The sequence below is a fragment of the Arthrobacter sp. PvP103 genome, from assembly GCF_017833075.1.
Classification (GTDB): domain Bacteria; phylum Actinomycetota; class Actinomycetes; order Actinomycetales; family Micrococcaceae; genus Arthrobacter.
The window spans coordinates 171721-228808 of sequence record NZ_JAFIBQ010000001.1 but is presented as its reverse complement, the minus strand read 5'-3'; the positions used below and the strand labels follow the sequence as shown (position 1 = coordinate 228808).

Here is a 57088-nt window from a genome sequence, read left to right as displayed (position 1 = left end):
TGGCGATCATCCTCCACGAGGATGCCGTCCGGCCCCTGCGCGCAGTGCTGGAGAAGTGGCGCGACGGCGAGGGCGGGACACCCGGTTCGGGGCCCCGCGAAATTCTCCTCATTGTTGGTCCGGAGGGCGGAATCAGTCCGCGGGAAGTCACCAAACTCTGCAGCGCCGGTGCCGTCACGGCCCTGTTGGGGCACCATGTGCTGAGGTCCTCCACGGCAGGTCCGGCCGCCACAGTGCTCGCCAGCGACATCCTCGGACGCTGGTAGCGGCGGAGCTATTCGACCTTGAAGCCCCGGGTGTCCACGTTCATTTCCCGGTCGGGTTTGCCCGGATCGATCTGTGACACCCGGACTTCATAGTTCCCCGGTGCCAGGTTGACTGTCAGCGAGAAATGCCCCGATTGTGCCGGCTCGGCCGACGCCGTAACCTCCCCGCCCAAGTACGACGCCTTGTCTGTGCTGCCTTCGACCTTCAGGATCTTCCACCGGAGTTTCCCGCCGGGGACGGTGCTTCGTCCGCTGATCTTGACGCTGCCGTCAGCAACGCCCACGCCTTCCTGTGGGTCGATGATCCAGACCGGGGCCACCATTCCTGCACTGCGGGGAGTGGGCGAGCCAAGCCGCACGTGGTTGAAGGCCAGGTAGTCCGTGTGCCCGTCAACGAGGATGACAACCTGGATCTGCTGGCCCGAATCCACCAGCCCGGAGCTGGCACCGGCGGCCGTTGCCGTGTACACCAGCTGCTGGATGGCACGATTGGCCATGTCCTCGTCGAGGTTGCTGTTGAAGGCATCCGCTGAGACGTCCACCGTGATCACATTCTTGCCGGAGATCGAGGTTGCCAGCTTCTTCGGGTTCTGCCATGGAGTGAAGAAGTCGGGATCGAGGGGCTTGTCCGACATCATGGCGCGAAGTGCCCTGGTAACCGGATTTTCCTGTTCGGGGACGTCCCGGAACTCACGGTAGAGGAAGACGTTCTCGTTGCTGCGCCCGATCCAATACACCGGTGCCTTGTTGGAGGCCTGTGTGGTTTCCAGCGGTGCGCTTGTGCTGGGGACACCGGCGGTGGCGGACCCGGTCACTGACTGTGGTGTGCTGTCCGCGCTCGTCGCGGAAGGCTGGGGAGTGGCGACGCAGCCGGAGAGGACCATGGCCGCGGGCAGCACAAGCAGTAGCGCGGCGGACCGTGTCCGCCCGCCTCCTGTTGCCTTCCGGCGTCGTGGATTCCAGATCTCCATAGTGCTCCCGGGTACCCCGCCCTGTCCCTGCAACCGTTGTCGGTGACGTCGTTTTCGGCCGGCGCAATCCCGGCGGATTCCAGCATTACATAGAGCGGGCGGCCGCCAGCGGCGTTTGCGGACGGTCAGCAGAACTGCAACGGGAACGATATGAGGCCGATACGAAGTTGATACCTAATGACGTAAACCCGCAACGAAAAGGCTGCACCCGGCCGGCGGACCTCCACGGTCCGCGGCTCCCGGGCGGCGTGCTGGCGTAAGATAAGAGGACTCGGCCGGGCACGGAGCCCGGTGCTGCAGCAGCAGCGGCGATGTGATCGGCCGGAGAGACACTATTCCTAACTGGAGGGGACCAGAGGCCCGCAGGCCGGCACCATGACTGAAGCAACAAACGGAAGGCCCCGGTTCAGCGCCGGAGAGCGCACCACAGGTGAATTTCCCCATAGTCTTCCCGGCGTCCGGACGGAGGTGGTCATCTTCGACAACTCCGAACAAATGGTTCAGTCGCTCGGCAGCCACGATGAGGCGCTGCGTTTCATCGAGGAACAGTTTCCGGCCGTCGACTTCCACGTCCGCGGCAATGAACTGGCCATCAGCGGCCCCGCCGCCGACGTTCCCAGGATCATGCGGTTGCTCCACGAAGTGCGCGGGCTCGTTGACCGGGGAACTGTCATTACGCCGGCGGTACTCCAGCAGCTCGCAGCCCTGCTCCGGAGCCAGTCACTCCAAAACCCGGTTGAGGTACTGACCTACAACATCCTCTCGAGCCGCGGCAAGACGATCCGGCCCAAGACGCTGAACCAGAAGAACTACGTGGATGCCATTGACGCCAACACGGTGATCTTCGGAATAGGACCTGCCGGTACCGGCAAGACGTTCCTCGCCATGGCGAAGGCAGTCCAGGCACTGCAGCAAAAGGAAGTCAGCCGCATCATCCTTACCAGGCCAGCGGTGGAGGCCGGCGAACGGCTGGGCTTCCTGCCCGGGACGCTGAGCGACAAGATCGATCCCTACCTGCGTCCCCTTTACGATGCACTGCACGACATGATGGACCCGGAGTCCATTCCCCGCTTGATGGCGGCAGGTACCATCGAAGTGGCTCCGCTGGCCTATATGCGTGGCCGGACCCTCAACGATGCCTTCATCATCCTCGACGAGGCCCAGAACACCACACCAGAGCAGATGAAGATGTTCCTGACCCGGCTCGGCTTCGGCTCCAAAATGGTGGTCACCGGGGATGTCACCCAAGTGGACCTGCCCTTCGGCACCCGCTCGGGCCTCCGGATCGTGGAAGAGATCCTGCAGGGAATTGAGGACGTCAATTTCAGCGTGCTGGATGCCTCGGACGTGGTCCGCCACCGGCTGGTGGGTGACATCGTCAATGCGTACGGCGTGTGGGACGAGGCACAGAGGAACCGGGTGAAGCATTCCGTGACCCGGGAGAAGCGGGGAGAGCACGCATGAGTATTGAAGTGAACAACGAATCAGGCGTCACGGTGGATGAAGCCCAGCTAGTTGCCCTGGCCCGGTTTGTGTTTGAACGCCTGTACATCCACCCCCAGGCTGAACTGTCCATCCTCCTGGTGGACGAACCCGCCATGGAAAAACTGCACCTGGAACTTATGGACGAGCCGGGGGCCACCGACGTCCTGTCCGTTCCCATGGACGAATTGACTCCGGGCACACCGGACAAGCCGACGCCGCAGGGCATGCTCGGCGATATTGCCGTGTGTCCGCAGGTGGCGGAGGTCCAGGCACGCAATGCCGGGCATTCCACGCAGGATGAGATGCTGCTGCTCACCACCCACGGAATCCTGCACCTGCTGGGATACGACCACGCCGATCCCGAGGAAAAGGAAGAGATGTTCGGCCTGCAGCGGGAACTGCTCGAGGGCTTCACCGGTAAAGAAGCCCCGTCTGAGACGATGCAGTGACCCCACTGATCCTTGTTGGCATGGCGCTGGTCTTCCTCAGTTTCGCAGCCCTGCTGACAGCGGCCGAGTCCGCGTTTAATTTCCTTCCCCGCCACGACGCCGAAGAGGCCGTGCTTCGAAGTGACGGCCAGGCCCTGAAACGCATCCTGGACCAGCCAGTCGCGCACATGCGGTCCCTGAGGTTTTGGCGGATCTGGTTCGAAATGGCCTCGGCAGTGGCGGTCGCTGTCCTTCTGCACAGCCTGCTGGACAGTGTATGGCTCGCCGGCCTTGCCGCCACCGGAATCATGGCCCTCGTAGGCTTCGTGATCGTGGGGGTGTCACCGCGGCAGCTGGGCCGTGCCCACGCCGCCGGCGTCGCCAGGTTCAGTGCGCCGATCATCCGTTTCCTATGCTGGGTGCTGGGTCCCATTCCGGGCTGGCTGGTTGCGCTGGGCAGCGTCGTGGCACCGGGCGCAGGCGCCGGCGACGAAGCCTCCTTCAGTGAAGAAGAGTTCCGCGAGCTCGTGGACCGTGCCACTGAATCTGACATGATCGAGGACAACGAAGCCGAACTGATCCAGTCCGTGTTCGACTTCGGCGACACCCTGGTCCGGGCCGTGATGGTGCCCCGCACGGACATCCTCAGCATCGACGCGGGCTCGAGCCTGCACCGGGCCATGTCCCTCTTCCTGCGGTCCGGCTACTCCCGGATCCCCGTGATCCGCGACAACACGGACCAGATCCTGGGCATCATCTACCTCAAGGATGTCGCCGCCGCGCTGCACGGCCTCGGCCCGGGCGAGGAACCCCCCATCGTGGATGACCTCGCCCGCGAAGTCCGCTACGTGCCGGAGTCGAAGCAGGTCAGCGACCTGCTTCGTGAACTGCAAAAGGAATCAACGCATGTGGCCATCGTGATCGACGAGTACGGCGGAACTGCCGGACTTGTGACGCTTGAGGATCTGATCGAGGAAATCGTCGGTGAGATTGTGGATGAATACGACACCGAGAGCGCCGAGGCCGTGGCCCTTGGCAACGGCAGCTACCGGGTGAGTGCCCGGATGGGCATCGACGACCTCGGCGAGCTGTTTGATGTGGAACTTGACGACGACGAAGTGGACACCGTCGGCGGCCTGCTCGCCAAGGCCCTCGGCCGGGTTCCCATCGTCGGCAGCACCGTAGAGGTGGACGGGATCTCGCTGCGGGCGGAACGCCTGGAAGGCCGCCGCAACAGGGTCAGCCACATCATCGCGGCGCCCGTTGCAAAGGGCGCCGTTCCAGAACAAACTGACCTTGAAGACCTACTCGACGAGGCCGAAACAATGCAACAGGGAGTTCCACGTGAGCAAGCAGAATAAAGCGGACGACGACGCCTTTGGCGGCTTTCGGGCCGGATTTTCGATCCTTGTGGGCAGGCCGAACGCCGGTAAGTCCACACTGACGAACGCCCTTGTGGGCAAGAAGGTGGCCATCACCTCTGCCAAGCCGCAGACGACGCGCCACACGATCCGTGGCATCGTCCACCGGGACGACGCCCAGCTCATCCTCGTGGATACACCCGGTCTGCACCGGCCGCGGACGTTGCTCGGCAAGCGCCTCAATGACCTGGTGGCGGACACCCTCTCCGAAGTGGACGCCATCGGCTTCTGCCTTCCCGCCAACGAAAAGATCGGTCCCGGCGACCGCTTTATCGCCGCCCAGCTGGCCGCGGTCGGCAAAAAGCCCATCATCGCCATCGTGACCAAGGCAGACCTGGTGGACCGTCAGGCACTGACGGAACAACTGCTCGCCGTTGCCGCCCTGGGCCGCGAAGTCCTTGGCGAGGAGGGCTGGAAGGACATCGTGCCCGTGTCGGCAACGGACGGCTTCCAGGTCGGCACCGTGGCGGACGTCCTCATCAGCCACATGCCGCCCTCGCAACCGCTGTACCCGGACGGGCACCTGACCGATGAGCCCGAAGCAGTCATGGTGGCCGAACTCATCCGCGAGGCCGCGCTGGAGGGTGTCCGCGACGAGCTTCCGCACTCCCTGGCCGTAGTGGTGGAGGAGATCGTTCCCCGGGAGGGCCGGCCCGAGGACAGCCCTTTCCTGGACGTCAGGGTCAACCTCTACGTGGAGCGTCCCTCCCAAAAAGCCATCATCATCGGTAAGGGCGGCGCCCGGCTGCGGGAAGTCGGCACCACCGCCCGCAAGGGCATCGAAGCCCTCCTCGGTACCCGGATCTACCTCGACCTGCATGTCAAGGTGGCCAAGGACTGGCAACGGGATCCCAAGCAGCTGGTGAAGCTCGGTTTCTAGCCCTCGCCGGGCACGGGGCTGCGTCCCGAGATGCTGCCGCCGGACCGGACGGCCCATCCCGGCTGTCCGGCGGGCCCGCCCATCGGGCGTTTTCCCAGCCAGGACCACTAAAATGGACCGAACCCCGTTTTATAGAGGAAGGTAACACCACGTGGTGCGACGCCGAGACACTCCCGGACAAGGCATTGGTTCGCCAGCGTCCGACGCCGCTGCCAGGCATTCGGACACGAAGGACATGGGCCCCGCCCGGCACCTCGGCGCCATGGGCGGAAAGCCCGCGTGGTTCAAGGTGGCCACTGCTGTTGTGGCCCTTGTCCTGGTGGGCGCTCTCGCTTTCGCCGCCTTCTGGGTCATCCGCTTGCAGATGAACATCAGCAAAGCTCCGCTCGGCGCAGGCAGCAGCCGCACCGAAGATCCCGTCAACGACTCCAAGGACCGGATGCAGATCCTGATCCTGGGCTCGGACACCCGCGACGGCAAGAATTCCGACTACGGCACGGCCGAGGACTCCACAGGCTACGGCCAGTCGGACGTCATGATGATGATGGACATCTCGGCGGACAACAAGCGTGTCAGCGTCATCAGCTTCCCGCGCGACCTGCTCGTGGACATTCCCGAATGCACGGACCAGAAGACCAAGCAGGTGTTCCCGGCCCGAAGCGGCGTGATGATCAACGAAGCCATGAAAGAGGCCGGCATCGGCTGCGCCGTGGACACGGTGAACAAAATCACGGGGTTGGAAATCGACCACTTCATGATGGCGGACTTCAACGCGGTCAAGGAACTTTCCAACGCGGTGGGCGGCGTGGAAGTCTGCGTAAGTGACGCCGTCTACGACCCCGACTCCCGCCTGCGCCTCCCCGCAGGAAACTCGCAGGTGCAGGGCGAGCAGGCGCTGGCCTACCTGCGGACCAGGCATGCCTTCGCGGACGGCGGTGACCTGGGCCGCATCAAGGCGCAGCAGGGCTTCCTGTCATCCCTCACCCGCAAGATCAAGGATGACGGCACACTGTCCGACCCCCAGAAGATGCTCAAGATTGCCGACGTCGTCACGCAGAACCTTACGGTGGATGACGGGCTGGCGTCCGTCCCGTCGCTGCTGACCATCGGCAACCGGCTCAAGAACATTGACATCAGCAAGGTGGCGTTCGTTGCCGTGCCAACCACGCCTGCTCCCACTGACCCCAACCGGCTCACCGTTGCCGAGCCGGCCGCATCGCAGCTTTTCGCCGCGCTGCGCAAGGACGTCGACCTGACCGACCCGACAGCCACCCCGAGCCCCACGGCGGAGCCGAGCGAATCGGCTCCCGCCCCGACGCCGACCGAAACGCCGCTGCCGCCCTACGATAAGGCGCTGCAGCCGGTGACCGTCGCGAACGGAACGGGTGTCCCGGCGCGGACCCAGGAGATCACCCAGGCGATCATCGCCGGCGGCTTCACCCAGGTGGCCCCGCTTGTGGCGCAGCCTGTCGCGAAGACGGCGGTCTACTACGGACCCGGCTTCGAGGACGTGGCGGCGGACGTCGCAGCATTGCTGGAAATACCCGCCACGCAGGTTCTCCCGGCGGCCGGCGTCAGCGGAGTTCAGGTCTACCTCGGCACCGACTTCATGTCCGGAACAAAGATGGACTCCGTGCCGCTCCCGTCCGACATTGTCAACCAAACGGCCGGCGACACCGTCTGCCAGCAGGCGAACCCTGAACTGATCGTCCGCTAGCTGCGGTTGTTGCATCGACGCATAAACTGCGGGGCCGGCCACTGTTTGTGGCCGGCCCCGCAGTTTTCATCACGACCTGCCGGTCACCAGATGCTGACGCGTTCCTCCGCGGGCATCCACATGCCGTCCTGCTCCGCCACGCCGAACGCGTCATGGAACGCATCCAGGTTCTTGGCGATGGCATTGGTGCGGAACTCGTTGGGTGAGTGCGGGTCGGTAGCGAGACGGCGGATTGCCTCCTCGTTGCGGATCACCTGGCGCCAGCCGGCAGCCCAGGACGCGAAGAACCGCTGCGGGCCGGTGAGGCCGTCCAAAACAGGCGGCTCCGCACCATCAAGGCTTATCAGGTAGGCCTTGTACGCGATGGTGAGCCCGCCCAGGTCGCCGATGTTTTCGCCGAGGGTGAGCTTGCCGTTGACATGGTGGCCGGGGGCCGCAGTAGGCGACAAGGCATCGAACTGCGCCACCAGCTTGGAGGTCAGGGCTTCGAACGCAGTCCGGTCGTCCTCGGTCCACCAGTTGCGCAGGGCGCCGCCGCCGTCGAACTGCGAGCCCTGGTCATCAAAGCCGTGCCCGATCTCGTGCCCGATGACGGCGCCGATACCGCCGTAGTTGACGGCGTCGTCGGCGTCCGCGGTGAAGAACGGGGCCTGCAGGATTGCTGCCGGGAACACGATCTCGTTCAGCAACGGGTGGTAGTAAGCGTTGACGGTCTGCGGCGTCATGAGCCATTTGTTCTTGTCAACGGGCTTGCCAACTTCGTCCAGGTGCCGGTCCACGTCGGCATTGTGGGCCCGCTCAACGTTTCCGAGCAGATCGGCCGGGTCTATTTCCACCGCGGAGTAGTCGATCCACTCATCCGGGTAGCCGATTTTGGCCCGGAATGCTTCGAGCTTCTTGAGGGCTTCGAGCTTCGTGTCCTCGCCCATCCAGGCCAGAGCGGTGATGCTTTGCCGGTAGGCCTCGATGAGATTGGCGACGAGCGTCTGCATGCGGGCTTTGTGGGTTTCGGGAAAGTGCCGGGAGACATAGATCTGGCCGACCGCCTCGCCCAGTGCGGCCTCGACGACGGCGACGCCGCGCTTCCAGCGGTCCTTGTTGCGCGGGGTGCCGCTAATCGTGGTGCCGTAGAACGCGAAGTTCGCGTCCACGAATTCGGACGACAGGTACGGGGCTGCGGAGCCGACGACACGCATGGCCAGCCAGTCCTGCCAGGCCGCCAGCGGCTCGGATTCGATCAGGCCGGCTGCCCCGGCGAAGAAGTCAGGGGTGCTGACCACCATCTCCTGGCGTTTGTCCGGCCCGATCCCGGCGGCCTCGAACCAGGCATCCATCAGCGGGAAGAGCTCCCGCGCCTCCTCGGCGGATTTCAGGTTGTAGGTCTTTTGCGGATCCCGCAGGGTCACGTTGTCCCAATGATGGGCGGCAAGGGCCGTCTCCAGCCGGACCACGCGTTCAGCGGCGGCATCGAGGTCCGCGGCTCCGGCGAGGCCGAGCATTGTCCGGACATGGTCGCGGTAGGCCGCCACCATGGGAGCGAACTTTTCTTCGCGGTAGTACGACTCGTCCGGCAGCCCGAGGCCTCCCTGGCCGGTGTACAGCAGGATCCGGTCCGGGTTGCCCGCATCGGGTGCCGGGTAGATGTAGAAAAGCCCTGACACGTCGGAACGGAAGAGCTTTCCTGCCAGTTCGATGACGTCCGCCGCGGACTTCGTGGCGTAGACGGAGGCGAGCCGGCCCCGGATGGGGTCCAGGCCTTTGGCTTCGACGGCCGCTTCATCCATGAAGCTGTTGTAAAGATCCCCGACCTTCTGTTCGATCCCGGTGGCTTCCTTGCCGCGTCCGGCGGCTTCTTCGATGATTTCCCTGACCGCCAGCTCGGAGCCGTCCCGCAAAGCGGTGAAAGTGCCTTCAAGGGGGCGGTCGTCCGGGATGGTCGTGCTCTTCAGCCACGCGCCGTTGATGTGCTGGTACAGGTCATCCTGCGGCCGCACGGTGTGGTCGATATTGGACAGGTCGATCCCCGAGTTTGGCACAAGTGCTCCTTCAGGTGAAGGCTGCCTCCGGCGCTGGCACCGGTGGCAGCGTCTGCATAGTGGACGTTGCTGGAGGTGTTGCTCCTTCATCTTACGCACCCGTGTTACTGTGAAATGGTGCGCGCAGAACTGCTTCTTCTTAGCTGCCGCGGCGAGGCCTCAGACGCGATCTAGCGCAAGGCCAATCCTCGTCGCGGAGTTTGTGTTGCCCGGCCACCTTTCACCCAGGAACCACAGAAAAGGCCCCGATAGTAATGCGAAACGCACAAAAGCCCTCCGGAATGCCCGTCCACCGCTACATGCCGTTCCAGGACCAGATCACCGTTGAACTGCCTGACCGGACGTGGCCGGACAAAGTCATTACGAAGGCCCCGCGCTGGTGCGCCGTTGACCTCAGGGACGGCAACCAGGCCCTGATCGACCCCATGAGCCCGGCCCGCAAGATGAAGATGTTCGACCTGCTGGTCCGCATGGGTTACAAGGAAATCGAGGTGGGCTTTCCCTCCGCCTCGCAGACTGACTTCGATTTTGTCCGTCAGCTGATTGAAGGCAACCACATTCCGGACGACGTCACCATCCAGGTGCTGACGCAGGCCCGTGAGCACCTGATCGAGCGGACCTATGAATCCCTGGTTGGCGCCAAGCAGGCCATCGTGCACCTCTACAACTCGACGTCGGTCCTGCAACGCCGCGTGGTGTTCAACCAGGACGAGGACGGCATCCTGGACATTGCACTCCAGGGCGCCCGGCTGTGCAAGAAGTACGAGGAAACGTTGGCGGACACCCACATCACCTACGAGTACTCACCGGAATCCTTTACCGGCACGGAACTCGAATACGCTGTCCGCGTCTGCAACGCAGTGGCCGATGTCTTTGAGGCCTCGGCTGACAGCCAGGTCATCATCAACCTGCCGGCCACTGTGGAAATGGCCACCCCCAATGTCTACGCCGATTCGATCGAGTGGATGAGCCGGCACCTGCACCCCCGCGAGGGCATCATCCTCTCGCTGCACCCGCACAACGACCGCGGCACCGGTGTTGCCGCGGCCGAGCTCGGTTACCTCGCCGGGGCGGACCGGATTGAGGGCTGCCTGTTCGGAAACGGCGAGCGGACCGGAAACGTGGACCTGGTGACGCTGGGCCTGAACATGTTCGTCCAGGGCATCGACCCCATGATTGATTTCTCCGACATTGACGACGTCCGCCGCACCGTGGAGTACTGCAACCAGCTGCCGGTGGCGGAGCGTTCGCCGTATGGCGGCGACCTTGTCTTCACGGCGTTCTCCGGCTCGCACCAGGATGCCATCAAGAAGGGTTTCGAAGCGCTCGAAAAGGATGCGGCTGCCGCCGGCAAGGATGTGGCCGACTACACCTGGCAGGTTCCGTACCTGCCGGTCGACCCCAAGGACCTGGGGCGTAGCTACGAAGCCGTCATCCGGGTCAACTCGCAGTCCGGTAAGGGCGGCGTGGCCTACCTGCTGAAGAACGAGCACAGCCTGGACCTGCCGCGCCGCGCACAGATCGAATTCTCCGGGGTCATCCAGAAGCGGACGGACACCGTGGGCGGCGAGGTCAGCGGCGCCCAGCTCTGGCAGATCTTCCAGGACGAATACCTGCCCTCCAGCAAGGAGGACGGCCAGTGGGGCCGGTATTCGCTGGGGTCGTTCAGCACGGAAACGGACGACGACGGCGCCATGACCTTGCATGCGACGGTCACCGTGGACGGCGTCCAGGTCCGCCGCACCGGCTCCGGCAACGGTCCGATCGCAGCGCTGCTGTCGATCCTCGGCCAGGATGGCGTGGACGTACGCGTCCTGGACTACAGTGAGCACGCGCTCTCTGAAGGCGGCAACGCCCGTGCAGCCGCGTACGTTGAGTGCGCTGTCGGCGAGCGGGTGTTGTGGGGCGTGGGGATCGACTCCAACACCACCACCTCCTCGCTGAAGGCCGTCATTTCGGCCGTCAACCGTGCCATCCGGGACGCGCAGGCTTAGGCCCATTAGTCGAACCACTGACACGCTGCGCCCCCGGACCACTCCGGGGGCGCAGCAGCGTTTTCCTGAAGTTCAGTGCGAAGATTAACTGTGGCCCAACAATCCTCCTTTTCTGCCCGCGCCTACCGTGACGATGCCGTGGTGCTGCGTACCCACAAACTGGGCGAAGCAGACCGGATCATCACGCTGCTGACCAAACACCATGGCCAGGTCCGTGCGGTGGCCAAGGGAGTGCGGCGCACCAGCAGCCGCTTCGGCGCCCGCCTGGAACCGTTTATGGTGGCGGACCTGCAGCTAATTTCCGGACGGACGTTGGACGTCGTGACCCAGGCGGTGGCCAAGGGTGCCTACGGCGGCAACATCGCGGCCGACTACGGCCGCTACACGGTGGCGGCGGCCATGACGGAGACCGCCGAAAAGCTGACGGACGTGGACGGCGAGGCCGGAACCGCGCAATACAACCTCCTGGTGGGAGCCCTTGCCTCGCTGAGCCGGGGCGAGCACACTCCTGAACTCATCCTCGACTCCTACCTCCTGCGTGCACTGGCTACCGGGGGATGGGCGCCGAGCTTCACGGTGTGCGCCCGCTGCGGCGCGCCCGGCCCGCACACGGCCTTTTCAGCGCCGCTGGGCGGCATGGTGTGCAGCAATTGCCGTCCGCCGGGATCACCCGCACCCGCAGCGGAAACAGTCTTCCTGCTGGGGGCACTGCTGACAGGGGACTGGACGACGGCGGATACGTCCCTGGCGCTTCACCGGCGGGAGGCCGCCGGTTTGGTGGCCAGCTATCTGCAATGGCATCTTGAACGGGTGCTGAAATCACTCAAACATGTGGAGCGTAGCTGACAGTGGCCCTTGGAAAGAAGAAGACCCCCGTCCGGAAACGGACCGGGCCCGTGATCGCGCCGTATCCGCACGGCTCCGGGGCCGTGGCGCCGTCGATACCCGCGGAATTCATCCCGCAGCATGTGGCGATCGTCATGGACGGCAACGGCCGCTGGGCCAACCAGCGCGGACTTCCGCGGATCGAGGGCCACAAAGCGGGGGAGCCGGCGCTGCTGGATGTCGTCGCAGGCGCAATTGAGCTAGGCATCAAGTACGTCACGGTATACGCCTTCTCCACGGAGAACTGGCGGCGTTCACCGGAGGAGGTCCGCTTCCTGATGGGATTTAACAAGGACGTGCTAAGACGGCAGCGGAACCAGCTGGACGAGTGGGGTGTACGGATCCGCTGGTCGGGACGCCGGCCCAGGCTGTGGGGATCAGTGATCCGCGAACTGGAAGAAGCAGAGGAGTACACGCGGGGCAACAGCACGTGCACGTTGACCATGTGTGTTAATTACGGCGGCCGTGCCGAAATTGCGGATGCTGTCTCGGCGATAGCCGAAGACGTCGCGGCCGGCAGGCTGAAGCCGGGCTCGATCACCGAACGGACCATCCAGAAGTACTTGGATGAGCCGGACCTTCCCGACGTCGACCTCTTTCTCCGAAGCTCCGGCGAGCAGCGCCTCTCCAACTTCATGCTGTGGCAGTCCGCCTACGCGGAGTTTGTCTTCATGGACACGCTCTGGCCCGACGTCGACCGCCGCACCTTGTGGGACGCCGTCGAAATCTATGCCGGGCGTGACCGCCGGTACGGCGGGGCCGTGGATGCTGCCCGGCCCGGCCCGGACGACGCATCCCGGCCTGTGGAGTCCGTGGAGTCCTGATACCCGTCAGCCCGGATGCGAACTCAGCCAGTCGACCAGGTCCCGGTAAGCTTCCTGCCGTACCTCGCGGCGTGAGAGGAAGACGTCGTGGATCGCCCGGGGGTAGCGGAACACGGACGTCCGTCGGCCCAGGCCCAGCGCGCGGCGCGCTGTCTGTTCCACGTCGATCACGGCGTCCGCGATCATCAACTCTTCAGACCACTCAGCCTGGATTCTGGTGCGGTCCGAGAGCATCACCAGAACAGGTTCCGCAATGTCCAGGCGCCGCTCCACGGCTGCATGGCCTGCAAGGACGGCCCGGGTCCAGCCCGCACGGATAGGGAACGACGCCGTCGGGCGCCACTGCGGATCCAGGAACCACTCGCCGTGGGCCTGGTCGCTGACGCTTTCCCAATAGCCGGGCATTTCCGGAAAACGGAACGCCCGCCGTGGATCCGTGCGTGCGATCGGTTCCACGAGATGCATGGCGATGTTCCGGATCAGGCTGCTGCCCTGGAGCTCCAGCCATGGCGCGTTGAGGATCAGTGTCTCCAGTGCGGCCGGGTGCCGGTCCGCCCAGAGCGCCCCGATCAAGCCGCCCAGTGAATGCGCCAGCATGTGGACCGCGGGATCCGCGGCCAGGCCGGTCCGCCCGGCCACGTCCGTCCTGATGACCTCGATCGCAGCGGAAATGTCCTCATCGTAGACGCCCAGGTCCGTCGTGTAGCCGGGCGTCTGCCAGTCGCGCAGGCTCCGGCCGTACTTGCGGAGGTCCAGCGCATAAAAGTGGATTCCGTGCGCACCGACATACCTGGCAAGTTCGGACTGCAGGAAGTAGTCCGCCCAGCCGTGAAGGTAGAACACTACTCGCGGGCGCGATGAACCGTTGTGCTCCCGGCCGCCTGATGACGGCCACTCCAAGGGCCGGAGGACCGTATTACGCAGCGCAGAAAGGAAGGCAGGCGGACCCGCCGGAACCGCCGGCACGTAACGGATCAGGGTGGCAGTCACCGTACCTTCTTCGTCGTCGGCCAAGGGCAGCTCCAGGCACTCGAATCCTTCCCCGAGCAGATCGGGCTGCCAGGAAAGTGCCTCCGGCTCCGCCTCTTTCACTCCCCGCCGCCGTCGTCCAGGACGTAGCCCCGGATCCAGCGGGTCAGCCGCGCGTACGCGTCCGCCCGGACGTGGGGTGGAGACAGGAAGACGTCGTGGAGGGCGCCGTCGATCCTTTCAAGGGTGACCGTCCGGCCGAGGGCCATTGCCCGGATGGCGATCGTATTCACATCCAGCACGGCGTCGGTCCGTCGCATTGCCTCGGTCCAGAACATGCCGTTCGCGCTGGCTCCGGACAGGAGAACCAGGATGGGGATGTCGATCCGCAGTCCGCGGGCCACCCGGGAATGCCCGGCCAGGACGGCGCTGAGCCAGCCGGCCCGCACTGGAAAAGCCAGGGGCGGCCGGTACTTGTTGTCCAGCGTCCACTCACCCTCAGCTTCGCTGCTGATGCTCCGCCAATAAAAACCGCGCTCCGGTAGCCGCAGCACAGCCTCCGGACGGTACCGTGCCAGCGGTCCCACCATGGACCTGGCGGCACGCCGGACCAGTGAACTGCCGTGCATTTCCAGCCACGGGCTGTTGAGGACCAGTTGGGAAGCCACGCCCGGATGCCGGCTCACCCACAGCGCGGCGATGAGGCCGCCGGTGGAGTGGCCCATCAGGGTCAGCGGCGGCTTGCCGGCTTGCTCCGGCCAAAGGGAGCCGATGATCTCAATTGCCTTGCTGATTTCGGCGTCGTAGTCATCGAGGTCGGCCACGTAGCCGCCATGGGTGTCTGCTTGCAGGCTCCGCCCGTGGTTATGCATGTCTAGGGCAAAGAACTCAAATCCTTTCCCTGTCCAGAACTGGGCGAGCTCCACGTTGAAGAAGTAATCGCTCCAGCCGTGCAGGAAGAGGATGGCGCGGCGGGGGAGGGGCCGGGGTCCGGAACCGCCCGGCCCGCCAGCGTCGCCTTGGGGCACATGGCGCACAAGGGTAGCCGTGCGCTCCACGCCGTCGCCGCCGGTGGCCTGGTAGGAACAGGCTTGGAAGTCGTCCCCCAGGATATCTGTGTGCCATTCCATTTCATCAGACTAGACAACGCCTGCTTCAGCGGCGAGTACACCGGCCGTGCCCGCGAAGCGCGTCACACCGCCCGCCGTCGTGCGCGCCGGTTTGGTCTGCGGAGCCTGAACCGGAAAACTGGACTCATGCGCGTATATCCCACCTTCTTTCGCCTGGCCTTTTCATGGATGGACGCCGAACGCGCCCACAGGATCGGCTTCCGTGCCATCAGGCTGGCCCACAGTTCAGGGGCGGGCAGGGTGCTCGCTAAATTCACGGCACCTGCGCCGTCGCTCCAGACCACTGCCTTCGGCATTACCTTCCCTTCACCCTTCGGGCTCGCCGCAGGCTTTGACAAGGAAGGGCACGGCATTGAAGCGCTGACTGAACTCGGGTTCGGCCACGTGGAGGTCGGCACCATCACCGGGCAGGCCCAGCCCGGAAACGAAAAGCCCCGGCTCTTCCGCCTCGTCGAGGACAAGGCAGTTATCAACCGGATGGGATTCAACAACGACGGGGCCACCGCCGTGGCCCCCCGGCTTAAGTCCGCGCGGGCCGCCTTGCAGCGCCGCCACCCGGGCGTCCGCCCGGTGATCGGCGTCAACATCGGCAAAAGCAAGGTAGTGGAGCTGGAGGACGCGGCCAGCGACTACCTCGTCAGCGCCCGGAGCCTTGCACCCGCAGCCGATTACCTCGTGGTCAACGTCAGTTCACCGAACACGCCGGGTCTCCGCCTGCTCCAGAACGTTGAGACCCTCCGCCCCCTGCTCAAAGCGGTGGGAGAGGAAGCGGACAAGGCCGCCGGCCGGCACGTTCCGCTGCTGGTTAAGATCGCCCCGGACCTAACGGACGAGGACATTGACGATGTCGCGAAACTCGCCCTGGACCTCGGGCTGGACGGCATCATCGCTACCAACACCACGATCGGGCGGGAGGGGCTCACGTCCGACCCGGAGAAAATCCGGGACTGCGGGCCCGGTGGCCTCTCCGGGGCTCCGCTGAAGGCGCGGTCCCTGGAAGTGCTGCGCCGCCTCAAGGAAGCAACCGGCGGCTCGCTCACGCTCGTGTCCGTCGGCGGAGTGGAGAATGCCAGGGATGTGCAGGAACGGCTTGACGCCGGTGCCACCCTGGTGCAGGGCTACACGGCGTTCCTGTATGAGGGTCCGTTCTGGGCCGCACGCATCAACCGGCAGCTGGCCAAACACCCCGCCCGCCGCTAGTAACCGGCGATTCTGCGAAAAGCGCCCGACGACAAAGAAGCCCCCGGCAGTTGGTGAACTGCCGGGGGCTTCTTCTTGCCTCAATTAGGCGGGGAATTCTCCGCGCTTGACGAGCGGCTTGGGAAGGCGCAGGCGGCGGAACTGGAGTGAACGCATGGATCCGTACCAGACGGTTCCGCGTTCCACCTCGCCAAACTTCTCGGTGAGGCGCTTCCGCAGCTTGCGGGACAGGATGAAGACGTCAACGAAAACGGCGAGGAACATGACCCAGAAGCCGCCCAGGACATAGATCATTGCCTCGCTGGTGGAGGGGACCAGCAGGGAGATGACAACGAACAAGAGGGCGCCGAACATCAGGTACTCGCCCAGGCTGAAGCGTGCATCCACGTAATCGCGTGCGTAGCGCTTCTGCGGGCCCTTGTCGCGAAGGGGCAGGAACTTTTCGTCGCCAGTGTCCAGGGCCTGGCGCATTTTGATCCGCTGTTCCTGCACGGCCGCCCGCTCGGCTGCCTTGGAGGCCTTTCGGTCCTCCGGCACCAGGGGACGCTTCCGCGCAGCTTCCTGTGCTTTGCGCTTGGGCGTGGGCGCGCCCTTGCCGAGGGCTGCGTCCTGCCGGGCCAAGGCCTCGGCTGCCTGCTGGTCAACTACGTCCTGCGCCGTTGGCGCTTCTTTTTTACGTCCAAACACCCCTAAAGAATACCCTGCACGCGCAGGCGGAATTTCATGTGTCGCGCGGGTCCGGCGGCGGCGAACCGGGGGAGCCGGCGGGCGGTTCCGAAGTGTTTCCTGTGGTCACGGACACAGGTAGGGTTTTGGCCATGACTTCATCACCGGCGGGGACCCCGCAAAAAATCAGCGCAGGAATCGACGGAATCGACGTCGACGCCCTGCGCCAGGCCGTACACGAGTCCTTCGACACCACCGTTGGGCAGCTGAAGGACCTCGTCACGCTCCCGGGCATCGCCTGGCCCAGCTTCGATCCTGCTCCACTGGACCGCAGCGCGGAGGCCGTGGCGGAGCTGGTGCGGGCTGCGGGAGTCGCTGACGTCCGGATCCTGCGCTGCAACAAAGAGGACGGGACGCCGGGCGGCCCGGCTGTCGTGGCACGACGTGCCGCTGCCGATGGAAAGCCGACCATTCTGCTTTACGCCCACCATGACGTCCAGCCGACCGGGGACCTGGCGCTGTGGGAGACCGAACCGTTCACCGCCGTCGAACGCGACGGCCGGCTTTACGGGCGGGGTGCCGCCGATGACAAAGCCGGCATCATGGCCCACATTGCCGCCTACGCCGCCGTCACCGAGGTACTGGCCGACGAACTTGGACTGGGTGTGACGTTCTTTATCGAAGGCGAGGAGGAAGCAGGATCGCCCACGTTCCGCACGTTCCTGGAAACGCACCGCGAACTGCTGCGCGCCGACGTCATTGTGGTAGCGGATTCCAGCAACTGGAAAGTGGGCATTCCCGCGCTGACCACCAGCCTGCGCGGCCTGGTGGACGGGACCATTGAGGTTCAGGTCCTGGAGCACGCCGTCCACTCCGGAATGTTCGGCGGGGCGGTCCTTGATGCGCCAACGCTGCTTTCCCGCCTGATCGCCACCCTCCATGACGACGAAGGGAACGTCGCCGTGAAGGGCCTGGTCAGCAGGGACGACGTCTCCGTCGACCTGACGGAGGCGGAATACCGGGCCGACGCGTCAGTACTGGACGGCGTCCGCCTCGCCGGCAGCGGAACCATCGCCTCCCGGCTATGGACCAAGCCCGCACTGTCCATCATCGGCTTCGATGCTCCCGCTGTGGACGTGGCTTCCAACACCCTGCTGCCGCGGGCGCGGGCAAAGTTCAGCCTGCGGCTGGCTCCGGGCCAGGACCCGGCCGACGCCATGGCCGCCGTGCGGAACCATGTTGAGTCCAATGCACCGTTCGGCGCGAAGGTGGTTTTCACCCCGGGGGAGAGCGGAAGCTCCTTCCTGACCGACACGGGTTCCGCTGCCGCAGGCATGGCGATGTGGGCCCTCGGGGAAGCATGGGGCGTTCCGGCGGTCGAAATGGGCATCGGTGGTTCGATTCCCTTTATCGCGGACCTTACGGAGGTCTATCCGGACGTGCAGATCCTGGTGACCGGTGTCGAGGACCCCGATTCCAGGGCCCACAGCGCCAATGAGTCACTGCACTTGGACGACTTCCGCAACGCCGTGGTGGCTGAAGCCCTCCTGCTGGCCCGGCTCAACCATGAGGGTCTTGCCTGACGCCGGGACCGGCAGTGCAGCTGCACCCGCGTTTCCTGGCGGGTCTGTTCCGGACCCGCCAGGGAACATTCAGGGTATGGCCACGGTTACGTCAGGAGTTAGAGCTACACGCAGGATCGACGTAGCATGTAGCTATAGCCCATACCGTTTCCGTAGGGGCGGGCAACGCGCAAGCCGAGTCGCCACCACCGTCGTAAGAAGGTAGGCCAATGAGCACTACAACCAATGAAAACAGCGCCGCAGCCACCGGCACCGCCAGCGAAGAACTGCCCACGCACGAGGTCAAGCTGACCGACGTCGCCGCGGGCAAGGTCCGCAGCCTGCTGGAGCAGGAAGGCCGCACCGACCTTCGCCTGCGCGTTGCTGTCCAGCCGGGCGGTTGCTCCGGGCTGATCTACCAGCTCTACTTCGATGAGCGCCTGCTCGACGGAGATGCCGTACGTGATTACGACGGCGTCGAGGTCGTTGTCGACAAGATGAGCGTCCCGTACCTCAGCGGCGCGAGCATCGACTTCGAAGACACCATCTCGAAGCAGGGCTTCACCATTGACAACCCCAACGCCGGCGGCTCCTGCGCCTGCGGGGATTCTTTCCACTAGCCTGGCTCTTTTGCCCCATGACAGCTTGCTTTCGGCACCGGTGAAAACCGGTGCCGACGCACGGTGCCGACATGTGAGCGAAAACCCCCGGGGAGCGGTAAGCTCTACATCGAGTAGTAAAACTTTTAGTGTGCCCGGGGAGCCATCTACGGCCCGGGCAACAGCAACAAGTAGGAAGGGCCGTCTGTGAGTTCGCAGAACCGAACCGGCAGCCGACGCAAACAGATCACTACGATCACTGGCTTGGCACTAGCCGGCGCGTTGGCTTTGACTGGATGTTCACCAGAGGTACAGAGAGGCTGGTTGCCCACCGAGCGTGGCACCACCAATCACACTGACCGCATCATGGACCTCTGGGTCAACTCATGGATAGCCGCATTGGTCGTCGGCATCATTACCTGGGGACTCATGGTCTGGTGCGTCGTCGCCTACCGCCGCCGCAAGGGCACCGTCGGGTTCCCGCGGCAGACCAGCTTCAACCTTCCCCTCGAGGTCTTCTACCTGACCATCCCGCTGTTCATGGTGCTGGTGTTCTTCTACTTCACCGACCGGGACCAGCAGGCCATCGACAACCGCTCCGAGCCGGCCGACGTCGTTGTGGACGTCCGCGGCAAGCAGTGGGCCTGGGACTTCAACTACAAGCAGGGCGACGTCATCACTGAAGACGTCCACGAAGCAGGCGTCCAGGCGCACCTCACCGGTGCTGAAGTGGACAAGGAAAAGCTGCCCACCCTGTACCTCCCCGTCAACAAGTCTGTTGACCTGGAGCTGAACTCCCGCGACGTTATCCACTCTTTCTGGGTGCCCGCCTTCCTGCAGAAGCGCGACATGATCCCGGGCAAGACGAACTACATCAGGTTTACCCCCACCAAAGAGGGCACCTACGACGGCAAATGTGCCGAACTCTGCGGCGAATACCACTCCGAAATGCTGTTCCGCGTGAAGGTTGTCTCCGAAACGGAGTTCCAGGCGCACATGGACCAGCTCCGACAGGACGGCAACACCGGTCTGCTCGGCGAAGAGTACGACCGCAACCCGAACCTGAACGAAATTAAGTAAGGGGAGCGACGTGGCTACGTACACTCAATCCGCACCTGCCGGGGCCCTTGGGGCGCCCGTTGTTCCAAAGTCCAAGGGACGCATCGTCGTCAACTGGATCACTTCGACCGACCACAAGACCATCGGGTACATGTACCTGATCTCGTCCTTCGTGTTCTTCTGCTTCGGCGGCGTCATGGCGCTGCTGATCCGCGCCGAACTTTTCGAGCCCGGAATGCAGATCCTGCAGACCAAAGAGCAGTACAACCAGCTGTTCACCATGCACGGAACCGTCATGCTGCTGATGTTTGCGACCCCGCTGTTCGCCGGCTTCGCCAACGTCATCATGCCCCTGCAGATCGGTGCACCCGACGTCGCCTTCCCGCGACTGAACGCACTGGCTTTCTGGTTCTTCCTCTTCGGCTCCACGATCGCCGTCTCCGGCTTCATTACGCCCCAGGGTGCCGCTTCGTTTGGCTGGTTCGCGTACGCGCCGCTGTCCAACACCACGTTCAGCCCCGGCGTCGGCGGTGACCTCTGGGTGTTCGGCCTCGCACTCTCCGGCTTCGGCACCATCCTCGGTGCAGTCAACTTCATCACCACCATCATCTGCATGCGCGCTCCGGGCATGACCATGTGGCGCATGCCGATCTTTACCTGGAACACGCTGGTTACGGCCATCCTGGTCCTCATGGCCTTCCCGCCTCTCGCTGCAGCCCTGTTCGCCCTCGGCGCGGACCGCCGCTTCGGAGCACACATCTTCGATCCCGAGAACGGCGGTGCAGTCCTCTGGCAGCACCTGTTCTGGTTCTTTGGCCACCCCGAGGTGTACATCATCGCGCTGCCGTTCTTCGGCATCGTCTCCGAGATCTTCCCGGTCTTCAGCCGCAAGCCGATCTTCGGCTACAAGGGCCTCGTGTACGCAACCATCGCCATCGCTGCTCTGTCCGTGACCGTGTGGGCTCACCACATGTACGTCACCGGCTCGGTCCTCCTGCCGTTCTTCTCCTTCATGACGATGCTGATCGCCGTACCTACCGGCGTGAAGTTCTTCAACTGGATCGGCACCATGTGGCGGGGTTCCATCACCTTTGAAACGCCCATGCTCTGGAGCATCGGCTTCCTGGCAACCTTCCTGTTCGGTGGTTTGACGGGCATCATCCTCGCTTCACCGCCCCTTGACTTCCACGTATCGGATTCCTACTTCGTGGTGGCCCACTTCCACTACGTGGTGTTTGGCACCGTGGTATTCGCAATGTTCGCCGGCTTCTACTTCTGGTGGCCGAAGTGGACCGGCAAGATGCTCAACGAGCGCCTGGGCAAGATCCACTTCTGGCTCCTGTTCCTTGGTTTCCACGGAACCTTCCTGATTCAGCACTGGCTGGGTGTCGAGGGCATGCCCCGCCGTTACGCGGACTACATGCCGCAGGACAACTTCACGTGGATGAACCAGTTCTCCACAATCTCCTCGTTCGTGCTGGGCGCTTCGCTGATCCCGTTCTTCTGGAACGTGTACATCACCTGGCGCAGCAACGAAAAGGTTGAAGTGGACGATCCCTGGGGCTTCGGTGCTTCTCTCGAGTGGGCAACCTCTTGCCCGCCGCCGCGCCACAACTTCACGTCGCTGCCCCGGATCCGCTCGGAGCGTCCTGCCCTGGACCTCCACCACCCGGAGCTCGCACAGTCGCACACCGTTGAATCACCGGCACCGGCAGCGTCCGTGCTGGGCAACGCAGATCAGAAGGACACCGCCAAGTGAAGATCGAATCATGGATTTTTGGAGCCGGAGTCTTCTTCTTCGTACCGGTCTCCCTGGTTTACGGATTCCTGACCAACTGGTCTGAGTGGGTCGGCATCCTCGGTATCCTTCTCGTTGGCGGCCTTGCCGGCATGATCGGCGCGTACCTTGGCTTTACCGGCAAGCGCGTGGGTATGCGTCCCGAGGACCGCAACGACGCCGAGATCCACGAAGGTTCCGGCGAGCAGGGGCACTTCAGCCCCTGGAGCTGGTGGCCGCTGGTCCTGGGCCTGTCCTGCGCAGGCGGATTCCTCGGCCTGGCCGTAGGGTTCTGGGTCACGTTCATCGCCGGCGGCCTGGCCGTCATCGCCCTTGTGGGCTGGGTGTACGAATACAGCCGGGGTGACCACGCGCACTAGCGCATAAGTACTGATAACAGCGACGGCGGGCCCCACCATTTGGTGGGGCCCGCCGTCGTTATTTGCGCTTAGCCACAGTAGGACGCGTCCGTGCCTCGCGCGGTGTGGCGCACAGGGCCGCCGAAGTCGGTCAGGAAGCCCTCAGGCGGCCGCGCCTGCCTCCAGCAGTAGAGTCAGGCCTTCCAGTGCTGCCTCTGCGGATTCGACGCTGTAGCGGGCGGGAAGCGCCTCGGGGTCGACCGAGAGTTCCACCTCACAGCCGCAATAGAAATCGGCGGTCATGACTTCGAGCAGGGACCGCGCATCGACGGGCACGATTCCCTTCTTCCCGATTCTGACCGGCAGGCCGGAATCCGTAACGGCCCGGACGAAGACAGCGGCCGGCCGCGCGTGCAGGCCTATGGGTGATTGAACGATTGCCTTGCGCACTGGCAACAGGACTCCTTTGTTCCGACGGGTCTCGGCCGTCACGACTGCATTCCTGAACAAGCGTAGTGCCGGTACATCCGGTGGCCGAAACCGCCATCCGGGTGGTCTAGACCTGCCCTGCTATTGCTCTACCCTTAAAACATGAATGTAGATCTGGATTGCGGCCATGGCGGCGTCTGACGCGAGCAGGATGGTAGGGGAGATCGACCGCGACAGCGGGACGCCCATCTATGTCCAGCTGCGGGAACTCCTGCGCGCACACATCACGGCATCCTGCCCGCCAGGCTCGTCGCTGCCTTCGGAGCGCGACCTCGCCGAGAGATTCGGGCTGGCCCGCATGACGGTCCGCCAGGCCATCGATGCGCTGGTAGGCGAGGAGGTCATTGAACGGGTGGTGGGCCTGGGGACCTTCGTCCGGAAACCAAAACTCGATCTGCAGGTGAAGCTGACCTCTTACAGTGAGGAAATGCAGCGCCGTGGCATGGTCCCTGCCGCCAAGGTGTTGAGCTTCGAGCAGATCGGCGCGAGTGCGTTCCTGGCCCGGGAGCTGCAGCTGGACGAGGGAACCCCCCTGGTCCGCTTCAGGCGCCTCCTGCTGGCCGACAACGAGCCCATGAGCGTGGACGAGAACTTCATTCCCGCTCATCGCGTTCCCGGCCTGCTCGAAGGCGAACCACCCACCTCGCTGTACAACGTCCTGAGTGAACGCTTCGGCCTGGTCATGGAGTGGGGGGAGGACATGATTGAGGCCACGGCAGCGTCTCCGTCCACTGCCAGGCTTCTTAATGTAGAGGTGGGGTCCCCGCTGCTGAAGATCCAGAGGCACGCCTTCGTTGCCCGCTCCATGGTGGACTACTCCGTGTCTTACTACCGGGCAGACCGCTACAAGCTGTGGGTGCCGCTGCAACGTCCCGGAGTCCGTCCCACGCGCAACTACGCCTCCGGCTACCGGAATCCATAGGCGACGCAGAAGAGGCCCGGTCCATTCGGACCGGGCCTCTTCTGCGTCGCTTTCAAACCACTAGCTAGTGGCTGAGGGTCTTCTGTCCCTCGGCCGTTTCGACCGCTTCGTGCTGGCCGTGGTGCCCGTGGGCGGCCTCGAGCTCAGCCGGCGAGGCAGGTGCGACCCTGTCCTCGAAGAACCAGCGCGAGAGCGCTGCACGGCGCTTTTCCTTGCGGGTTACGACGCCGTGTTCGTTCGGAACAGCAGGCAGCGGCACCGGTGACTCGAAGCCCACCAGCTTGTAACGCTTGTAGTCATCCAGCGGGGCATGGACCTCAATGAACTCACCGTGCGGCAGGCGCACGATGCGGCCGGTTTCGCGGCCGTGCAGGGCGATTTCGCGGTCCTTGCGCTGAAGCGCCAAGGCGACGCGCTTGGTCACAACGAACGCGATGACCGGGCCGATGAAGAACAGTGCCCGCAACCAGTACGTCACGTCGTTCAGTGCCACATGGAAGTGCGTGGCAATGAGGTCCGAGCTGGCCGCAGCCCACATCACGCAGTAGAACGTGAAGCCGGCCATGCCGATCGCGGTACGAGTGGGAGCGTTGCGCGGGCGGTCCAGGACGTGGTGTTCGCGGTCGTCCTTGGTGATCCAGCGTTCGATCCACGGGTACATGAACAGCACCGTGAAGACGAGGCCGGCAGGTACCAGGGCCGGCAGCAGCACGTTCAGGGTCAGGACGTGCCCGAAGATGACGTACTCGAAATGGAAGTCACCGATGACACCGGGCATGAGCCGCAGCGCACCGTCAACCCAGCCGATGTACCAGTCAGGCTGCGTGCCTGCGGAAACCGGGGAGGGGTCGTAGGGACCGTAGTTCCAGATCGGGTTGATGGTGAAGAACCCCGCCATGAGGGCGATGACACCGAACACGATGAAGAAGAAGCCGCCGGCCTTGGCCGCGTACACCGGACCAAGAGGGTAGCCGACGACGTTGCCGTCGTTGCGGCCGGGGCCGGGGTACTGGGTGTGCTTGTGAACAACAACCATGAAGAGGTGGATCACAATCATCAGCAGGATCAGTGCCGGTACCAGGAGGATGTGTAGCATGTAGAGCCGGCTGATGATGACCGTACCGGGGAACTCGCCGCCGAACAGGAAGAACGAGATGTAGGTACCGATCACCGGGATCGACTTGATGACGCCGTCGATGATCCGCAGGCCGTTGCCGGAGAGCAGATCGTCGGGGAGCGAGTAGCCGGTGAAGCCTGCCGCCATGGAGAGGATGAGCAGGACACCGCCCACCACCCAGTTCAGTTCGCGGGGCTTGCGGAACGCGCCGGTGAAGAACACGCGCAGCATGTGGACGGAAACGGAAGCCACGAACAGCAGGGCGGCCCAGTGGTGAACCTGGCGCATGAACAGGCCGCCGCGGACATCAAAGGAGATATCCAGCGATGAGCTATAGGCGACCGACATTTCGACGTTCTTCAGCGGCGTGTACGAGCCGTCATAGTGCGTCTCCGCCATGGACGGATCGAAGAAGAACGTCAGGAACGTGCCGGAGAGCAGCAGGATGACGAAGGAATACAGGGCCACTTCGCCGAACATGAACGACCAGTGGTCCGGGAAGACCTTTCGGCCGAATTCGCGGAGAATGCCGGATCCGCCGACGCGCTGGTCAACAAAGTCGGTAATGCGGCCGCCCTTGGTTTTGGCGACGAAGGCGGGGGCATTAGCTGTTGATGTTGCGCTCATGCTCATCACGCTCCCAGTAACTCGGTCCTACGGGTTCTTTGAAGTCGCTCGTAGCGACCAGGTAGCCCTCGGCGTCAACTGCGATGGGCAGCTGGGGGAGAGGCCGGCTGGCCGGGCCAAAGATAACCTTGCATTCCTGGGTGAGGTCAAAGGTCGACTGGTGGCACGGGCACAGCAGGTGGTGGGTCTGCTGCTCGTACAGGGCAACAGGGCAACCAACGTGGGTGCAGATCTTCGAGTAGGCAACGATGCCGTTGTAGCTCCAGTCCTCGCGGCCCGCAGAGGGCTTGAGGGACTCGGGGTTCAGGCGCATGAGCAGGACGACGGCCTTGGCCTTTTCGTTCAGCTTGCCTTCATGCAGTTCGTTCAGGCCTTCCGGAATCACGTGGAAGGCCGAGCCGATGGTGACGTCCGAAGCCTTGATGGGCGTACCGTCCGGGTCCCGGGTAAGGCGTTTGAGCTTGCCCTCCTGCGGGGCCCACATGGTGTGTGCAAGCTTGTCGTCCGGACGGGGACCGAGGTCACCGAAGACGGCCAGTGCAGGCAGCGGAGCCAAAGCCACGGCGCCGAGGAGCGTGTTGCGGATCAGCGGCCGGCGCTTGATGCCCGTTTCTTCGACAATGTCATCAACGATGCGGACTGCCGCCTGACGGTCCTCTTCGGTGCGGATGGCATGGCGCTCTTCGGAGACTTCGTGGTCTGGCATGAGCGCCTTGGCCCAGTGGACAATGCCGGTGCCGATGCCGAGCATGGCAAAGGCGGTGCCGATGCCCAGCAGGGCATTCTGCAGCCGGATGGTGGCGATCGTGGAGTCGGGTCCAAGATCGATGGCGAAGTACGCCACCAGGAAGATCACGGTGCCCACGACTGAGCTGCCGAAGAGAACGGCAACCTGCCGTTCTGCACGCTTTGCGGCCTTCGGGTCCGTGTCAGCCAGGCGCAAACGATGCGGGGGAATTCCAGGATCCTGGAACTTCTCCACCTCATTCTGACCAGCCGTAGCTACGGTGCCCGAGTGGTTCGGACTGCCGTCACTATGGTTGCCCATAATTCGCCTCATCCTTCTCTCGTCCCGGCCAGTGCCGGGTTAGTTTTCAATTCCATACTGCTGACTCGTCAGCAGGAGTTCTTACAGTTGCGGACGTCGCTAGGACGTCCGGGACGTCAGCCAGATGGTGAAGGCGATGATGACGCCCAGGCCGGCGATCCAGACAAACAGACCTTCAGAGACGGGGCCCAGGGCGCCGAGATCGGCTCCGCCGGGTGAACCGCTGGCTTCGATCTGCTTCAGGAAGGTGATGATGTCGCGCTTGCCTTCGGGGGAAACGTTGGCGTCGTTGAAGACCGGCATGTTCTGCGGCCCGGTAACCATGGCCTCGTAGATGTGCTTTTCGGAAACATCAGCAAGGGCCGGTGCGAACTTACCGCGGGTGAGCGCTCCGCCGGCGGCTGCAGCGTTGTGGCACATGGCGCAGTTGACCCGGAAGAGCTCGCCGCCCTCTGCGGCGTTGCCCTTTGCGTCCAGGAGGCCCTCTTCAGGGATGGACGGGCCGGGGCCGAGCGAAGCGACGTAAGCGGACAGCTGGTGGGTCTGTTCGTCGTTGAACTGTGCGGGCTTCTTGTAAGCCTGCGGGCCGTTCATCTGCATGGGCATGCGCCCGGTGCCTACCTGGAAGTCAACGGCGGCAGCACCGACGCCTACAAGTGAGGGTCCGTCCTTGGTTCCGCTCGCACCCATGCCGTGGCAGGTTGCGCAGTTGGCGGCGAAAAGCTTCCCGCCCTCTTCAGTGTCGTTCGCACTGAAGCTGGTGGTGGAAGCCTTGGCCTCGTTGACGGTGGTGGCAACGGCGTACAGCCCACCAGTGAGGAGGAGGCCCATCAGCAGCAGCGCAATGGCTGCCAGTGGGTGACGTCGCTTCTGCGAGAGTGCCTTCACGTGGTGGTTCCTTTTTTCGATCGTGCGTCGGCTCCGGGAGCCGCTTCTTGAAATTCTGCCTCTTGTAGAAAAAGAGTCAAGTCGGGGCTACCTGAGGACGTAGATGACCAGGAAGAGGCCGATCCACACGACGTCGACGAAGTGCCAGTAGTACGAGGTGACAATCGCGGACGTTGCCTCGAAGTGACCAAACTTCTTGGCGGCAAACGAACGGCCGATGATGAAGAGGAAGGCGATGAGGCCGCCGATGACGTGCAGGCCGTGGAAGCCGGTGGTCATGTAGAAGGCAGAGCCGTAAGCGTTCGACGAGAGCGACACATGCTCCGAGACGAGCATGGCGTATTCAGTTGCCTGACCGGCAACGAAGAAGGCACCCATGATGAACGTGAGGGTGAACCATTCGTTCATCCCCCAACGCGTGAAGGCAAGGGGGCCGCCGGCGCGGCGCGGCTGGAGCCGCTCAGCGGCGAAGACGCCCATCTGGCAAGTGAATGAACTTGCCACGAGGACGATCGTGTTTACGAGCGCAAAGGGGAAGTTGAGCTTGGCTGTCTCTTCGGCCCACATCTGTCCGGACGTCGAACGGAGTGTGAAGTACATGGCAAAGAGACCGGCGAAGAACATCAACTCACTGGACAACCAGACAACGGTTCCTACGGAAACCATATTCGGGCGGTTCAGCGTCGGGTGCGCCGGGGTACTGGGGGCATGGGTCGCAGATGTCACATAGACATTATGTCTGTAAAAGTTCCTCCTGCCCAACGCAAACCGCCATTTCCGCGGACTTTTTCTACAAAGACGCGAATTCGCGCGGAAAAGTTCCCGGACCGGTTCACATTGGTCATCAGGGCGGGTGCCTCGATAGCATCAGGAGGTGACTTCACAGGCATCTGCACAGGCGGCGGGCAACACCTGGCCGCGGCTCATTTCGGCACTGATCAACGGCGCGGACCTGACGGCCGACAATACGGAATGGGCGATGGACACCATCATGTCCGGGGAGGCCACCCCTTCGCAGATCGCCGGGTTCCTGGTGGCGCTGCGGTCAAAGGGCGAGACGGTGGACGAGATAGCCGGGCTTGTCGAGGCCATGCTGGCGCACGCGAACCCTGTCGACATCGCCGGCGAGAAGCTGGATATTGTGGGCACCGGCGGTGACCAGCTGAACACCGTCAACATTTCCACCATGGCCGCCCTCGTCTGTGCGGGAGCGGGCGCAAAGGTGGTTAAGCATGGCAACCGTGCGTCGTCGTCGTCGTCCGGGTCGGCGGACGTGCTGGAAGCGCTCGGCGTCCGGCTGGACCTGCCCATCGAACGCGTTGCGCGCAACGCAGAAGAAGCGGGGATCACGTTCTGCTTCGCCCAGGTGTTCCACCCCTCCTTCCGGCACACTGCCGTCCCGCGCCGGGAGCTTGCCATACCCACGGCGTTCAACTTCCTCGGCCCGCTGACCAACCCCGCGCGGGTTCAGGCCTCGGCGGTTGGTGTCGCCAACGAAAGGATGGCCCCCTTGGTTGCCGGGGTCCTGGCCAAGCGCGGAAGCCGCGGCCTGGTTTTCCGGGGGAGTGACGGACTGGACGAACTGACAACCACCGGACCGTCCACTGTCTGGGAGATCCGGAACGGCGAAGTGACGGAACAGACGTTTGATCCCCAGGCGCTGGGCATCCGTGCCGCAACAGTGGAGGAGCTCCGCGGCGGCGACGCGACAGCCAATGCCGCCGTCGTCCGTGATGTCCTGAGCGGCGTGGCGGGCCCGGCCCGTGACGCCGTCCTTCTGAATGCCGCCGCGGGCCTGGTGGCATTCGACGTCGATGCCGAGGGCACGCTCACGGACCGGATGGCGGCCGCGTTGAAGCGAGCGGAAGAGTCCATTGACTCCGGTGCCGCGGCGGCCGTGCTGGAAAAGTGGGTCGCCCTTACCCGGGGTTAGCCGTTCAGGGCCTACTGCTCGAAGCCCAGTGCGAAAGCCGCATCGAGGTCGTGCTGGGAGTACGCGCGGAACGCGATGTGCGTCGTCGTGTGAACCACCGCCGGCACCTTGGACAGCTTGTCCGCAATGACGTCCGCGAGGTCATCGTGCTTCGCCACCCGGGCCACGGCGATCAGGTCCCATTCCCCGGTCACGGAGTAGACCTCGCTGATGCCCGGAATCGCCGAAATTTCCTCCGCCGTCTCCGGAATTCGGGAGGCGTCTGTCTTGATCAGGACGAATGCGGTGATCACTCTGGACCTTTCGGATGGATGCGCCCTTGAGGGGGCGGCAGGCGATGCTGTGTGCTGCCAGCCTAGTACATTCAATGTGAATCAGCGGAGCTGCCGGCGTCCTTTGAACCGGCCAACAGCGGCCACAATCAGACGGTAGCCCACAAGGAAAACGCCCAGGCTCAGCGTGGCAACAATCACGAACGGCAGGACCACCGTCTGTCCGGTCGCCGCCCGCAGAACCATGCCCAGGGCCACGGCGCCAAGCCACACAGCGACGCCTTCCGGCCAGACGCGCAACGGCCCCCGCCATACCCGCAAGGCAAGCCATGCGATGGCAGCCCCGGCCAGAAACGGCCAGGCCGTCGAGAGGACCCCGGTGATCACGTCTCCGCGCTGGTGCGCGTCCCGGCCGATGGCTGCAAACGCCAGGATAAGGACGGTATCGGCGAGGGCGGCAAATCCTGCCGCGTTCCTGGCAGCGGCGCGGACGGGTGTCGGGTTAGGGTGGGAAGGCATACCTCCACACTAGTTGCGGTTCCGCGCCCGGACGAGCCGATGTGGGCCTGCGTGACCGCCGTCGGCGGCCCTAGACTGTGACCGGGAACACCGCCAGCAGACTTTCCGGCGTTCCTGTTCACGCCCCACAGCACCAATTCCGCACGCAACGACAAACCGGACGGCACTATGAGACTTGTCCAGATCGCGCAACATGCCAGCGACCTTCCGCGGGCAGGGGAGTTTTACGCCGCCCTGCTCGGCGTCGAGGCCCGTGCATTATTCGATCCGCCCGGGCTTCTCTTTTTTGACCTGGACGGCGTGCGCTTGCTGCTCGAAACCGGGGCGCCGTCCGCCTTGCTCTACCTGGCAGTGCCTGACGTCAGGGAATCCGTGACCGGCCTCCGGGGCAGGGGAGTGGAGATAGTTGAGGAGCCCAAGGTGATCTTCAGCCATGCTGATGACCGCCTGGGTCCGGCCGGAACCGACGAATGGATGGCTTTCATCCGGGACAGCGAAGGGAACACCGTTGGCCTGGTCAGCCAGCTGCCGCATTAACGGCCGGCTTACCGGCTCCATTGTGCCGCGAATCACCCACCGCTAGGCTCACACACGCAACCGAAGGATCGCGTCGGGAGTCCGTTCCGGCGAAGCCAGTGAGATGAAGCCAGTGAGATGAGGGAACCAAGTGACTGAAAAGATCACCACCTGCCTGTGGTTTGATACGCAGGCCGAGGAAGCAGCGGACTTCTATGTCTCGGTCTTTGACGACTCGAAAATCCTTAACGTGGCCCGTTATGGCGACGTTGGACCCGGCACCGCAGGCCAGGCGATGACCGTGGAGTTCGAAATTGAAGGCCGCAAATTCCTGGGTCTTAACGGTGGGCCCGCGTTCACGTTCACTGAAGCTGTTTCCTTTGTAATCAACTGCTCCTCACAGGAAGAAGTGGACCGATACTGGACGGCCCTCACGGCCGGCGGTTCGGAGGGCCAGTGCGGCTGGCTCAAGGACAGGTTCGGCCTTTCGTGGCAAGTAGTGCCTTCCGCAATGGGGCAATTGCTGGGCGGGCCGGATCCTGAGGGGGCGCAGCGTGCCATGCAGGCAATGCTGGGAATGCGCAAGCTGGTGATCAGCGAGCTGCAGGCCGCCTACGACGGGGCCTGAAGGACCTTTAGGCGTCGGGGCCGGCTCCCAGGTTGGGTGCCGGGGGAGCGGGCCACATGCCATGTGGCCCTACCCGGCTCCGGCTGGCGGGACGATAATCGGGAATACCTACCCCGCACGCGATTGGAGGCGTTCGCGATGTCTGTTTACACGCTCGGAATCTGGTTGGTGAAACCCGGCAGGGAGAATGACTTTGTCCAGGCATGGCGCGATCTCGCCCGGAAGACCGAAGAGGATTTTCCCGGTGCGAAAGCTGTGCTGATGCATGATCGCGATGTTCCCAACAGATTTATCAGTACCGGCCCCTGGGAGTCGCTTGAACAGGTCGACGTGTGGCGGGCCTCACCCGCATTTACCCAGGGCTATGAGGCCATGCGCGATATGCTGGAGCACTTTCAACCGCACACCCTGGATGAAGCGGCGGCTATCGGCTGATTCCGGCCGGACACGTCACGCTCACACTGTGCCTGGGGCTTCGCCGGAAAACTTCTACTTTACATAATGTAGATTATCGGCGTTTTAGAGAAGGGGTTCAGAAGACGAGAGGACCCGCCTCCTGAACCCCTGGGCACCCTGTCCGGTCAGGCGCCGACGTAGGCCGCGAGGTGTTCACCGGTGAGCGTGGAACGTCCGGCGACGAGCTCGGCCGGTGCGCCCTCAAAGACGACCAGTCCGCCGTCGTGCCCGGCGCCCGGGCCAAGGTCGATAATCCAGTCGGCGTGAGCCATAACGGCCTGGTGATGTTCGATCACGATTACTGATTTCCCGGAATCCACCAACCTGTCCAACAGGCCCAGCAGGTTCTGGACGTCGGCGAGATGGAGGCCGGTGGTCGGCTCGTCCAGGACGTAGACGTCGCCCTTCTCCGCCATCTGGGTAGCCAGCTTGACGCGCTGCCGCTCGCCGCCGGACAGCGTGGTGAGCGGCTGGCCGAGCGTCAGGTACCCGAGCCCGACGTCCACAAGCCTGTCGAGGATTTTGTGGGCTGCTGGCGTCCGTGCCTCGCCTGCGCCGAAGAACGCCTCGGCTTCGGTCATGGACATTGCCAGCACTTCAGCGATGTTCCGGCCACCCAGCTCGTATTCCAGGACTGACGCCTGGAACCTCCGGCCCTCGCAGTCCTCGCAGACGGACTCCACGGTGGCCATCACACCCAAGTCCGTGAAGATGACCCCGGCACCGTTGCACGTGGGGCAGGCGCCCTCGGAGTTGGAGCTGAACAGCGCCGGCTTCACACCGTTGGCCTTTGCGAATGCTTTGCGGATGGGCTCAAGCAGGCCGGTGTACGTCGCCGGGTTACTCCGGCGCGAGCCTTTGATAGCGCCTTGGTCGATCACCACAACGCCATCGCGGCCGGCCACCGAGCCCTGGATCAGCGAGCTTTTGCCTGAACCCGCGACCCCTGTCACGACGCAGAGCACGCCGAGCGGAACATCCACGCTCACGTCGCGGAGGTTGTGCGTCGAGGCACCACGAACGTCCAGGGTGCCGGACGGCGTGCGCACCGAGTTCTTAACAGCTGCCCGGTCGTCGAGGTGGCGGCCGGTGATGGTGTCGCTCCCCCGCAGCCCCTCCACGTTTCCCTCAAAGCAGACGTTGCCGCCCTCGGTGCCTGCGCCGGGGCCGAGGTCAACAACGTGGTCAGCGATGTCGATGGTTTCCGGTTTGTGCTCTACGACGAGCACGGTGTTGCCCTTGTCACGCAACTGCAGCAGCAGCTTGTTCATCCGTTCGATGTCATGCGGGTGGAGCCCGATTGTCGGCTCGTCAAAGACGTAGGTGATGTCCGTGAGGGACGAACCGAGGTGCCGGATCATCTTGGTACGCTGCGCCTCTCCCCCGGACAGCGTGCCCGCGGGCCGGTCCAGGGAAAGGTAACCCAGCCCGATTTCGGCGAAGGAGTCGAGCAGGTGCTGCAGCCCCTTGAGGAGCGGGGCGACGGACGGCTCCCTGAGGTCACGGACCCAGCCGGCGAGGTCACTGATCTGCATCGCGCACAGGTCGGCGATATTCCGGCCCTGGATCTTCGACGACCTTGCCTCCGGGCTGAGTCGCGTGCCCTCGCACTCAGGGCAGGACTGAAAGGTGATGGCACGCTCAACAAAGGCACGGATGTGCGGCTGCATCGCGTCAACGTCCTTGGAGAGCATCGATTTCTGGATTTTCGGGATCAAGCCCTCGTATGTGAGGTTGATGCCCTCGACCTTGATCTTGGTCGGCTCCTTGTAGAGCAGGTCGTCCAGCTCTTTCTTGGTGAACTTCGCGATCGGCTTGTCCATGTCGAAGCCGGCACCGCTGAAGATACGGCCGTACCACCCGTCCATGCTGTACCCGGGGACCGTCAGGGCACCCCCGCCGAGCGACTTGCTGTCATCGTAGAGCGCCGTGAGATCGAAATCGGAGACCGAGCCCATGCCCTCGCACCGCGGGCACATGCCGCCCAGGTAGACCGCGTTCTGCACCACGCTCTTCTCGACCCGGCCGCCCTTCTCGGTGCTCATCACCCCGCTTGCCTTCCGTGTCGGGACATTGAAGGAGAAGGCCGTGGGTGGACCGATATGCGGTGTCCCCAGCCGGCTGAAGAGGATACGCAGCATCGCGTTGGCGTCGGTAGCGGTGCCCACGGTGGAGCGGGGGTTGGCCCCCATCCGTTCCTGGTCCACGATGATCGCGGTGGTCAGGCCCTCCAGCAGGTCGACGTCGGGCCGCGCCAGAGTCGGCATGAAGCCCTGCACGAACGCGCTGTACGTCTCGTTGATCATCCGCTGCGACTCCGCGGCAATGGTGGCGAACACCAGCGAGCTCTTGCCCGAACCGGAGACGCCCGTAAAGACCGTCAGCCGGCGCTTCGGGATCTCCAGGCTGACGTCCTTGAGGTTGTTCTCACGCGCCCCCTGCACGCGGATCAGGTCGTGGCTGTCGGCCACGTGCGGTGCCGGCGGCTGGGGTTCGGCCTGGGTGGCCATGCTCATCGTGTCTCCCTCGGTTATGCGGGGCAGCCGTCGCGGCTTCCGTCGGCGTCGCCCGGTTCAATCTAACCCGGTTCAATCTAACCAGCTCCGGCCGGTCCGGATGGGTGCCCTACCGTTTGGTAGCCACCATTGTCTTAAGTCCGAAGCTCACTGAGAATGAACCATGACGGTCTACATGAGGTCCCTGGAAACTGCTGTCCCGCCCACCGTACTCATTCAGTCTGAAGCCCGCGACGTGTTCGCGGCCCAGCCGGGGCTGACCAGGCTGGGGTCCCGGCTGGTCAACACCTGCTTTGATTCCGCAGCCATCGACACCCGGTACACGGCTGTCACCGAGCTCACCAAGGACACCCGTGCGGACGATCCGCAGTTCTTCGACCCGGCCACCGGCCTTGTGCTGAGCCCCAGCACCAAGGTCCGGAACGACATCTTCGGCCGCGAAGCCACCAAGCTCTTCGTTCAATCCGCCCAGGCCGCGCTTGATGCCTGCAACGGAATCGGTGCACACGACGTCACCCATCTCGTGACAGTCTCATGCACGGGTTTCTTCAACCCCGGCCCGGACTACAAGATCGTCCGTGCCCTGGGCTTGAGTCCGGCCGTGCAGCGCTACCACCTCGGCTTCATGGGCTGTTACGCGGCGTTTCCGGCGCTGCGTGCCGCCAAGTCGTTCTGCGAGGCAGACCCCGACGCCGTTGTCCTGGTGGTCTGCGCGGAGCTCTGCTCGCTCCATGTCCGCACCTCCAACGACCCCGACACCATCATGGGCTCGGCCTTGTTCGCCGACGGCGCCGCAGCAGCGGTCATCTCGGCACGGGACATTCCGGACGGAACGCCCCTGTTGCAGCTGGACCACTTCGAAACGGTACTCACTCCCGTCGGAGAGGAATCCATGGCGTGGAACATCGGCGACGAGGGCTTCGAGATGGTGCTGGGCAACTATGTCCCGCACATCATTGACGACCACATCATCGGCGCCCTTGAGCCGCTGCTTTCGCGGGACGAATCCCTGCGGGGACTCCCCTACCGTGACATCACCCACTGGGCGATCCACCCCGGCGGGCGGAGCATCCTGGACAAAGTACAGTCCCGGCTTGAGCTCACCGATGAGCAGCTCGTGCCGGCACGGGAAACCCTCCGCAACTTCGGCAACATGAGCAGCGCCACGGTGCTGTTTGTCCTCAAACACATCGCCGGGCTCCCGCCGCAGGAGGGCGACGAACGCATCTGTTCGATGGCCTTCGGGCCGGGCCTGACGGTGGAAACGGCGATGTTCACCAAGGTGCGCGCACCGCAGCCGGAAGGCTCGCACGCGGCTATCCGGCAGTTCGCCGGGACGGATGAAGCCGCAGCACGCACCGAGCCGTCACTCATTTGATGGCCACGCATACGACGGCCGCCGTCGGAATGCTGCGCGAGCGTGACACGCACGCTGTGGAGGAAATGGACCGTCCGGGCTGTGATCCTGCACGGCTGGACCGCACCTACGCACAATTTTCCCTGGTCAACCGGGCCGTGGCCGGATGGCGCGGAATCTACCGGACGCACCTCCGGCCGCTCCTTTCAACGGACAGGGTCACAACGCTGCTGGATATCGGCTGCGGGGGCGGGGACCTGGCGGTTCTGCTGGCGGCGTGGGCGGCCAGGGATCGGCGGCAGCTGGAAGTCACCGCCATCGATCCGGACCGTCGTGCCTTTGAGTTCGCGCTGCGCCGCGGGCGCCTCGACGCAGTGACGTTCCGGCAGGCATCCACTGCCGAACTGGCCGCCGAAGGAAAACGCTACGACGTCGTCATCTCCAACCACGTGCTGCACCACCTGGGCGCAGCGGAACTGCCGCAGTTCCTCGCCGAGTCGGCGCTGCTGTCCCGCGGCACCGTCCTCCACAACGACATCCGCCGGAGCCCCGCCGCATATGCGCTCTTCTACGCGGGATCATGGCCGTTTCGCGGTTCCTTCATCAGGGCGGACGGGCTGACGTCCATCCGCCGCAGTTACACAACTGCGGAACTCCGGGCTGCCGCTCCCCCGGGCTGGGCCGTTGCGCCCCGCGTACCCTTCCGCAACCTCCTCACCCGGATTGACCTTGAACCGGAACGCCCGCGGTGATTGACGTCGTCGTAGTGGGCGGCGGGCCGGTGGGGCTGTACCTGGCGGCCCTCCTGCTGCAGCAGGGCGTATCGGTCCGCGTCCTGGAGCGCCGCACGGAACCCGACACCCACTCCCGCGCCATCGGCATCCATCCGCCGTCGTTGGAAGCGCTTGACCGGATCGGGGTGGCGTCAGGCCTGGTGAACGAGGGCGTGCGGATCCGCCGCGGGGTTGCCATTGGCGGCGGCGTGGAAGTAGCCGGCATGTCCTTCGACTGCGTGTCCGGCCGCTTCCCCTTCGTGCTGTCGGTCCCGCAGGTTCTTACGGAGGCCGCCCTGGAACGGCGCGTGGGTGCACTGGACGGCGGGGCGATCATCCGCGGCGCCACAGTGACAGGAATTCACGACGACGGCTCCTCGGTTGCGGTGGACGTCGTCACCGCCGGCGGGGAATCCAGAATTCACGCCTCGCTGGCGGTGGCCGCGGACGGGGTCCGCTCCACCATCCGTCAGCTGCTGGCCATCACCGCCCCGCTGAGGACGTATCCGGACAGATACCTGATGGGAGACTTCGCGGACGGCACGTCGTTCGGCCCCGACGCGGCCCTTTTCCTGGAGGCTTCCGGGATCGTGGAGTCCTTCCCGCTGCCTGGAGGCGTGCGTCGGTGGGTGGCCAGGCTTCCGGGAACCACGCCGGACGTGCCCACCGCTGGTTCCTTGGCCCTGATCGTGCGCGACCGGACCGGAATCGCCGTCGACGCCGGCACCAATTCGATGTTCAGCAGTTTCGGCGTCCGCTCACGGCGGGTGAAGAGCATGATCCACGGCCGGACGTCTCTGATCGGTGATGCCGCCCATGAAATCAGCCCCATCGGCGGCCAGGGAATGAACCTGGGGTGGCTGGATGCCGCTGAACTGGCGCCGCTCATCCTCAGCCGGTTGGCGCATGCTGACTGCGGGCCTGAACTCAGGTCCTTTGAACGCCACCGGCTGCGGGCGGCGGCCAGGGCCGTCCGGCAATCCGAAGTCAACATGGCGCTGGGCCGGCCGGTGCCGCGCCCGCTGTGGCATGTCCGGAACCGGCTGATCGGATCCGCCGCCAGTGTGCCGGTCATCAATTCACGCGTTGCCGCCCGGTTCACCATGCACTAAAAGTCGCGGCGGCCTACTCCGCAGCCGGCTGTACCTCATCTGCGTCATCCTCGTCGCCGGTGAAGTAGCAGTCGTAACTGTCCTGGCTGGTGATCCGGCCTTCACGGACTTCGAAGACGGAGGTGGTGCGGGCCCTGATGGTATCGCCGGCATCCCAATAGCGGAGATTCATCAAGAGCGTCGCAGACCAGTCCACTTCCAGCACAACCCGGTTTCCTTCGCACGTGGTCCGCCGGACATCGAACCGCTGGTTGGACACCACCTGCCGGCTTTGCTCGGCACCCGCCAGCACCTGGTCGCGGGTCCGCCTGGTTCCTTCCGGGGCAAGCACGTGCGGCGCTTCGACCAGGGTGAAATCCTCGGCAAGGAAGCCGTCCACTTCAGCGGCGCCGCCGCCGGCCTCAATGGCGCGCACAAATCCAAGGACACAGGTGAGCGGCGTCTGTTCAGTCATGGAACGAGGGTAGCCCATTGTCAGGCGTCGCTTTTCAGCGCCGGTCGCGGCCGGGCAATGCCACCGGGCAGTGGCTTTAGACTGCTGGCATGAACGGCTTCCCAAGGGCAGGACGACGGCGGTCCTCAGCAACCTTCGCCGTTCTGGGTGCCCTGGTGGCGGGCCCGGCGATGCAGGGCTGCAGTCCCCAACCGCAGGCGCCCGGTCCCCTGACAGCGGAGCTCAACCAGTTCAGGGACAGCTACGGCACCGGGATCATCGAGATCCAGCTCAGCAATACGGCGAACGAGCCGGTCACTGTCCTCAGCGCCGAAGTGTCGACTTCCCTGTTCCCGGCCGGCACGGCATGGCACGCGCAAGCGGAGGGCACTGAGGTGCCGCCGGGCCAGACCAAGAGCCTGCCTGCCAGGCTGCCGGCACCCGCGTGCGGTCACCCCGGGACTGATGAACCTGAGACCGCTGAAGGGGCGGAAACCGGGCCCGGCAGTGCGCCGGCGGAAGTAACGGTATCCGTCCGGCAGGGCTCCACAACCCGCGAGGAGCGTCTTACGGCTGCCGACCCGTTCGGCGTCCTGGCCCGGAACTATTCCGAGCTGTGCCTCGCGCAGGACGCAGGGGAGATCGCTGACATAGGCCTGGCCCCGGACTTGGAGGTTGCAGCGGACGGCCGGACCGCCGTCGTACGCCTTCGGGTCACCCCGCGCAGCGCCGGTGCCGGAGCATCGCGCACACTGACCATAGAAAGGATCGAGGGGACCACACTGCTGGCCGAAGCGCAGGGGAACCCCTGGCCGCGCAGCATTACCGTGGCGACCGGCGCGGCTCCCCGGGAGCTCAGGCTCCATATCCGGCCTGCACGCTGCGATCCGCATGCCGTCGCCGAGGACAAGGTGGGGACCCTGCTGCCTTTGCGCGCCGATGCCGGCGGCCGGCAGGGTGTGCTCAAAGTTGCTGCCGGAACCGTCCTGAAAGCCCGGATCTACGAATTCGTCACGGCGGCATGCGCAGCGCACTAGGCTTTTCCCATGCTTCACGTAGCCAATCCCACGCCGTTCAGCGCCGCCCGGATCAGGGAAACTGTCCAGGAAATCCTCTCCGCAGGCGTCCTTCCCGCCATTGTCCAGGCCGGCCATCCGGTGCTCCGGCAACAGGCTGCCCCGTACGAGGGCCAGCTGGATGGCACTGAACTTGCAGCGCTGATCGCCCTGATGCGGGAGGTGATGCATGACGCGCCGGGCGTCGGCCTGGCCGCACCGCAGCTCGGCATTCCCCTGCAGCTTGCGGTCCTTGAGGACCAGTACGACGTCGACGCCGAGACTGCCGCCGTCCGCCACCGGTCGCCGCTGGAGTTCTTTGCGGTCATCAATCCGTCATATTCGCCGCTGGGGACCGGCACTGCGGCGTTTTACGAGGGATGCCTGTCGCTCCAGGGCCTGCAGGCCGTGGTCTCTCGACACGAAACGGTCCGCCTCGACTTCACCGATCCCGGCGGAACCAGGCGGCAGCAGGATTTCTCCGGCTGGCAGGCGCGGATTGTGCAGCACGAGGCGGACCACCTCCAGGGGATCCTCTATGTGGACAAGGCTGAGTTGCGCTCCCTCAGCAACAACGCCGAATACGGTGCCCGCTGGGCGAATCCGGACATCCGCCTGGCCCGGCAGGCATTGGGGTTTTTGCCGGGTCAGGGTACCGACCAGGGCAACTAGCTGTTGGCCGCCGTTGGCAGGTAGCGGGACCACCAGCGCAGGACTTCCTCGAAGCGCTGCTTCCGGTGGTGCGGGGTACCGGACCGGGAGAGCTCGTGGTTCTCCCCGGGGAACACGAGGAACGCGGCGTCCACGCCCTGCTGCTTCAGCGCTGTGAAGTATCGTTGGCCCTGTTCCACCGGGCAGCGGAGGTCTTCTTCGCTGTGGATGACCAGCGACGGCGTCCGGACGTTGCCGACCGTGGCCATGGGGCTTTGGGCGGCCATCTGTTCCGGCGAGGTGCCGGTGTACTCGCCGCCGAAGAACCAGCCGATATCCGAGGAGCCGATGAAACTGACCGGATCCAGGAATCCGCGCTCCACGATGGCCGCCTTGAAACGGTGGTCCTGGCTGATGGTCCAGGCCGTGAGATATCCGCCGTAGGAACCTCCCATGATCCCAAGCGCTCCGCCGTCGAGCTCCTGGAACTTTGCCAGGGCACCGTCGAGGAAGGACAGCACGTCCTGCATGTCAACGGTTCCCATCTTTTCCTTGATGGTCCGCCCGTGGGCCTGGCCGTACCCGGCCGAGCCCCGCGGATTACACATAAGCACTGCGTAACCGGCCGCGGCGTACACCTGGGCCTCGTCAAACAGGGCCACGGTGTATTGCGAGAACGGTCCGCCGTGGATGTTGAGCAGAACGGGGTGCGGCCCTTTCCCCGGCGGCAGCACCAGCCAACCGTGGACCGGATAGCCGTCAGCCGCCTCGAAGGTGACCTCCCGGGGCTCGATGATTTCTGCCTGACGCCGCAGCTCCGCCGAGAAATCGGTCAGCAGCCTCAGCTGGCCTTCCTCCAGCGCTGCGACGTCCCCCGCCGTGGCGGGATCAGCAAAACTGACGAACACTGAGCCGGCGGCCGCAGCTGCGCCGGTGACAACACGGTCACCATGAACCAGCAGCGCGTGGTTCCCCGTTGCTCCGAACTCCAGAAGCTCAACCGTGCCCTGGGCGTTGTTAAGCAGCAAGACGGAATCAGGTCCGCGGAGCTCCAGTCCCCCGGCGGACCCGGCCAGGTCCATAGTTTCGACGTCGCTCAATACACTGGCGTCGCCGCCCCCGGCCGGCATCACATACAGGGCCGTGTTGCGTGCGACGAAGTCCTGGCCGGACTCGCCAAGTTCCTGGGCGGTGTAGAACAGCCACTGTCCGTTCCTGGACTGACGTGCCGCGCCCACCGTCTGGCGGCCGCTGTTGGCAGCCCTGACCGGTTCCGGTTCTCCTCCAACGACGGGAACGCGGTACACGCCGGTCTCGAGGTCATGGTCGCTGCCCTCATGAAGGGCTGCAACGAAGTACACAGAGCGTCCGTCCGTGCTGAAGAATTCTCCGCTGTGGTCAGTCGCGGCGAACGTCAGCTGCCGTGCCGGCGGAAGCAGGGCCTCGGCGGTGTCGGCTTCACGCGCCGGACCGGCTTCTCTTCCGGTACCTTCGGCAACGGTCTTTTGCGCCCGCAGGGCGCGCCCTGCGGGCGCAACGGGCGGCTCGTCGTCCAGCTCGGGTACCTCCACGACGTAGAGCTGGAGCGGCTTGTCCGCCGTATATCCCACGCCGTTCATCCTGTATTTGAAGTCTGTGATGAGCCGTGCGTCCTCGGCCCCGGCGGATACGCCGTCCAGCGTGCCGTACCGGCCGTCGTCGGGCGTCCTGGCGCCGAACACAATGCTGTGCGAATCGGGAGACCAGGCGAAGGAGGAAACGCCGAGTTTGGCGTTCGTCAGGACCTGCGGTTCGCCGCCGGCAGCCTCCACGACATAAAGCTGCGGCTTCCCGTCGGCAGTAGCGCGCAGGAACGCCAGCACCAGGCCGTCCGGGGAAAATGCCGGTGCCGTGTCGCGGAAGCCGCGGGTCAGCCGGCGGGGCAGCTTTTCAGGCTCCAGCGGCACAGTCCATAACTGGCCCACGTAAGTATCGGCGTCGAAATCAGGGCGGATGACGGAGACCACGGCCCGGCTGCCGTCCGGATGGACGGCCGGGGCGGAAACGGACTTCAGCAGGGGCAGATGTTCAGGTTTCACGATTGTGAGCCTAACGGCTCGCGCATGGCCTGTGAAATAACTCACGCCGCGCCTGGACGGGACTGCCGGCGCCAGCGGCCGGGAGCCGTGAAGCGGCCGCCGCCGCGGCCCCTAGGATGGTGGCATGCTTCCCGACGCCGCCCGTTCCCTCCAGTGCCCCGTCTGCCGGAACAGCCTGACGCTGAGCGGCAACCGCCTGGCCTGCGTCGAGGGCCACAGCTTCGACGCTGCCCGGCAGGGGTACTTCAACCTGCTTGTGGGCAAGGGAACAGTCTTCGAAGCCGATACCGCCGCCATGGTGGCAGCCCGTTTCGATTTTCTTTCCAAAGGTCATTACCGGCCGCTCGCCGGTGCGGTCGCGGAGCTCGCAGCCCCGGTGCTACAGGGACCGCACGCCGCGGTACTCGACGCCGGCACGGGAACCGGACACTACCTCAAGGAGGTATTGGCCGCCGCACCCGCGGCGGCCATCGGCCTGGACATTTCCAAGTTCGCTCTGCGGCGTGCCGCCCGGATGAATCCCGGCGCCGCCAACCTGGTCTGCGATGTCTGGCAGCCGCTTCCGGTCACGGACACGGCCGTGGACGTCGTTACGGTGGTCTTCGCGCCGCGGAACGCCTCGGAATTCGCCCGGGTGCTGCGTCCCGGCGGCCGGCTGATCGTGGTGACGCCGCGGTCCGGGCACCTCGCGGAAATAGCGGGACAGACGGGCATGCTCGGCATCGAACCGGCCAAGGAGGAACGGCTGGCCGCTTCCCTCGGGGGACATTTCGCTCCGCACTCCGCCCGGGAGCTGGACCTCGAGCTTGGCCTTGAACCGGCCGACGTCGGCAACCTTGCCCTGATGGGCCCCGCCGGCCACCACCTGGATCCTGTAGCGCTGGACACCATCATCGCCGCGCTGCCGCCCCTCACCAAGGTCTCAGCACGGTTCCGAATCAGCGTTTTCGAACTCTTGAAGCGGCCGCCTGCATAACGACTTGACTACGTTCGGAACGTCCCAGGGGGCAGCCTCCTGCGCTCCGTGGCTTCGGTCTAGGATGGAAGGACAGTTACTGAGGGCCTGCTTCCGCAGCTCCGGGGACGAAGGGGGAACACATGTTTGAATGGCTTGGCGAGAACTGGTGGGCACTGTGGCTCACCGTATTCCTGGCGTTCGCCGTGGTGGAAATGCTGACGCTGGACCTCTTCTTCATCATGCTTGGCGGCGGAGCGCTGGCCGGGCTGCTTGCTGACTTCGCCGGTGCCGACTTCTGGCTGCAGATCGTTGTTTTCTGCGTTGTTTCCCTGCTGATGGTGGTGTTTGTCCGGCCCGTAGCGCTGAAGCACCTGAAGAAGGGCCCCGCGGAACAGCGGACTAACATCGACCGCCTGATCGGCGAATCCGCCCTCGTCATGGAGACTGTCAGCACATCCTCCGGCCTGGTCAAGATCGGCGGGGATGTCTGGAGCGCGCGCTCTGAGAACGGAGTCCTGAACGCCGGGCAACGCGTGGTGGTTTCCGCCATCGAAGGAGCCACCGCCGTCGTGGCGCCACAACCGGAAACGGCCGTTCAGTAGCAGCAGCACCATTACTTTTCCGGCAGCCGCCACCGGCGCCGGTCAGGCGGCAGAGCATCGCCGCAATACATAGCAGGGCACATAACTGGGGAATAGGTGATGTATGGATATCGCAGTCGCAATCGTGCTGCTGGTTCTCGTTGCGTTCGTAATAATAGTGCTGGTCCGGTCGGTGCGGATTGTCCCGCAAGCCCGGGCCGGCGTCGTGGAACGGCTCGGTAAGTACCAGCGGACACTGCTCCCCGGCCTCACCATCCTTATTCCCTTCGTGGACAGGCTCCTGCCGCTCCTGGACCTTCGCGAGCAGGTTGTTTCATTCCCCCCGCAGCCGGTCATCACCGAGGACAACCTCGTCGTTTCCATTGACACCGTGGTCTATTTCCAGGTCACTGACGCGAGGGCGGCCACGTACGAGATTGCGAATTACATCCAGGCGGTCGAACAGCTCACCACCACCACGCTCCGAAACGTCGTCGGCGGCCTCAACCTCGAAGAGGCCCTGACCTCCCGCGACCAGATCAACGGCCAGCTTCGCGGCGTCCTGGACGAAGCGACCGGCCGCTGGGGCATCCGCGTTTCCCGTGTGGAGCTGAAGGCCATTGATCCGCCCCACTCCATCCAGGACTCGATGGAGAAGCAGATGCGTGCCGAACGTGACCGCCGCGCCGCCATCCTCACCGCTGAGGGCACCAAACAGTCAGCCATCCTCACGGCGGAAGGCCAGCGCCAGTCCTCCATCCTCAAGGCTGAAGGTGACGCCAAGGCTGCCATTCTCCGCGCAGACGGCGAAGCCCAGGCGATCCAGAAGGTGTTCGACGCAATCCACAAGGGCAACCCCGACAACAAACTCCTGGCTTACCAGTACCTGCAGACCCTGCCCAAGCTGGCCGAAGGTTCCTCGAACAAGCTCTGGATCATCCCCAGCGAAGTTGGCGAGGCCCTGAAGGGCATCGGCAACGCCCTTGGCGGCAGCAACCCGGATCCCCGCGCCGGCGGTCTGTTCGATGCCGCTACTGGCGACGGCACGAACACCGCCGCCGGGGCGCGGCCGGATGCTGCCGAACCCAACACTCCGAGGCAGCCGCTGTAGACAGCCCCGTGAACCGTGGGCCAGGGGAGGTATCCGCAGTGCGGGCGCCTCCCCTGTTTCGTGCCGCGGCCTCCGCTTTACTCGCCAGCACAAAAACCCGTATAATAGTATATTTGTCCGGCTGGTTCAGCCCCGCCGGAACAACATAGCTTGGCAAAGCGTTGTACCTATTGGTGCAATGCTTGCAAACAGTAGTCCGAGGCGTGAGCTGCCCCGGCTAGCGCGGAGCCTGACTCCGCGAATCGACCAAAGGGAGAAATCATGAGCGATCGCAGCCTCCGGGGCATGCGTCTTGGCGCACAGAGCATGGAGACGGAATCCGGTGTTGAGCCGGCTCCGCGCCAGCGGGTTGAGTACCGTTGCGAGGACGGCGAGCAGGTCTTCGTTACCTTCTCCTCCGAAGCCGAGATTCCCCCGGTGTGGGTTTCGAAGACCGGCAAGGAAGCCTTGCTTGTCGACGGCGAACGCCCCATCAACAGCAATGAGAAGGCCGTCCGCACGCACTGGGACATGCTCCTTGAACGCCGCTCGCTGCCTGAGCTCGAGCAGATCCTCGAAGATCGCCTGACCATTTTGCGGGAGCGCCGCGGCGAACGGCGCTCGGCTTAGGTCCGGCGCAGGCTAGGCGCAGCATAAAAGGGCCGGGCCCGTGACCTCTTGTGAGGCTACGGGCCCGGCCCTTTTGCGACTGTGTCTGTCCGGCCGCTGCCGGCACCTGGCCGCTCGTCTAGGCTGCGGCGGAACTCCGGCCCGTGAGCTTCTGCCAGCGGGCAGTCAGTCCCCATTTTGTGACGTTGATCATGGCTTCCACCACAATGTTTCCGCTCATTTTGGAAGCTCCGAGTTCCCGCTCCACGAACGTGATGGGGCGTTCCACGATCTTCAGACCCATCCTGGCCACACGCCAGGCAAGGTCCACCTGGAACCCGTAACCCACGGAGTCCACCTGGTCGAGGTTGAGCTTCTCCAGGGTCGTGCGGCGGAAGGCGCGGTACCCTCCGGTGACATCCTTGATCTTGATGCCCAGCATCAGCCTCGCGTACGTGCTGCCGACGCGTGAGATCGCCTGCCTGTACAGCGGCCAGTTGACCACGCTGCCGCCCGGCACCCAGCGCGAACCCATGGCCAGATCCGCGCCCTCCTCCACTGCGTCGAGGAGCTGCTGCAGCTGCTCGGGCTGGTGCGAACCGTCGGCGTCCATTTCCACGAGGATGTCGTATCCGGCCTCCAGGCCCCACTTGAATCCGGCGATATAGGCGGCTCCCAGTCCGGCCTTGCCTTCACGGTGCAGGACGTGGACCTGGCCGTCCTCAGCAGCGATACCGTCCGCCAGCTGGCCTGTGCCGTCCGGGCTGTTGTCGTCCACCACCAGCACATCGGAAGCCGGGACAGCTGCACGCAGGCGCGCGAGTGTCTTGGGCAACGATTCCAGCTCGTTGTAGGTGGGGATGATGGTGAGGACACGCACAGCGAGGCCCTTTCCTTGATGGGAGCGGTCACGCGCCAGGAAGCTCAACAGGAGAGCCGGCTTTAAGGCGCAAGTCACCATTATAGGGAGTTTGCGCATACCGGGCGCGTCACACGTGATGCCGCGGGCAGGTCCACACGCCTCGGGCCAGTTTCGGACGGATGCGATATGCCTCGGCGGAACTGTTTTCTGCTGCGAAGTGGACCTGCCCCTGGGACTACCACGCTCCGGCCTGCCGTCAGGCGCGGGCTAGGCATCCTGCTGGAAGGCCACGTGGCCAGACGGAGCCCCTCGACTGTGGATTCCGTCCGTTGCGACTCAATGCTACGGACCGCCCCGGGAGTGTCAACCCGCGTTTGACGTGCGGTTTTAGGTGTAACCGCAGGTCAGGGACATACGGCGCGCCGGTAGCTTTACGGTCTATGACTGAAGGGAACCGTTTGTGAACAACTCTTTTCCGTCGCGGACGGTCTGCAGGCACACGGGATCGTTCCCGGTGTCCAACGCCGGGAGCAAGGGTGTGCGCGCCCGCGGATCGGTACTCCACGACTGCACCCGCCCGTCCGCGACCTGCACCATCAGTTCCTCCACCTCCCAGACCGCAAAGCTGGCGGGCGCGCCGGGAACCAGCTGGCCAGCCATTGGATTGTTGTACTTGGCTGCCCGCCACCCTGCCCTCGTGTGGCCGAGGAACGCCGCGCGGGCTGAGATGCGCTGGTCCGGGTTGCTGTGCTCAAGGCAGGCGCGGACGCTGGCCCACGGGTTGAGCGGAGTGACGGGGCTGTCGCTGCCGAAGCAGATAGGGACTCCCGCCGCATAGAAGGAGGCGAAGGGGTTCATGCCGCGCTCCCGGTGCCCCAGCCGTTCCTGGTACAGGCGTCCCGGTCCGCCCCACGCTGCGTCGAATCCCGGCTGCACGCTAACGGTCACCGAGTACTTTGCGAGCCGGCCGATTGCCTCGGGGTCGGCCATTTCCACATGTTCGAACCGGTGGCCTGCCGCCTTGACCCGCTGCTCCCCTACGTCGGCTGCTGCCCGGTCCAGGGCGTCCAGCGCCGCGTCGAGCCCGGCGTCTCCAATGACGTGGAACCCGGCCTGAATGCCGAGCAGCGAGCAGGCGGCAAGGTGGGCTGCAGCTTCGTCAACCGACAGGTAGAGGCTGCCGCGCTCCCCCGGAGCATCGCTGTAGTCGTCCCTTAGGGCGGCTGTACGGGACCCCAGGGATCCGTCGATGTTCAGATCCCCGGCAAGGCCGCGCACACTGGCTCCAAGGCCTTCGAGGATGCCCCGGGCCTCCTCCTCGGAACCCGCCAGCTGGCCCCAGTACGGCAGTACTTCAGGCACAGCCTTCCGCGAGCCATCGGGGCTGTTCCACCCGGCCGCAATCCGCAGGTCCGCTGCGCTGCCGATATGCGGCGCCGCCATTTCGGCCACGGCCACGTAGCCGTTGGCGGCCGCTTCGGCCAGTGCACGTGACTGAAAGCCCTGCAGGCGGTCAGCCGGCAACTGGCGTGCTGCACGCCTGGCGGACGTGTGGGCCTGGCGCTTAACCTGGCTCCCGGAGGAGAAGCCGTCCACGCCGGCCAGGCCGGCTGCCTCGGCCAGTGAGGATGAGACCAGGGCGGAATGGGCGTCAACCCGAGACAAATACACGGGCCGGCCTCCCGCCGCGCGCTCCAGTTCCTCACGGCTGGGCAGCGCCTGATCGGCCCAGCCGCTTTCGTCCCAGCCATGGCCGAGGACCGTGGCGCGGGCGTCGACTGACTTGCCTGCGACGGAGGAAGCTACGGCATCCAGGATTTCGGCAGCTGAGCGCAAACTCCCGAGCTGAAGGGAGTCCAGGGCAATGCCCGTTTCAGTCAGGTGCACATGTGAGTCAACAAAGCCGGGGGCCAGCAGAGCGCCATGGAGGTCGATGATGTCCATCGACGCATCGGCGATCGACGTCGCCGCCTGTTCTGATCCCACCCAGGCAACGGTGTCACCGTCCACCAGCATGGCGGTGGCGAAAGGGTCGGCGGCGGTGTAGACGGAACCGTTACGGTACAGCGTCACTTTGCGTTGTTCGGCCGGCAGGTCCGCCCGTGCGTCAGTCATGTTGTGTGGTGCTCCTAAGCAGCCTTGAAATGGTGGAAGTGGGGGGTGCGATGCCCGTAGCGTCACACCACGGTGGAATAGGCGACCACGCCGCGGCGCACCAGGACGATCGCCTCTGAGCAGAGCCGTGAAAGCCGCGGATCCAGTCCCGGGATCTTCGCCAGCTGGTCCAGCAGGTCGATAACCTGTTTGACCCACCGCACAAAGTCCCCCGCGGCCAGGTCTGTTCCGTTGAGGACTTCCTGGAGATGCTTGCCCTTGGCCCACTTGAAGATCGGCCAGACAAGCCCCAGTTCCGGCTCCCCCGTCAACGGAAGCTTGTTTTCTTCCTCGGCGTCTTCCAGCACGGACCATTCCCGGACGACGATGTCGACGGCGGTCTCCAGCGACACGCTGGGCATCCGGGGACGGAGCCCGCGTTCCTCCCGTTTCGCCTGGTACACCAGCACGCTGGCCAGGGCCGCCACTTCCGTGGCATCGAGGTCGCTGAATGCGCCCTGCCTCAACGACTGGGATATGAGGAGGTCCTTCTCACCGTAAATCCGGCGCAGTTTTTGGCCGTCGGCATTGATGGATACTTTTCCGGATTCGGAGGTTTCGAGGTAACCGTAGCTGGAGAGAAGGTCGCAGACCCGGTCGAATGTCTTGGCGATGGTGTTGGTGCGGCTCTGGATTTCCCGGACCAGTCCATCCGTTTCGCGCCGGAGTTTCCACCAGCGCTCCGACCACCGCGCGTGATCCTCGCGTTCGCTGCAGCCGTGGCAGGGATGGGAACGCAACGCCAGGCGCAGATCGCTAATCCGCTTCTCCACGTCAGGCAGGGCCGCAGCACGCCCGAAATCAGTGTTGCGGGCGTTTCCGGGCGCAGGCGGGCGGTTTTCCCGGATCGCGTTGCGGACCGACGATGCGAGGTCCTTCCTCGACTTGGGCACCTTTGCGTTAAACGACTTTGGTATCCGGACCCGGGTCACCGGCGTGATGGGCCCTTCAAGGTCCTGGAGGCCTATCCTTCGCAGCTGGTTGTCCAACGTCAGCACCGCGGGCCGCGGTTCGCGGGAGTTGTGGTCGGAGCCGAGCACCACTGCGAAGCCGGGAGCCCTGCCTGTAGGTACATCCACGACATCGCCGGGCAGAAGCCTGCTCAGCGAGTCCTCAGCAATGGACTTACGGGCCCGCGAGGTGCTGCGGGAGGCGATATTCTCCGCATCCGAAAGCTCACGCCGCAGCCGGGAGTATTCGGTGAAGTCACCCAGGTGGCAGGTCATGGACTTCTGGAAGCCGGCCAGGGATTCCTCCCTGCTCCGCACCTGCCTGGCCAGGCCCACCACTGAACGGTCCGCCTGGAACTGGGCAAAAGAGGATTCCAGGATTTCCCGGGCGCGTGGCCTGCCGAACTGTGCCAGGAGGTTGATACTCATGTTGTACGTGGGCCGGAAGCTGGAGTTCAGCGGGTAGGTGCGCCGGGACGCCAGGCCCGCAACAGCTGTCGGGTCGGTCCCGGGCTGCCACAGCACCACGGCGTGGCCTTCGACGTCAATTCCGCGGCGCCCGGCCCGTCCGGTCAGCTGGGTGTATTCGCCGGCCGTGATCCCGACGTGGGCTTCACCGTTGAACTTGTCCAGCTTTTCCAACACCACCGACCGTGCCGGCATGTTGACGCCCAGGGCCAGGGTTTCCGTGGCGAACACCGCCTTGACCAGGCCCTCGACGAACAGCTTCTCCACGACTTCCTTGAACGTGGGAAGCATCCCTGCGTGGTGGGCAGCGAGCCCGCGCAGCAGGCCGTCGCGCCAGCTCCAGAACCCGAGCACATCAAGATCATCCGACGGGATGTCCTGCGCCGCTTCATCCACACGGCGGGCGATGACCTGTTGTTCGCGCTCAGTGGTCAGCCACAATCCGGCTGAAACGCACTGGGCCACTGCAGCGTCGCAGCCGGCACGGGAGAAGATGAACGTGATGGAGGGCAGCAGGTCTTGGCGGTCCAGGCTGGCGATAACCTGGGGGCGGCTGGCCTTGCGGACAGGGCTCTGCTGGCCGCCCTGGCCGTGGCGGTTGTCGCCGCGCTGGTGTTGTTGGCGGCGCTGGCTGCGTCCGCCATGCCCGAAACGGGCCCGTGAATTCATCTGGCTCTCGGTGCGCGCCATCGCCAGCAGGTCCGGGTTCACTTCGAAGCCCCGCTCCAGGGCGGCGTTGGCCGTCATCGTCGTCGCGGCGGGATCCGATTCGCCTTCGGGGGCAATCTCATCGAACGTCGTTTCCCCGGCGAAGAGGTCCACGATTTCACGCCCCACCATGACGTGCTGCCAGAGCGGCACCGGCCGGTGCTCGGAAACAATGACGTCGGTGTGTCCGCGCACAGTGTCCAGCCACGCACCGAATTCCTCGGCGTTGGAGACCGTAGCGCTAAGCGAGGCCACCTGGACTTCGCTGGGAAGGTGGATGATGACTTCTTCCCATACGGCGCCCCGGAAACGGTCAGCGAGGTAGTGGACCTCGTCCATGACCACGAAGCCGAGATCGTCCAGGGTGTCCGAATCCGCGTACAGCATGTTCCGCAGGACTTCGGTTGTCATGACGACAACCGGGGCATCGCCATTGATGCTGGTGTCCCCGGTGAGGAGCCCCACGTTCTCCGGGCCGTACTTATCCGCCAGTTCCGAATACTTCTGGTTGCTCAGAGCCTTGATCGGGGTGGTGTAGAAGGCCTTCAGCCCCCGCTGGAGTGCCAGATAGATGGCGAACTCCCCCACGATGGTCTTGCCGGCCCCGGTGGGGGCCGCGACCAGGACTCCCCGTCCCTGCTGCAGGGACAGGCATGCTTGGCGCTGGAAATCGTCGAGTTCGAAATCCAGCGTCCGGACGAAGGCGCCGAGGTACGTTTTAGCTTCTGCGGTCCGTTCGGCACTGGCCCGATAGAGTTCAGACGGCGACTGTGGCCCGGTTGTGGAGGACATACTTCCAGCCTAGTGGGCCCGGGACTACAGTTTCCCCAGTTCGGTGCCGGGCGTTGCAACGTCGGCCGTCGCTTCAGTTTCGGCGGCGGTCTTCGCGGCCTTCCGGTCCCGGCGCCGGTCATTGAAGATACAGAGTCCGATGGCGGCGAAAAACAGTGCCAGCAGGGGGCCGGCAAGCAGGAACATAGACAGGGCATCTGCGCCCGGAGCAGCAACGGCGGCCAGTACAAAGACGAGGAACACCGTGATGCGCCAGGCCTTCAGGATGGTTTCACCCCTGATGATGCCGGCCATGTTAATGCCCACCAGGACCACGGGGACAAGGAACGCGAGACCAAGGAACAAGACCATTCGCGTGACGAAATCAACGTAGTCACGGGCATCGATGAGGTTGGAGAACCCGGCCGGTGTGAACTGCGTGAGTGCGCGGACCACCTGCGGCGTCACCATCCACCCAACCCACACACCGGCCAGGAACAGCGGCACGGCTGCGGCCATGTAGCCGAGCGTGTAGTGCCGCTCCTTTTTGGTGAGGCCGGGGGTGATGAAGGCCCACAGCTGGTAGATCCAGATGGGGCTGGAGATGACAGCGCCAATCAACAGTGAAAGCTGCAGTTTGAAATCAAACGGCGACGCGATGCTGGAGAAATTCACCGAAGAAGTGCCGCCGGTGGTTTCGGCAATCCGATCCACCGGTTCCTTCAGGGCGCTCAAGACCGGGTCGTAGAGGATCCACCCGCCGATGCCGCCGATGATCAGGCCAATGGCCGACTTAATGAGCCGGTTCTTGAGCTCCTTAAGGTGATCCAGCAGGGCCATCCGACCCTCAGGGTTGGATTTTCGGCCCTTCGTCAGTGCCACTTCAGGTCAAACGCGGTTCGACGGCGGAACGTCGGTGCCGTCTGCGCTGCCGGTGCCGCTGCTGGAGTCGCCGTTTTGTGGGCGGGACTGCGGATGGTTGACGATTTTGCCTTCGACGGGATCCGTGCCGTCCTTGGTTTCGGGCTTGCCGTCGTTCTTCATTTCCTTGACCTCGGATTTAATAATCCGCATGGACTGGCCGAGGCTACGTGCCATGGCCGGAAGTTTGGGCGCGGCAAACAGCAATAGAGCCACGATGATAATAATGACGATGGGCCAAGGGCCATCAAAGAGTCGTCCCACTGGAAGTCCTTTCCTCGAAATACATCCTACGTCTAACCGAATTCGATGTCGCGCAGCGCCTGGGGTTGGCCACGGTCCGCTTTGCGCTGAACGCGCCGTTGACGGCGCTCTTCCCTGCGGGAGGATTTGGACGTGAGGTAATCATGTCTCATCTGCATCGGCGAGGCAAAAACCGCCGAACCCGGGCTGGCCCCCGACTCCCGTCCGGGCTCTCCGTCCGGGCCGGACTGTCGGGACGGCTCGCTGAGGTTGGCCAAGGGTGCCCCGAATCGCTCGCCTGCAGCGCCAAGGTCCTTGACCGTGGCCATGAACTGCCTGAAGAGCCTGATTCCCAAGAGCACATAGAAGAGCAGGGAAACGGCTACGAGTGCTATCCAGATCAGGATCCAAGACCACCAAGGCATGCTGTGTAGTCTAGCCGCCGTAGCGGGCCAGGGCCGCGTCGATCCATTCCCCGGCAGCATCGGCCAGGCCCTGCGGTGCCAGAATGCGGACCGCGCCGCCATGCTGGGCTACGAACATGGGTAGCCACCCGGTGCTGCCGAACCTGATTTCGGCAATGAGACCGCCGTTGGGGAGCGGGGCAGTCCGTTCGGCGTAGTAGTCGTCGGCCAGCCCGATGCCTTGGGGTGCCAGTTCGACGATAACCAGAGCGTCGTCGTCGTTCGGGGTGAACAGTTTCACCGGGAAGCCGTCGGCGGGTTTTGCCGCCTCGGTGACCCGTCGGCCGTTTGGTTCCAGGGTCTCTATGCGGTCCAGCCGGAAATTCCGCAGGTCTCGTGCGCTGTGGCAGTACGCCTCGAAGTACCAGGTGTTGTCCAGTGAGTAGAGCCGCAGCGGGTCGACGTCCCGCTCCGACATGGAGTCGCGCTGCGCGGAAAAGTATTTTAGGTGCAGCTGAAGCCCGTCCGTGATGGCCTGCCGGATCGTCGCAAGATGCGCCGAATTGCCAGGACCCACCTCCGGGCCGGCGATGGACGCCGCTTTCAGGCCCTCCTCCCCTGCTGCCGCCATCAGTTTCACCGTGACGGACTCCAGCGCACTCCCTTCCGCGAGCTCAGGCAGGCCGTTGAGGGCCTCCAGGCCGGTCAGCAGGGCGCAGGCTTCATCCACGGTAAAGCGGACCGGACGGTTGAGGTCAAGGTCCTGCGTGATGTAGACGTGGTCATCCTCCCACTGGATGTCCAGGAGATCGTCCGGGTATCCCTCGGGGAGGCCGGAGCAGATCAGGATGCGCAGATCGTCTTCGAGCTCCTTTCGGGTGACTCCAAAACTGGAAGCAACTTCGCTGATATGAAGGCCCTGATTGTGCACCAGGAACGGCACGAGCTGAAGCATCCGCTGAAGTTGGTCCTCTGACGTCCTTTTCCGCGGGCGCTTCGCCGGAGGGTTATCCGGGAAGACGATCGCGGGTGACGGAGAAGCCGCGAAATCTGCAGCGGCCTTCAGCCTCCTCCGGACCGCCGATACCAGCTCGGGGGGCGCAACCACCGTGACGTTCGGCCCGTATGATGCGAGTTCTTCGCCCAGCACCTCAGCGTCCCGGAAAGGGACTGTGAGACGGTCCCAACCGCCGTCGTGCGTCTCGACCGGCATCCCGGCGGTGGGGGCGCCTGTCGCGCGCTTGCGCAGGCCCAGCACCTTGCCGGACGCCACGTCCACGATGGCGGACTGCACCGGCAGTTCGGGGAGTGAATCAAGTTCCTTCCGGACGTTGAAGCCCGGCGGGGGCGAATACCGTTCCTTTTCCCGGACGGTCACAGCAGAGGTGAAGCGGGACAGACGGAAGAAGCGTTTCGCCGCACGGCCCCGGTCCAGGCCGACCAGGTACCACTGGCCAAAGCGGCTGCCCAGGCCCCAGGGCTCCACAGTCCTGAGTTCTTCGCGGCCGGTGCTGCCGGCCAGGTAACGAAACGTCACGGGATGCTGGGCATGCATGGCCGTGACCAGGTCCTCGAAGGCCTGGCCCGCGGGCCTGATCCGAGGCTGGACGCCTGCCGGCAGTTCGGCTTCCGTGAGGCCGCCGGCTGCCTGCAGTTTACGCATGGCGTTCTGTGCGGCCGACCCCAGCGCGGCCTGCTCCCACAGCTGCGCTGCCAGAATGAGCACAGTGCATTCGGCGGAGGTGAGGTTCACGTCAGGAAGCCGGTTGGACTCCTTGCCGATGCGGTAGCGCGTGGTGGCAGGATCATCCGAACCCCAGCCCTGGTCCATGACCGTTTCGACTTCGAAGCCGAACTGGCGGAGGTCGCTCTTGTCCCGCTCGAACATTCGGCCAAAGGCCACCTCGCTGCTGCTGGTGTCCCGGTAGACCTTTTCGCGCAATTCGCTGCGCCGCAGGCCGTAGCGGGTGTTGAGCAGCGCGATGAGCAGGTTCAGGAGGCGTTCTGTACGTAAGGCGGACACCTTGGCTACGTTACTAAAGCCGTCGCGGCTTAACGCCGGAAGCGCGGCAACAAACGGAAATTTCCTTCCGATTGTTACCGCGCTCCCTGCAGAGCTTGCCCGGCCGGCGCAGGGCGCGGATCCGCCTAGCGGACTCCGACGAGGTCCACAACGAAGATGAGTGCTTCGTTGGGGGCGATCGCTCCACCGGCACCGCGGGAACCGTACGCGAGTTCCGAGGGGATCTCCAGGCGGCGGCGGCCGCCGACCTTCATGCCCAACAGGCCCTGGTCCCAGCCCTGGATGACCTGGCCGACGCCAACGCGGAAGTCCAGCGGAGCGCCGCGGCCCCAGGAGGCGTCAAATTCTTCGCCCGTGGACCAGGCGACTCCGACATAGTGGGTGGAGACAGTGTCGCCCGGCTTGGCCTCGGCTCCGTCACCCTCGATGAGGTCAGTGATGACCAGTTCGGTGGGTACATCGCCTTCGGGGAAGTCAATTTCCGGCTTCTGGCGGTCGAAATTGCGTTGTCCAAATGACATGTTTGCTCCTTTTTGGTTGGTTTGGCTTACTTGACGCCGAGGATGTCGACGACGAACACCAGGTCGCCCTTGGCCTCGCCCTGTCCCGCATCACCGTAGGCAAGATCCTTCGGAATGACCAGGAGGACGCGTGAGCCCACGGTCTTGCCGGCAAGGCCCTGCGTCCAGCCCTTGATGACGCCGGTCAGCGGGAAGCTGGCCTTTTCGCCGCGGTCGAAGCTGGAATCGAATTTCGTTCCGCCGTTCAGGGTGACTCCGACGTAGTTCACCGTCAGGGTGTCGGTTTCCTTCACAGCGGGGCCGGTGCCCTTGACCAGGTCCTGGGAGACGAGTGCCGTGGGTGCCTTGACGCCCTCAACAGAGATCTCCGGGATGCCCTTGTCGTTTTCCTTGACGGTGGGAAGCCCGGCGGGAGGCGTGACCGTCTCACCCTCAGGCTTGTCGAGCACCTTCGGGGCGTCCTTCGCGGAGAGGACCTTGACCACGAGCAATTGCGTGGGGCCGGCCTCGGCACCTTCCTTGGCGGCCTGGCCGGGGACGGCGAGAGCCAGCTGCGAGCCAATCTTGGCGCCCACAAACGCGTTGTAGATCACGGCGTTTCCGGTCTTGAGGGCATCGTTCAATTCAAGAGGCTCCGGGTCCTTGGCAAAGGTGTCTTCAAGGGTGGAGCCGTCCTTGCCGCTGACGGCGAGGATGGAGATGTCGGCGATCTGGTTGGCCTTGAGGCGTTCCCCGTCGCCCTCGGTGACCACCTTGACGGTGGGTTCCTTCACGTCCAGGGGCTTGTCGAATGCGACTCCGGGTGCCTTCTTGTCCCCGTTGTCCGTAAGCTTCAGGGAGTCGAGCTTGGCGGTCTCGCCAGCAGACTGGCTGGTGGGTTCCGGGGCTGCGGGCGTTCCGCCGCAGGCGGATATCAGCAGCAGTCCGGGAATGAGAATTGCTAGTAGTCGGCGCACGTAAGAACTTTCGTCGGGGCAAGATGGATGCGTTGCCGCAAGTGGAGCCTGCGGCAACGCAGTCGGGGCCGGTTAAACGGCCCCATCCAGAATAGCCCCTGAAGCTGGGTATCAGCCCATAGAGTCCAGGAGGGCATCCACGCGCTCGTCCACGTTGCGGAACGGATCCTTGCAGAGGATCGTCTGGTGGGCGCGGTCGTTGAGCTTCAGATGCACCCAGTCAACCGTATAGTCGCGGCCCAGTTCCTGGGCGCGGCGGACAAAGTCCCCGCGGAGCTTTGCCCGGGTTGTCTGCGGCGGGGCATCAACAGCGTCCTTGACGGCAGTGTCATCCACCACCCGGCGGACAGCACCGCGGGACTGCAGCAGGTAGTAGAGCCCGCGGGTCCGCGAAATGTCGTGGTAGGTGAGGTCAAGCTGGGCGATCCTCGGTGCATCCAGCCCGAGTCCGTGCCGTTTCCGGTAGCTGTCCATCAGCTTTTTCTTGATGGCCCAGTCGATCTCAGTGTCAATCGTGCTGGTGTCTCCGCTTTCAATGGCCGTGAGCGTCCGTTCCCAGAGGTCCAGGATGAGCGGCACATGCTGGTTGTGGGCGCCGTTCTCGGCAACGAAGGACGTGACTTTGTTCAGGTACTCACGCTGGATTTCCAGGGCTGTCAGCTGACGGCCGTTGGCAAGGCGGATGAGCGCCCTTCCACTGAGGTCGTGGGAGATCTCACGGATGCTGCGGATCGGATTCTCCATCCGCATGTCCCGCATGATCACCCCGGCCTCGATCATCCGGAGGATCAGGTCCACCGTGCCGACCTTCATCAGGGCCGTAGTTTCGGACATGTTGGAGTCGCCCACGATGACGTGGAGGCGGCGGTAGAACTCAGCGTCGGCGTGCGGTTCGTCCCGGGTGTTGATGATGGGACGGGACCGGGTGGTTGCGGAGGAAACGCCTTCCCAGATATGGTCCGCGCGCTGGGAAAAGGCAAAAGTGGCGCCGTGCGGGGTCTTCAGGATCTTGCCGGCACCGGCGATGAGCTGGCGTGTTACCAGGAAGGGGATGAGGATCTCGGCCAGCCTCGAGAATTCACCGCGGCGGGGAATGAGGTAGTTTTCGTGGCTGCCGTATGAATTGCCCGCGGAGTCGGTGTTGTTCTTGAAAAGGTAAACGGTGCCGTTGAATCCCTCGGCGGCGAGCCTTTCCTGGGCCTCGTCCACGAGGTCGTCCAGGATCAGTTCACCCGCGCGGTCGTGCGCGAT

Annotated in this window: 54 protein-coding genes (2 of these 54 running past the window's edge); 29 read left to right on the top strand and 25 right to left on the bottom strand. The window is 64.4% G+C overall.

Annotated features, from left to right (window positions below; genetic code table 11):
* Nucleotides 1-266, top strand: partial view of a 16S rRNA (uracil(1498)-N(3))-methyltransferase gene (locus JOE41_RS01065; RefSeq protein ID WP_209750409.1) — the end only. It extends 511 nt beyond the left edge of the window; only the last 266 of its 777 coding nucleotides appear in the window; its start codon lies off the left edge, out of view; its stop codon occupies nt 264-266.
* Between the two features lie 8 nt (nt 267-274).
* On the opposite strand, the gene JOE41_RS01060 is transcribed toward JOE41_RS01065, so the two are convergent.
* On the bottom strand, nt 275-1237 hold the full coding sequence (locus JOE41_RS01060) for a GerMN domain-containing protein (RefSeq protein ID WP_011692077.1): 963 nt from the start codon (nt 1235-1237) through the stop codon (nt 275-277).
* Between the two features lie 375 nt (nt 1238-1612).
* On the opposite strand from JOE41_RS01060, the gene JOE41_RS01055 reads away from it, so the two are divergent.
* The 5 genes from JOE41_RS01055 (at nt 1613) to JOE41_RS01035 (ending at nt 7168) form a co-directional block, all read left to right on the top strand.
* Nucleotides 1613-2701 carry a PhoH family protein gene (locus tag JOE41_RS01055; RefSeq protein WP_209750407.1) on the top strand — a complete coding sequence of 363 codons (1089 nt, stop codon included), beginning with the start codon at nt 1613-1615 and terminating at the stop codon, nt 2699-2701.
* A complete protein-coding gene (gene ybeY, locus JOE41_RS01050) occupies nt 2698-3171 on the top strand; it encodes an rRNA maturation RNase YbeY (RefSeq protein ID WP_011692075.1) in 474 nt (157 codons plus the stop codon). Before JOE41_RS01055 ends, ybeY begins: the two co-directional genes overlap by 4 nt.
* Nucleotides 3168-4511: a hemolysin family protein gene (locus tag JOE41_RS01045; RefSeq protein ID WP_209750405.1), complete on the top strand. Its 1344-nt coding sequence runs from the start codon at nt 3168-3170 to the stop codon at nt 4509-4511. The genes ybeY and JOE41_RS01045 overlap by 4 nt, the downstream gene beginning before the upstream one ends.
* A complete protein-coding gene (gene era, locus JOE41_RS01040) occupies nt 4495-5451 on the top strand; it encodes a GTPase Era (protein WP_011692073.1) in 957 nt (318 codons plus the stop codon). Before JOE41_RS01045 ends, era begins: the two co-directional genes overlap by 17 nt.
* 151 nt (nt 5452-5602) lie before the next feature.
* Complete coding sequence (locus JOE41_RS01035; RefSeq protein WP_011692072.1) at nt 5603-7168, top strand: LCP family protein; 1566 nt, start codon at nt 5603-5605, stop codon at nt 7166-7168.
* A gap of 83 nt (nt 7169-7251) precedes the next feature.
* Here the strand turns inward: JOE41_RS01035 and JOE41_RS01030 are convergent, their stop codons facing one another.
* Entirely contained in the window at nt 7252-9204 is a 1953-nt protein-coding gene (locus JOE41_RS01030) for a M13-type metalloendopeptidase (protein ID WP_209750403.1), read from the bottom strand.
* A 254-nt stretch (nt 9205-9458) separates the two neighbouring features.
* Here JOE41_RS01030 and leuA point away from each other — a divergent pair, with 254 nt between their 5' ends.
* From leuA to JOE41_RS01015, 3 genes are all read left to right on the top strand, one after another.
* The gene (gene leuA / locus JOE41_RS01025) at nt 9459-11198 is read left to right on the top strand and encodes a 2-isopropylmalate synthase (RefSeq protein WP_011692070.1); all 1740 of its coding nucleotides are present in this window, start codon (nt 9459-9461) and stop codon (nt 11196-11198) included.
* A 90-nt stretch (nt 11199-11288) separates the two neighbouring features.
* Complete coding sequence (recO, locus tag JOE41_RS01020; RefSeq protein WP_043429795.1) at nt 11289-12044, top strand: DNA repair protein RecO; 756 nt, start codon at nt 11289-11291, stop codon at nt 12042-12044.
* A gap of 2 nt (nt 12045-12046) precedes the next feature.
* The gene (locus JOE41_RS01015; RefSeq protein WP_209750401.1) at nt 12047-12907 is read left to right on the top strand and encodes an isoprenyl transferase; all 861 of its coding nucleotides are present in this window, start codon (nt 12047-12049) and stop codon (nt 12905-12907) included.
* A gap of 6 nt (nt 12908-12913) precedes the next feature.
* Here JOE41_RS01015 and JOE41_RS01010 read toward each other — a convergent pair whose 3' ends face one another.
* Nucleotides 12914-13999: an alpha/beta hydrolase gene (locus JOE41_RS01010; RefSeq protein WP_209750399.1), complete on the bottom strand. Its 1086-nt coding sequence runs from the start codon at nt 13997-13999 to the stop codon at nt 12914-12916.
* Nucleotides 13996-15006 carry an alpha/beta hydrolase gene (locus tag JOE41_RS01005; RefSeq protein WP_011692066.1) on the bottom strand — a complete coding sequence of 337 codons (1011 nt, stop codon included), beginning with the start codon at nt 15004-15006 and terminating at the stop codon, nt 13996-13998. Before JOE41_RS01005 ends, JOE41_RS01010 begins: the two co-directional genes overlap by 4 nt.
* Before the next feature lie 126 nt (nt 15007-15132).
* On the opposite strand from JOE41_RS01005, the gene JOE41_RS01000 reads away from it, so the two are divergent.
* Nucleotides 15133-16206, top strand: coding sequence for a quinone-dependent dihydroorotate dehydrogenase (locus JOE41_RS01000; protein WP_011692065.1), 1074 nt, complete (start codon nt 15133-15135; stop codon nt 16204-16206).
* Between the two features lie 84 nt (nt 16207-16290).
* Here the strand turns inward: JOE41_RS01000 and JOE41_RS00995 are convergent, their stop codons facing one another.
* The gene (locus tag JOE41_RS00995) at nt 16291-16893 is read right to left on the bottom strand and encodes a DUF3043 domain-containing protein (RefSeq protein ID WP_011692064.1); all 603 of its coding nucleotides are present in this window, start codon (nt 16891-16893) and stop codon (nt 16291-16293) included.
* A 131-nt stretch (nt 16894-17024) separates the two neighbouring features.
* Between JOE41_RS00995 and JOE41_RS00990 the strand changes: the two genes are divergently transcribed.
* The 5 genes from JOE41_RS00990 to JOE41_RS00970 all read left to right on the top strand — a co-directional run bounded on the left by JOE41_RS00990 (nt 17025) and on the right by JOE41_RS00970 (nt 22249).
* A complete protein-coding gene (locus JOE41_RS00990) occupies nt 17025-18455 on the top strand; it encodes a dipeptidase (RefSeq protein ID WP_011692063.1) in 1431 nt (476 codons plus the stop codon).
* Between the two features lie 209 nt (nt 18456-18664).
* Entirely contained in the window at nt 18665-19054 is a 390-nt protein-coding gene (locus JOE41_RS00985; protein WP_011692062.1) for an iron-sulfur cluster assembly accessory protein, read from the top strand.
* Between the two features lie 186 nt (nt 19055-19240).
* Entirely contained in the window at nt 19241-20113 is an 873-nt protein-coding gene (coxB, locus tag JOE41_RS00980) for a cytochrome c oxidase subunit II (protein ID WP_209750397.1), read from the top strand.
* Nucleotides 20114-20123: 10 nt separating this feature from the next.
* Nucleotides 20124-21851 (top strand): cytochrome c oxidase subunit I, encoded by a 1728-nt coding sequence (gene ctaD, locus JOE41_RS00975; protein WP_011692060.1) that lies wholly within the window; start codon nt 20124-20126, stop codon nt 21849-21851.
* A complete protein-coding gene (locus tag JOE41_RS00970; RefSeq protein ID WP_011692059.1) occupies nt 21848-22249 on the top strand; it encodes a cytochrome c oxidase subunit 4 in 402 nt (133 codons plus the stop codon). The genes ctaD and JOE41_RS00970 overlap by 4 nt, the downstream gene beginning before the upstream one ends.
* 141 nt (nt 22250-22390) lie before the next feature.
* Here the strand turns inward: JOE41_RS00970 and JOE41_RS00965 are convergent, their stop codons facing one another.
* On the bottom strand, nt 22391-22684 hold the full coding sequence (locus JOE41_RS00965) for an HPr family phosphocarrier protein (RefSeq protein ID WP_043430722.1): 294 nt from the start codon (nt 22682-22684) through the stop codon (nt 22391-22393).
* A gap of 160 nt (nt 22685-22844) precedes the next feature.
* Here JOE41_RS00965 and JOE41_RS00960 point away from each other — a divergent pair, with 160 nt between their 5' ends.
* A complete protein-coding gene (locus JOE41_RS00960; RefSeq protein WP_209750395.1) occupies nt 22845-23639 on the top strand; it encodes a GntR family transcriptional regulator in 795 nt (264 codons plus the stop codon).
* A 64-nt stretch (nt 23640-23703) separates the two neighbouring features.
* Here JOE41_RS00960 and JOE41_RS00955 read toward each other — a convergent pair whose 3' ends face one another.
* From JOE41_RS00955 to JOE41_RS00940, 4 genes are all read right to left on the bottom strand, one after another.
* Nucleotides 23704-25383 carry a cytochrome bc complex cytochrome b subunit gene (locus JOE41_RS00955; protein ID WP_043429792.1) on the bottom strand — a complete coding sequence of 560 codons (1680 nt, stop codon included), beginning with the start codon at nt 25381-25383 and terminating at the stop codon, nt 23704-23706.
* A complete protein-coding gene (locus JOE41_RS00950) occupies nt 25361-26431 on the bottom strand; it encodes a ubiquinol-cytochrome c reductase iron-sulfur subunit (protein ID WP_011692055.1) in 1071 nt (356 codons plus the stop codon). Before JOE41_RS00950 ends, JOE41_RS00955 begins: the two co-directional genes overlap by 23 nt.
* A gap of 99 nt (nt 26432-26530) precedes the next feature.
* Nucleotides 26531-27319 carry a c-type cytochrome gene (locus tag JOE41_RS00945; RefSeq protein WP_011692054.1) on the bottom strand — a complete coding sequence of 263 codons (789 nt, stop codon included), beginning with the start codon at nt 27317-27319 and terminating at the stop codon, nt 26531-26533.
* Nucleotides 27320-27406: 87 nt separating this feature from the next.
* The gene (locus JOE41_RS00940) at nt 27407-28081 is read right to left on the bottom strand and encodes a heme-copper oxidase subunit III (RefSeq protein WP_231510979.1); all 675 of its coding nucleotides are present in this window, start codon (nt 28079-28081) and stop codon (nt 27407-27409) included.
* Between the two features lie 112 nt (nt 28082-28193).
* Between JOE41_RS00940 and trpD the strand changes: the two genes are divergently transcribed.
* Nucleotides 28194-29252, top strand: coding sequence for an anthranilate phosphoribosyltransferase (gene trpD, locus JOE41_RS00935; protein ID WP_011692052.1), 1059 nt, complete (start codon nt 28194-28196; stop codon nt 29250-29252).
* Between the two features lie 11 nt (nt 29253-29263).
* Here the strand turns inward: trpD and JOE41_RS00930 are convergent, their stop codons facing one another.
* Complete coding sequence (locus tag JOE41_RS00930) at nt 29264-29545, bottom strand: Lrp/AsnC family transcriptional regulator (protein WP_011692051.1); 282 nt, start codon at nt 29543-29545, stop codon at nt 29264-29266.
* 81 nt (nt 29546-29626) lie between these two features.
* Complete coding sequence (locus JOE41_RS00925) at nt 29627-30043, bottom strand: DUF3054 domain-containing protein (protein WP_209750393.1); 417 nt, start codon at nt 30041-30043, stop codon at nt 29627-29629.
* 168 nt (nt 30044-30211) lie between these two features.
* Here JOE41_RS00925 and JOE41_RS00920 point away from each other — a divergent pair, with 168 nt between their 5' ends.
* From JOE41_RS00920 to JOE41_RS00910, 3 genes are all read left to right on the top strand, one after another.
* Nucleotides 30212-30580, top strand: coding sequence for a VOC family protein (locus tag JOE41_RS00920; RefSeq protein WP_209750391.1), 369 nt, complete (start codon nt 30212-30214; stop codon nt 30578-30580).
* 130 nt (nt 30581-30710) lie between these two features.
* Entirely contained in the window at nt 30711-31187 is a 477-nt protein-coding gene (locus JOE41_RS00915; protein ID WP_209750389.1) for a VOC family protein, read from the top strand.
* A gap of 138 nt (nt 31188-31325) precedes the next feature.
* Nucleotides 31326-31622 carry a putative quinol monooxygenase gene (locus JOE41_RS00910; protein ID WP_011692047.1) on the top strand — a complete coding sequence of 99 codons (297 nt, stop codon included), beginning with the start codon at nt 31326-31328 and terminating at the stop codon, nt 31620-31622.
* A 146-nt stretch (nt 31623-31768) separates the two neighbouring features.
* Here JOE41_RS00910 and JOE41_RS00905 read toward each other — a convergent pair whose 3' ends face one another.
* Nucleotides 31769-34153 (bottom strand): ATP-binding cassette domain-containing protein, encoded by a 2385-nt coding sequence (locus JOE41_RS00905; protein ID WP_374068735.1) that lies wholly within the window; start codon nt 34151-34153, stop codon nt 31769-31771.
* Nucleotides 34154-34322: 169 nt separating this feature from the next.
* Between JOE41_RS00905 and JOE41_RS00900 the strand changes: the two genes are divergently transcribed.
* Genes JOE41_RS00900 through JOE41_RS00890 form a run of 3 tightly spaced genes read left to right on the top strand, consistent with a single transcriptional unit; the run spans nt 34323 to nt 37401 of the window.
* Nucleotides 34323-35537: a type III polyketide synthase gene (locus JOE41_RS00900; protein WP_209750385.1), complete on the top strand. Its 1215-nt coding sequence runs from the start codon at nt 34323-34325 to the stop codon at nt 35535-35537.
* Entirely contained in the window at nt 35537-36268 is a 732-nt protein-coding gene (locus JOE41_RS00895; protein ID WP_209750383.1) for a class I SAM-dependent methyltransferase, read from the top strand. Before JOE41_RS00900 ends, JOE41_RS00895 begins: the two co-directional genes overlap by 1 nt.
* A complete protein-coding gene (locus tag JOE41_RS00890) occupies nt 36265-37401 on the top strand; it encodes an NAD(P)/FAD-dependent oxidoreductase (protein WP_011692042.1) in 1137 nt (378 codons plus the stop codon). Before JOE41_RS00895 ends, JOE41_RS00890 begins: the two co-directional genes overlap by 4 nt.
* A 13-nt stretch (nt 37402-37414) precedes the next feature.
* Here the strand turns inward: JOE41_RS00890 and JOE41_RS00885 are convergent, their stop codons facing one another.
* Nucleotides 37415-37855 carry a nuclear transport factor 2 family protein gene (locus JOE41_RS00885; RefSeq protein WP_052309685.1) on the bottom strand — a complete coding sequence of 147 codons (441 nt, stop codon included), beginning with the start codon at nt 37853-37855 and terminating at the stop codon, nt 37415-37417.
* 89 nt (nt 37856-37944) lie between these two features.
* On the opposite strand from JOE41_RS00885, the gene JOE41_RS00880 reads away from it, so the two are divergent.
* Nucleotides 37945-38871, top strand: a complete 927-nt coding sequence (locus JOE41_RS00880) for a hypothetical protein (RefSeq protein ID WP_245200590.1) — start codon at nt 37945-37947, stop codon at nt 38869-38871.
* Nucleotides 38872-38880: 9 nt separating this feature from the next.
* The gene (locus JOE41_RS00875; RefSeq protein ID WP_209750381.1) at nt 38881-39561 is read left to right on the top strand and encodes a peptide deformylase; all 681 of its coding nucleotides are present in this window, start codon (nt 38881-38883) and stop codon (nt 39559-39561) included.
* Here JOE41_RS00875 and JOE41_RS00870 read toward each other — a convergent pair.
* Entirely contained in the window at nt 39558-41618 is a 2061-nt protein-coding gene (locus tag JOE41_RS00870; RefSeq protein WP_209750379.1) for a S9 family peptidase, read from the bottom strand. The genes JOE41_RS00875 and JOE41_RS00870 overlap by 4 nt on opposite strands.
* Before the next feature lie 124 nt (nt 41619-41742).
* Here JOE41_RS00870 and JOE41_RS00865 point away from each other — a divergent pair, with 124 nt between their 5' ends.
* The 4 genes from JOE41_RS00865 to JOE41_RS00850 all read left to right on the top strand — a co-directional run bounded on the left by JOE41_RS00865 (nt 41743) and on the right by JOE41_RS00850 (nt 44877).
* Complete coding sequence (locus tag JOE41_RS00865) at nt 41743-42594, top strand: putative RNA methyltransferase (protein ID WP_011692037.1); 852 nt, start codon at nt 41743-41745, stop codon at nt 42592-42594.
* Between the two features lie 122 nt (nt 42595-42716).
* Entirely contained in the window at nt 42717-43178 is a 462-nt protein-coding gene (locus JOE41_RS00860) for an NfeD family protein (RefSeq protein ID WP_011692036.1), read from the top strand.
* Between the two features lie 103 nt (nt 43179-43281).
* A complete protein-coding gene (locus tag JOE41_RS00855) occupies nt 43282-44268 on the top strand; it encodes an SPFH domain-containing protein (RefSeq protein ID WP_011692035.1) in 987 nt (328 codons plus the stop codon).
* 261 nt (nt 44269-44529) lie between these two features.
* Nucleotides 44530-44877, top strand: coding sequence for an RNA polymerase-binding protein RbpA (locus tag JOE41_RS00850; RefSeq protein ID WP_011692034.1), 348 nt, complete (start codon nt 44530-44532; stop codon nt 44875-44877).
* A 118-nt stretch (nt 44878-44995) separates the two neighbouring features.
* Here JOE41_RS00850 and JOE41_RS00845 read toward each other — a convergent pair whose 3' ends face one another.
* From JOE41_RS00845 to pafA, 10 genes are all read right to left on the bottom strand, one after another.
* Nucleotides 44996-45736 (bottom strand): polyprenol monophosphomannose synthase, encoded by a 741-nt coding sequence (locus JOE41_RS00845; protein WP_011692033.1) that lies wholly within the window; start codon nt 45734-45736, stop codon nt 44996-44998.
* A 420-nt stretch (nt 45737-46156) separates the two neighbouring features.
* A complete protein-coding gene (locus JOE41_RS00840; protein WP_209750377.1) occupies nt 46157-47833 on the bottom strand; it encodes an amidohydrolase in 1677 nt (558 codons plus the stop codon).
* A 62-nt stretch (nt 47834-47895) separates the two neighbouring features.
* Nucleotides 47896-50790 carry an RNA helicase gene (locus JOE41_RS00835; RefSeq protein ID WP_209750375.1) on the bottom strand — a complete coding sequence of 965 codons (2895 nt, stop codon included), beginning with the start codon at nt 50788-50790 and terminating at the stop codon, nt 47896-47898.
* A 24-nt stretch (nt 50791-50814) separates the two neighbouring features.
* Nucleotides 50815-51609: a twin-arginine translocase subunit TatC gene (gene tatC, locus JOE41_RS00830; protein WP_011692030.1), complete on the bottom strand. Its 795-nt coding sequence runs from the start codon at nt 51607-51609 to the stop codon at nt 50815-50817.
* A 48-nt stretch (nt 51610-51657) separates the two neighbouring features.
* Nucleotides 51658-51954: a Sec-independent protein translocase subunit TatA gene (tatA, locus tag JOE41_RS00825; protein WP_209750373.1), complete on the bottom strand. Its 297-nt coding sequence runs from the start codon at nt 51952-51954 to the stop codon at nt 51658-51660.
* A gap of 32 nt (nt 51955-51986) precedes the next feature.
* On the bottom strand, nt 51987-52358 hold the full coding sequence (locus tag JOE41_RS00820; RefSeq protein WP_209750371.1) for a hypothetical protein: 372 nt from the start codon (nt 52356-52358) through the stop codon (nt 51987-51989).
* Nucleotides 52359-52368: 10 nt separating this feature from the next.
* Nucleotides 52369-54360: a YafY family protein gene (locus tag JOE41_RS00815; RefSeq protein WP_209750370.1), complete on the bottom strand. Its 1992-nt coding sequence runs from the start codon at nt 54358-54360 to the stop codon at nt 52369-52371.
* A 125-nt stretch (nt 54361-54485) separates the two neighbouring features.
* A complete protein-coding gene (locus JOE41_RS00810) occupies nt 54486-54881 on the bottom strand; it encodes an FKBP-type peptidyl-prolyl cis-trans isomerase (RefSeq protein WP_011692026.1) in 396 nt (131 codons plus the stop codon).
* A gap of 26 nt (nt 54882-54907) precedes the next feature.
* Nucleotides 54908-55837: an FKBP-type peptidyl-prolyl cis-trans isomerase gene (locus tag JOE41_RS00805; protein ID WP_011692025.1), complete on the bottom strand. Its 930-nt coding sequence runs from the start codon at nt 55835-55837 to the stop codon at nt 54908-54910.
* Between the two features lie 111 nt (nt 55838-55948).
* A protein-coding gene (gene pafA, locus JOE41_RS00800; protein ID WP_011692024.1) for a Pup--protein ligase crosses the window boundary here: on the bottom strand, nt 55949-57088 show its 3' portion. The gene runs 225 nt beyond the window's last position; 1140 of the gene's 1365 nt are visible here — the last part of the coding sequence; the start codon falls outside the window, past its right edge; the stop codon is at nt 55949-55951.

What these genes read in the sequence shown, in the direction of transcription:
- JOE41_RS01060 (WP_011692077.1), bottom strand. Translation starts at nt 1,237, where the DNA reads ATGGAGATCTGGAATCCACGACGCCGGAAGGCAACAGGAGGCGGGCGG.
- JOE41_RS01055 (WP_209750407.1), top strand. Translation starts at nt 1,613, where the DNA reads ATGACTGAAGCAACAAACGGAAGGCCCCGGTTCAGCGCCGGAGAGCGC.
- ybeY (WP_011692075.1), top strand. Translation starts at nt 2,698, where the DNA reads ATGAGTATTGAAGTGAACAACGAATCAGGCGTCACGGTGGATGAAGCC.
- leuA (WP_011692070.1), top strand. Translation starts at nt 9,459, where the DNA reads ATGCGAAACGCACAAAAGCCCTCCGGAATGCCCGTCCACCGCTACATG.
- JOE41_RS01005 (WP_011692066.1), bottom strand. Translation starts at nt 15,006, where the DNA reads ATGGAATGGCACACAGATATCCTGGGGGACGACTTCCAAGCCTGTTCC.
- JOE41_RS01000 (WP_011692065.1), top strand. Translation starts at nt 15,133, where the DNA reads ATGCGCGTATATCCCACCTTCTTTCGCCTGGCCTTTTCATGGATGGAC.
- JOE41_RS00990 (WP_011692063.1), top strand. Translation starts at nt 17,025, where the DNA reads ATGACTTCATCACCGGCGGGGACCCCGCAAAAAATCAGCGCAGGAATC.
- JOE41_RS00985 (WP_011692062.1), top strand. Translation starts at nt 18,665, where the DNA reads ATGAGCACTACAACCAATGAAAACAGCGCCGCAGCCACCGGCACCGCC.
- JOE41_RS00960 (WP_209750395.1), top strand. Translation starts at nt 22,845, where the DNA reads ATGGCGGCGTCTGACGCGAGCAGGATGGTAGGGGAGATCGACCGCGAC.
- JOE41_RS00955 (WP_043429792.1), bottom strand. Translation starts at nt 25,383, where the DNA reads ATGAGCGCAACATCAACAGCTAATGCCCCCGCCTTCGTCGCCAAAACC.
- JOE41_RS00950 (WP_011692055.1), bottom strand. Translation starts at nt 26,431, where the DNA reads ATGGGCAACCATAGTGACGGCAGTCCGAACCACTCGGGCACCGTAGCT.
- JOE41_RS00925 (WP_209750393.1), bottom strand. Translation starts at nt 30,043, where the DNA reads ATGCCTTCCCACCCTAACCCGACACCCGTCCGCGCCGCTGCCAGGAAC.
- JOE41_RS00920 (WP_209750391.1), top strand. Translation starts at nt 30,212, where the DNA reads ATGAGACTTGTCCAGATCGCGCAACATGCCAGCGACCTTCCGCGGGCA.
- JOE41_RS00910 (WP_011692047.1), top strand. Translation starts at nt 31,326, where the DNA reads ATGTCTGTTTACACGCTCGGAATCTGGTTGGTGAAACCCGGCAGGGAG.
- JOE41_RS00905 (WP_374068735.1), bottom strand. Translation starts at nt 34,153, where the DNA reads ATGGCCACCCAGGCCGAACCCCAGCCGCCGGCACCGCACGTGGCCGAC.
- JOE41_RS00900 (WP_209750385.1), top strand. Translation starts at nt 34,323, where the DNA reads ATGACGGTCTACATGAGGTCCCTGGAAACTGCTGTCCCGCCCACCGTA.
- JOE41_RS00895 (WP_209750383.1), top strand. Translation starts at nt 35,537, where the DNA reads ATGGCCACGCATACGACGGCCGCCGTCGGAATGCTGCGCGAGCGTGAC.
- JOE41_RS00885 (WP_052309685.1), bottom strand. Translation starts at nt 37,855, where the DNA reads ATGACTGAACAGACGCCGCTCACCTGTGTCCTTGGATTTGTGCGCGCC.
- JOE41_RS00880 (WP_245200590.1), top strand. Translation starts at nt 37,945, where the DNA reads ATGAACGGCTTCCCAAGGGCAGGACGACGGCGGTCCTCAGCAACCTTC.
- JOE41_RS00875 (WP_209750381.1), top strand. Translation starts at nt 38,881, where the DNA reads ATGCTTCACGTAGCCAATCCCACGCCGTTCAGCGCCGCCCGGATCAGG.
- JOE41_RS00865 (WP_011692037.1), top strand. Translation starts at nt 41,743, where the DNA reads ATGCTTCCCGACGCCGCCCGTTCCCTCCAGTGCCCCGTCTGCCGGAAC.
- JOE41_RS00860 (WP_011692036.1), top strand. Translation starts at nt 42,717, where the DNA reads ATGTTTGAATGGCTTGGCGAGAACTGGTGGGCACTGTGGCTCACCGTA.
- JOE41_RS00855 (WP_011692035.1), top strand. Translation starts at nt 43,282, where the DNA reads ATGGATATCGCAGTCGCAATCGTGCTGCTGGTTCTCGTTGCGTTCGTA.
- JOE41_RS00850 (WP_011692034.1), top strand. Translation starts at nt 44,530, where the DNA reads ATGAGCGATCGCAGCCTCCGGGGCATGCGTCTTGGCGCACAGAGCATG.
- JOE41_RS00840 (WP_209750377.1), bottom strand. Translation starts at nt 47,833, where the DNA reads ATGACTGACGCACGGGCGGACCTGCCGGCCGAACAACGCAAAGTGACG.
- JOE41_RS00835 (WP_209750375.1), bottom strand. Translation starts at nt 50,790, where the DNA reads ATGTCCTCCACAACCGGGCCACAGTCGCCGTCTGAACTCTATCGGGCC.
- tatC (WP_011692030.1), bottom strand. Translation starts at nt 51,609, where the DNA reads ATGGCCCTGCTGGATCACCTTAAGGAGCTCAAGAACCGGCTCATTAAG.
- JOE41_RS00820 (WP_209750371.1), bottom strand. Translation starts at nt 52,358, where the DNA reads ATGCCTTGGTGGTCTTGGATCCTGATCTGGATAGCACTCGTAGCCGTT.
- JOE41_RS00810 (WP_011692026.1), bottom strand. Translation starts at nt 54,881, where the DNA reads ATGTCATTTGGACAACGCAATTTCGACCGCCAGAAGCCGGAAATTGAC.